The organism is Brevibacillus sp. SAFN-007a, from assembly GCF_051967035.1.
Lineage (GTDB): Bacteria > Bacillota > Bacilli > Brevibacillales > Brevibacillaceae > Brevibacillus.
Genome location: NZ_JBQCKK010000019.1, coordinates 1 through 54,117 on the forward strand (window position 1 = coordinate 1; position 54,117 = coordinate 54,117).

A 54,117-nucleotide genomic window follows, 5' to 3' on the forward strand; every position below is an offset into this window, starting at 1 on the left:
GCCAGCGTTCGTCCTGAGCCAGGATCAAACTCTCCAATAAAGTTTGTTGCTGGTTCAAGCTGGCAAATCATGTAAAAATGATAGACTCATCAACGCTTTCGCTGTTCAGTTTTCAAGGAGCAAGTGCTTGTTGCTGTCCACCGAGCATTCATCGTTTTTCGTGATGGTGTCTCAAGGACAAGAACTAATCTATCATGTCATGCATAGGAGAGTCAATAGGTTTTTTGAAAAAGATTTCAGGTGAAATGCTCTTCCCCCAGTTTTCTGCGTCTCACGTACTTGGAAAGCTCATTCGGAGAGGCTATTCTGGCATACATACGGAACATAATGGAGTAGCGTTCCTCCATAGCGCGCTTCACCAAATAATCGATTCGTTTATCGCTAAAGTCGAGCAGCATTTCTTCGAGCTCCCGTTTCAACAAGTATTCTAGTTCTTGCACTTCTTTGGCATTAAACAAAAACCCTAACAACGATATCGCCTCCGCCTTACGAGTCTCACCTCTATCCTTTCCATCACCATTGAACCCTATTCAGCAGAAAAGCCCCCCAACAGGAGGGCTTCCATTTATTGTAAACTCCAAATTATTTCAGCAAATTCACTTGCTGCATTTGTTCCCCTACTACTGCTTTGAGAATGAGGGGGGTAATCGTACTCTCTACGATCGCTGCAATCAGAAGGAGACCGATAACGGTCAGCACAGCAGCTGGAAATTGCCTGAGGGTACCCTGCCAGTCATTTTTTACGCGCTCCAGATTGTGTGGCACAAACAGCAGCCCGACAGATCGAAGGCTAAGCAGCCCAAGGCGTATGCCGATACCCGCAGCAAACAGGACAGCTGGCAATTCAAAAATCCCATGCGGCAAAATTCCTGCGCTGAAAATCAGCCACGGACTAATCCCGCTTGCACCGTATGTCGACATGATGAACCCGAGCAACACCCCATTCGTCAGCATGCCAATTATGGGAAAAAACGCAAAGAACAGCCCGAGAGCCATCATCATCAAAGAGCTGAGCACATTGTTGGAAAAAATCATCCAAAATGTAGCAAACACCCCTCCCCCGCTCTCTTTGATCCGCTCCACAATTTCTTTCACCTGCCCCATCAAGCTCTGCGCCATGGATTCCACGCCGGGTACCTGCAAATAGCCAAGGAGACCGCCTCCGAAAAAAAGGAGACAAGCTGTCAAAAAAAATCGTTTGTTATCCAACCATAGACGTTGCAGTCTTCTGTTCATGAGCCACGCTCCTTTACTGCCTCTTCCTTTCACTATATGCATTGTAGCTCAACAATAGCCAATAGGCCAAAGAATATCCTTGTCTTCCCTGCATAAACTGTTATCGGACAAAGGAGGTGCCTATCCATGAAATTCATGTATGTCGTGAGTGCCAACCGCTTGAAGCAAATCCTCATTATCGCAGTAGCTATTCTGCTAACGGCCGGTATTGGCTATGCGGAACGCGATACGATCTCGGCTTTTTCCAGCAGCGGCAGCAAGCAGGGTCCCCAGGCCATTTACAAGGTAGACACCAAGGAGAAAAAAATCGCTCTCACCTTTGACATCAGCTGGGGAGAAACCCGCGCACTCCCTATCCTCGATGTTTTGAAAGAAAAAAATGTGAGCAAAGCAACCTTCTTCCTGTCCGCTCCCTGGAGCCAGCGACATCCGGAAATTGTAAAAAGGATCAAGGAGACTGGACTGGAAATCGGGTCGCATGGCCATAAGCATGACAATTACAGCAAGTACACAGATGAAGAAATTCGCAGTCAGATCGCAAAAGCAGATACGATCCTGACAGAGATGACTGGAAAAAAACCGAACCTGATTCGCATGCCAAACGGCGATTTTGACAAGCGCGTGCTGGAAATCGCCAATCGCATGGGCTATACGGTCATCCAGTGGGACACAGACTCCAGAGACTGGATCGAGCCGAAAAAAGATGTCATTGTCAAAAATGTCCTGTCCAAAGCCCATCCCGGCGACATCATCCTGATGCATGCAAGTGATTCCGCCAAGGAGACGCACCTTGCCCTTCCCGTCATTATCGATCAGCTGCGCAAGCAAGGATACGAATTTGTCACTGTATCCGAGCTGATCGCCGGCACCAGTATCCAGAGCAAAGAAGTCCATTAAACACAAAGAAGAACGCACACAAAAAAGCTGACCCGACAAAGGTCAGCTTTCTCTTTTTACCAGGCGATGCAAATGCATCACTTGCCACACGTTGCAAAACAGTAAGGGAACGAGCATGGACAAGGTCGCATGCACGTTGTCTTCCTTCAGGGCGGGAATCCATTCCACTGCCGTTACCACAAACATGAAAAACATCGTAGGAACCCACGCCGTCTTGTTCGTCAGCTTAACTTTTCCGTAAGCGGTAACCAAAGCGACAATCAATAGCAAAACCGGTTCGATAAAGTATGGCCCGATTCCTTTTCCTTCGCCAAGCGACGTGTAGCGGAGGTAAATCATATCGAAAAACACAAACAGGATGAAAAAAACCTGAATGCTCTTCCACAGGGAAGGGGTCCTGAAAATCGTTTTGGCAAAGTAATGAATCGTCATATACGCAAAAAAACCCATCTGGGCCACAATGCTAATGGTCATCCCATACAAAAGATACATCAGCGTGCCGACAAAAAAGTTGCCCGCGCTGCCTTCCAAGAGCTTATCCAAATCAAAAATAAAGGCGACCAGGACGCCTCCCAGTCCACCCAAGAGCAACGTGGTGACAAAGAGCCAGCCATACTTTCGCAAACTCACCAAACATTCCCTCCATTCCACATCGAATATGATTGTACCAATGGATACAAGAAAATACTAGCGTAAGAACAAAACAAAATGCGCACGTTACTGTTAGGCAGAGAAAAAAAGGAGGTGTCCATCCCATGAGAAGAAAGGCATTGTCTTTTTGGCTCTCCGCAATTGTCTGTCTGGTACTATCCAGTTGCTCAGGCGGCGGGCAAGCGCAAGGTTCGTCTCAGCCTGATTATAAAAGCGTCAAAGACATGGTGCTGGACATATTGCAGACTGACGAAGCGAAGCAATCGGTTGGCAAGATGATGAAGGACGAGAAGTTCAAGCAAAACCTGATGATTGACGAGTCCACTGTTCGCACCACATTGATACAAAGCATGACGAATCCGAACAGCCCCCACATCAAAGAGGCCTTCAAAGACCCGAAATTCGCCAGCACATTGGCCAAGTCGATGAAGGACGAACAAAAAACGCTGATGAAGGATTTGATGAAAGACCCCGAGTACCAAAAACAGCTCATCAGCGTAATGAAGGACCCCGAGTTTGAAAAAAATCTCATGGATTTGATGAAAAGCGCCGCTTACCGTCAGCAAACCATGCAGATCATGAAGGAATCCTTGCAAAGCCCTTTGTTCCAAGCAGAGCTGATGCAAATCATGACCAAGGTCTCGGAAGACCTGACAAAGCCAAAAGAACTGAAGCCAAAGAAAAAAGGCAAAGGCGGCAGCGGGGAGAGCGGAGACTCCAGCGGCGATTCCTCTTCCTAAGAAAAAAAGGTGAGCTCTCATTCAGAGCCCACCTTTTTGGTATCTGCCTACTTCCGGTCACATTTTTCGATAATGCGAAGCGCCATGTCCCGATACAGCTGGCCGATGGCAGAGCTTTCCCGATAAACGGAAGGAGAATAGTCCGGCTCAGATGGATGGTTGTCAGGCTGTCCCAATGGAATTTGTCCCAACAGCTCGGTCGCCAGCGTCTCTGCCAGCTTCCCTCCGCCTCCGCGGCCGAAAACGTACTCTTTGGAGCCGTCCTTTGCTTCGTACCAGGCCATGTTTTCCACGACACCGAGAATCTCGTGTCCCGTCCGTTTGGCCATCGCCCCTGCGCGTGCCGCTACAAAAGCTGCGGTAGGATGGGGCGTCGTCACGACAATCTCCCGGCTTTGGGGAATCATCGTATGCACGTCCAGTGCCATGTCTCCCGTTCCTGGGGGCAAGTCGAGCAGCATATAGTCCAGCTCTTCTCCCCAATGCACTTCCGTAAAGAAATTGCGAAGCATTTTCCCGAGCATCGGACCGCGCCAAATAATCGGCGAATTGTCCTCGACGAAGAAGCCCATGGACATGACCTTCACCTTTTGCTTTTCTACAGGGAGAATCGTTTCGCCAATCACGGTAGGACGCTGATCGATGTTCATCATGTCCGGCACGCTGAAGCCGTAGATGTCGGCGTCGATAATTCCCACCTTTTTCCCCAGTCTGGCCAGAGCGACGGCCAGATTGACGGTGACGGTCGACTTGCCTACGCCGCCTTTCCCCGACGTAATGGCAATAAACGTCGTGTTCGAATCCTTGGCCAAAATCGGATTGAGCAAAGGAGCTTGTCCCGGCGTCATGTTGTGCGTTTGTCCGCCCTGGGTCTTGCGGAGCTGAGCGCTGAGAGCCGCTCGCTCCTCATCTGTCATCGAGCCGAACTGCACCCGCACTTCCTCCGCTCCAAGCGCTTTGACAGCCCCTATGACGTCGTCTTCGATCTTGGCCTTGAGCGGACAGCCTGAGATCGTCAGAACGACTGTCAGGCTTACTGTAGCGCCCTCCACACGGATATCCCGGATCATGTTTAACTCGACCAGGCTGCGGTTGATTTCAGGGTCCTTTACATCGCGCAGCGCTTCCAGAATGTGTTCTCTGGTCAACATGGTTGTTCACCTCATCTATATCGTCTTGGCAATCATTTCTCCATACGGTTCTATCACAAGATGGTTTGCGCGTTCATTATAGCATATTCGGACGGGCGGGACACAGCCACCGCCCGCTCAAGGTGTAATCGGCGCCTTTTCTCCGGAATACTGCCGCAAAATCCCTTGGTAGATGGCATTGGCCATCGCTTTTTGGTACTCCGGACTTTGCAGCCGCTTCGCTTCCTCCGTGTTGCTGACAAATCCGACCTCGACCAAGACAGCCGGGCAGTTTACCTCGCGAATCAAAAACACGTTGTTGGTCTTGCTCGGCACCCGATCAGTATTGCCCAGCACCCGTTTGATCTCATCCTGGATCAGGTAGGATACTTCCGCGCTTTTTTTAAACGCAGGCGAGTAAAACGTTTGCGCTCCCGACCATTTGGGAGACGGTATGGAATTGACGTGAATGCTGACCAAAAAATCGGGAGAGCTGTCGTTCACCAGCTTCACCCGGTTGCGAATGTCTTCTGCCTTTCTTCTCTTGGCCAGATCAGCCTCCGGCGAAGCCAAATCCTTGTCTTCCTCTCGCGTCATGATGACAAACGCGCCTGACTGCTGGAGGAAATCGCGCAAATACATGCTGATGGCCAACGTCACCTCTTTTTCCACCACATCGCCCGAACCGGATATCGCGCCACCGTCTTTGCCCCCGTGTCCCGGATCGATGGCAATGACGGTTCCTGTCAGCGGCAGCGACCATGTCGTCCACGACGAGCGATCCGGTGATTCGTAGGTGAACAACACCACCAGTAAAGCGAAAGCCAGTATCCAGCCTACCCCTTTTCGTGTCACGGCGTATCGTCCCCTTTGTCCCATTCTCGTTCCATCATATGGACAAACAGGGACGAATATTCCACAGATAAGCCGGATCGGCTCGGAACTGCTACGTGCAGCGGTCCGTGCTTTTTGCAGCGTTATTTCTACTAGCGCAAAAAGGCCCCCGAACCGTAAAGTTCGAGAGCCTTGGCAAACGTACATATTAGCGTTTGGAGAATTGAGGCGCGCGACGAGCTGCTTTCAAGCCGTATTTTTTACGTTCTTTCATGCGAGGGTCGCGAGTCAGGAAGCCAGCGCGTTTCAGAGCGCCGCGCAGTTCTGGGTCTGCTTTCAGCAGAGCGCGAGCCACGCCGTGACGGATTGCACCAGCTTGACCGGTTGTTCCGCCGCCGTTTACGTTAACCAGCACATCGTAACGACCGAGAGTTTCAGTCAGAACGAGTGGTTGTTTTACGATCAATTTCAGTGTTTCCAAACCAAAGTAAGTATCCATATCACGTTTGTTGATTACAATGCGACCTTCACCTGGAACCAGGCGAACACGTGCTACGGAGTGCTTACGACGACCTGTACCGTAGTATTGTACTTGTGCCACGTATATTTCCTCCCTTTACCTTAACCGCGAATTTGCCAAACTTCTGGTTTTTGTGCTGCATGAGGATGCTCAGCGCCAGCGTATACTTTCAGCTTCGTGAACATTTGACGTCCCAAGCTGTTTTTCGGCAGCATGCCTTTTACAGCCAGTTCGAACATACGAGCTGGTTTCTTGTTCAGCATGTCGCCAGCTGTAGTCTTTTTCAGACCGCCTGGATACAGGGAGTGAGTGTAATAGATTTTGTCTTGCAGCTTGTTACCAGACAGTTTCACTTTATCAGCATTGATGACGATTACGAAATCGCCGGTATCAACGTGTGGGGTGAATTCAGGTTTCAGTTTGCCGCGCAGGATAGAAGCTACTTCGCTTGCCAGACGACCCAGCGTTTGGCCTTCTGCGTCAACGATGTACCATTTGCGCTCAACTTCGAGCGGTTTCGCCATATATGTGGTACGCATTTTTGTCCCTCCTAAATATCTTGCCATAACATGTCCATCTACTTATAACCAAAAAAGCAGAAACTTGCAATGGAAGATCATTGCTCGTAACGGGTGAGCAACTCTTCCAGGTGTTCCATATTTACGATCTTGTCTTTCAATCCCGGGGCTAGAGTGGGGCTAGGCGGGGTTAAAATACCAAGGAATATCGTACTACATTGCCGTCTCGTAGTCAAGTGTCTCCACTGGGTCTAATCATTGGAAATCCAGCTGCTAATAGACGACTTCCCACATCGTCAAACCTTTGGCTGGCGCTGTCTTCCCTGCCATCTCCCGATCTCGTGCCGCAAGGATCTGTTTCAGCTCATCGGGATGACGTTTGCCTTGCCCGACCTCTACCAAGGTACCTACGATAATGCGCACCATGTTGTACAAAAAGCCGTTGCCCCGGCACGTTACCCATACTTCACCGCCGGAGCGCTCCACAGTCAGGCTGTACAGCGTTCGCACCTTGTCCTCGACAAATGTTTTCGCTGAGCAAAAGGACGTAAAATCGTGCTCTCCGACCAAATGTCGGGCCGCCTGCTGCATCGCCTCCACGTCCAGCGGAAAGCGGATGTGGTCGGCATAGCGATGGCGAAATACATCTGCGACAGGATTGTTGTCGATGCAATAGCGATACTCCTTCACCTTCACGTCAAACCGGGCGTGAAAGGACTCTGACACCTCTTCTACGGATCGGATCACGATCGAATCGGGCAACTGATTATTCAGCACAAACCGCCATTTGTCCAGAGGAATATGGCTGTTGGTATCAAAATGAATCACCTGTCCGCGCGCGTGCACGCCGGCATCGGTACGACCCGAACCATGGATTTGGATTTCCTCTCCCGTGATTCGCTTCAAAGCGGCTTCGATCTCCCCCTGCACCGTTACCTGGTCGGGCTGAACCTGAAAACCGCTAAAGTCTGTTCCGTCGTATCCCAAAACACAGCGCAACCGTTTCATGTGCGCCACCATCCAATCATCATCGCCAGCAAAATCCCGGCACCGGCCATGCCGACATCCCGCCAGGTAAACGCCAGCTTGTGCAGTCTGGTTCGCCCGACTCCACCGCGATACCCGCGCGCTTCCATCGCTAAGGCAAGATCCTCTGCCCGGCGAAACGCACTGACGAACAGCGGGATGGCAATCGGAATCAGGCTCTGCGCTCGCTTCACGAGACTTCCGCTCGTAAAATTGGCTCCTCTGGCCGTCTGCGCCTTGATAATTTTATCCGTCTCTTCCATCAGGGTCGGAATGAAACGGATCGCAATCGACATCATCAGGGCAATATCGTGCACGGGAACACCGAACCGGGCAAATGGCCCAAGCAGACGCTCCAGTCCTTCCGTCAAATCGATCGGCGAAGTCGTCAGCGTCAGCAAGGAGCTAATCACCACCAGCAGTCCCAAGCGCAAGGAAATGAAAATCGCTTGCTGCACGCCGCGTTCCTCGACGGTAAACCAGCCCCATTGGAAGTACACCGCGCCGCCTTTCGTCAGAAAGATATGGAGCACGATGGTAAAGACGATCAAAATCCAGACCGGCTTCAAGCTTTTCAGGAGATAGCCAAGCGACAGCCTGGAGAGCAGCCCGGCATACAAGGTAAAGCCGACCAACACGCCATACGTAAGCGCATTGTTGGCCAGAAAGACGAGCGTGGCAAAAAGAATGATAAAGAGCAGTTTGCTTCGCGGATCGGCGCGATGTAAAAAGGAATGCCCAGGTACGTATTGACCAATGGCAATATTTTGCAGCATGCCTAGCCCCCCTTCGGTACGGACAGTCGTTCCAGCAGATGGGCAATCAACTCTTCCTCCCGATAAACGGAGTTCGGCAGACTGTCTTTGTCCGGCAGCAACTGATTCAGCCGCGACACAAAGGCGACTGTCTCCGGCACATCCAAAGCGAGCTCGCGGAGGCGCTCTGCCTGCATGAAGACTTCATCCGGCCTGCCCTGCAAGGCTACGGTGCCCTGGGCCAGCACCAGCAAGTAGTCTGCGTACCGCGCGGCTTCCTCCATGCTGTGAGTGACCAGCAGCGTCGTCAGCTTTTGCTCCTGATGAATGCGGTAGATCGCTTCCAGAATCGCCTGACGCCCCATCGGGTCCAGTCCTGCCGTCGGCTCGTCCAATACAAGCACTTTGGGCTGCATGGCCAGGACTCCCGCCAGTGCGACACGGCGCATTTGCCCGCCACTCAGGTGAAAAGGCGAACGATCCTTGATTGTTTCGTAATCCAGTCCTACAATTTCAAGCGCTTCTCTCACGCGGGCTTCTACCATCGCTTCCGGCAAGTCAAAGTTGGAAGGTCCGAAGGCCACATCCTTTGCTACCGTTTCCTCAAACAGTTGATGCTCCGGATATTGGAAAACAAGTCCGATATTCCGTCTTTGCGCGTGAGGCAACCGCTGCTTCGAGGTGATAACCGTGTCTCCCAAGGTAATGGTTCCCGCACTCGGCAAAAGCAAGCCGTTCAAATGCTGAATCAGCGTAGACTTGCCAGACCCTGTCTGTCCGATAATCCCGACAAACGAACCGGATGGAATCGTAAACGAAATATCGTGCAAGGCTACGCGTTCAAACGGTGTTCCTTGTGCGTAGATATGGCTTACCTGGTCAAAAGTAATCTGCATACGTGCTCCACCAGCTCCTCTTGGTGCAGTACAAACGGTAGATCAATCCCTTTGGAAGCCAACATGTGTCGGAGGCGGACAGCAAAGGGAACGTCCAATCCTACCCCTTTCAAACGTTCGACCTGGTTGAACACGTCACCAGGCGGCCCTTCCATCAGAACTTCCCCGGCATTCATCACAACGACCTTGTCCGAATAGACCGCTTCTTCGGGAAAATGGGTAATATTAATGATAGTAATCCCTTCGTCGCGATTCAGCCGTCTGACCAGCTGCATCACTTCCTGTCTGCCTTGGGGGTCCAGCATAGCTGTTGCCTCATCCAGAATGATGACGGATGGCCGCATCGCCATAATGCCTGCGATTGCCACGCGCTGCTTTTGTCCCCCCGACAGCCGATGCGGCTGCGCCAGCAAATACGACTCCATCCCGACCGAAGCCAATGCCTCATCAATACGCTGTCGCATCTTTTCAGGAGCGACGCCCATGTTTTCCAGCCCAAAGGCCACATCATCTTCCACCGTAGCCCCGACAATCTGATTATCAGGGTTTTGAAAGACCATGCCCACGTGGCGACGTATTTCCCAAATCATTTCCTCTCGGGACGTATCCATTCCACAGACGAAAATTTTGCCGCCCTCAGGCAGCAGCAAGGCGTTCATCAGCTTCGTCATCGTAGACTTGCCCGAACCGTTATGACCCAATACAGACACAAAGGAACCCTTTGGAATGGTCAGGTCGACGTCCTTCAAGACCGGGACACGGCTGCCGCTTTCATCGTCATAGGTATAGGATACATCTTGCAGCACCAGCAGGTTTTCTTCATTCATGAGGCATTCACAACCTCCCCAGCCTTCGCAGACTAGCAGGATTTCACCTTTCGTAGAAAGAAAAAAAGGGTTGAATCAGAGTCCAGCCTATGACCAGATCTGCCCCCACCCTTTTCACGGTCCATTACCGGTATCGAGGTTGTGTCTCGTTCCCCATGTAAAACGACCAGTTTCTATCCACGATTAAACGAATTCGATGTACGCCATCGGAGCAGCGTCGCCGCGGCGAGGGCCGGCTTTCAGGATACGTGTGTATCCACCGTTGCGCTCTTTGAAGCGAGGCGCGATTTCATCGAACAGTTTTTGTACAGCATCGCGACCTTCTGCATTCGCAACTTCTTTGCGAACGAAAGCAGCCACTTGACGACGAGCATGCAGATCGCCGCGTTTCGCGAGCGTTACCATTTTCTCAGCGATTGGGCGCAGTTCTTTCGCCTTCATCTCTGTAGTTTCGATACGCTCGTTGATGATCAGGTCAGTTACCAAGTCGCGGAACAACGCTTTACGAGCTGCACTACGACGACCCAATTTACGGTATGCCATGTCTTTACCTCCCTTTTCAAACTGGCCCCACTACGTAGAACCCTCTACTACAGTCGGCAGCCAGATCTGTACTCTCCCCTCAAGGGGACAGACGCGAGAGAACGAAAGTCTGCTGTCTGGATTCGCCACTCTAGTCGTCGCTACGCAGGGACAGGCCCAGTTCAGCCAGCTTTTCCTGCACTTCTTCCAGAGATTTGCGACCCAGGTTGCGGACTTTCATCATGTCCTCTTCGGTCTTCTGCGTCAGCTCCTGCACGGTATTGATACCGGCACGCTTCAGGCAGTTGTAGGAACGAACAGAAAGATCCAGCTCTTCGATAGTCATCTCCAACACTTTTTCTTTCTTGTCTTCCTCTTTTTCTACCATGATCTCGGCATCTTTCGCCTCATCGGTCAGACCGACAAACAGGTTCAAGTGCTCCGTCATGATTTTTGCGCCGAGACTTACGGCTTCTTCCGGACTGATGCTGCCGTTTGTCCAAACCTCAAGCGTCAACTTGTCATAGTTGGTCATTTGCCCTACGCGGGTATTTTCCACTTGATAGTTAACGCGCTTGATCGGCGTATAGATCGAATCAATCGGAATCACGCCAATAGGCAGATCCTCAGACTTGTTTCCATCTGATTGAACATAACCACGACCACGTCCAGCTGTCATGCGGATATGCAGACGACCGCCATTGGCCAACGTTGCAATATGAAGATCAGGGTTTAAGACCTCCACATCACTGTCAGCACGGATATCCCCCGCTTTGACAACGCCTTCGCCTTCTGCATCGATCTCGATTACTTTTTCTTCATCGGAATGGATCTTCAGCGCCAAGCCTTTGATGTTCAGGATGATCTCGGTTACATCTTCAACGACGCCTTCTACGGTAGAGAACTCGTGAAGAACCCCGTCAATTTGAACAGTACGGACTGCCGCGCCTGGCAAGGACGAAAGAAGAATCCGTCTCAGCGAGTTGCCAAGAGTAGTTCCGTATCCGCGCTCCAGAGGTTCTACAACAAATTTCCCATACGAGTTGTCGTCGCTAACTTCCACAACCTCGATTTTTGGTTTTTCTATTTCTATCATTAAACAAACCCTCCTTCAAAACGTCGAAATCCTTGGGTGGGCCGCATACGTGCCCACTCAGGAATTTCCCCGGCGGTTTACCGTTTGCGTGCATGACAAGCTATAAATCAGAATTTACCATTCTAGTATGGACATGTTCTGAACAATATAAACCGTTACACGCGGCGACGTTTTGGTGGACGGCAACCGTTGTGCGGAATTGGCGTCACGTCTTTAATCATGTTCACTTCAAGACCAGCAGCTTGCAGGGAACGGATCGCTGCTTCACGACCAGCACCTGGGCCTTTTACCGATACTTCAAGGGAACGCATGCCATGTTCCATAGCAACACGTGCAGCCGCTTCAGCAGCCATTTGCGCAGCAAACGGAGTGCTTTTACGGGAGCCTTTGAAGCCGAGGGAACCAGCGCTGGACCAAGAGATCGCGTTACCGTGTGGATCTGTAATGGTTACGATCGTGTTGTTGAAAGTGGAGCGAATGTGCGCTACGCCGACTTCAACATTCTTGCGATCACGACGACGGGTACGAGTTGCTGTAGCCTGTTTTCTTTTCGCCATGTCAGATTACCCTCCTTTACTTCTTCTTGTTAGCTACTGTACGACGTGGGCCTTTACGTGTACGAGCATTTGTTTTTGTACGTTGACCGCGAACTGGCAGTCCACGACGGTGACGGATTCCACGGAAGCATCCGATTTCCATCAGACGCTTGATGTTCAAGGAAATCTCACGACGGAGATCGCCTTCCACCTTCACGTTCTTGTCGATGTACTCACGCAGTTTGCTAACTTCCTCTTCTGTCAGATCGCGAACACGAGTGTTCACATCTACGCCAGTAGCGGCCAGAATTTTTTGAGACGTGGGGCGGCCAATACCAAAAATGTAGGTAAGAGCAACTTCAACGCGTTTTTCGCGCGGCAAGTCTACGCCTGCAATACGTGCCATGTGTCAAAAGCACCTCCTTGTTTACCCTTGTTTTTGCTTATGCTTAGGATTTTCACAAATAACCATTACGTTACCTTTACGACGGATAACCTTGCATTTCTCGCAGATCGGTTTAACCGAAGGTCTCACTTTCATGGTTCTTGCCTCCCTTTTCTAGGGGTTTTGCTTGCTATTTATAGCGGTACGTAATACGTCCGCGAGTCAAGTCGTACGGCGACAGTTCAACAGTTACTTTATCCCCCGGCAGGATGCGGATAAAGTGCATGCGGATTTTTCCAGAGACGTGAGCAAGGACTTTGTGTCCATTCTCCAATTCTACTCGAAACATAGCGTTCGGCAAAGGCTCAATTACTGTGCCTTCTACCTCAATGACATCATCTTTTGCCATGGTAAACTCTCCTTTCTTCTGCTCTTCAGTCGGACCATGAGTTTTGCGAAATGATCACACAACGAACTTATCGTCGACACGTTGGACGACAATCCCGAATCACTCGGAACTCTCCCTTTACGTTCGTGTAAAAATCTCATAGCCATCTTCCGTAATCGCGATGGTGTGTTCAAAATGAGCACATGTTTTCCGATCCAATGTTACTACCGTCCAATTGTCCTCCAATGTGCGGACATAACGTTCGCCGGCATTCACCATTGGCTCAATTGCCAACACCATGCCTGGTTTCAACCGTGGACCCCGATCAGGAGGGCCGTAGTTAGGAACCTGCGGATCTTCGTGCAAGTTTTGCCCAATCCCATGCCCCACATACTCGCGGACGAGTGTGAAGCCGGCAGCTTCTGCGTGAACCTGAATGGCGTGAGAGATATCGGACAATCGTCCACCAGGGACAGCCTTTTCAATCCCTTTAAACAACGATTCTTCCGTTACCCGCAACAGCTTTTCGTTTTCCGCTGAAATTTTGCCGACCGGATACGTCCAAGCGGAGTCTCCATGGTACCCCTGAAACTGGGCACCGATGTCGATACTGATGATGTCTCCTTCTTGCAACACCCGTTTCCCTGGGATCCCGTGTACGAGTTCTTCATTGACTGAAGCACAGATACTACCTGGAAAGCCACCGTAGCCTTTAAATGATGGAACTGCTCCCATGCTGCGAATAAATGTCTCGGCAATTTCGTCTAGCTGCTTTGTCGTGACACCAGGCTTGATCGCCTTGGCCAGCTCTTGATGGGTGAGTGCGACGATTCGACCAGCTTCGCGCATAACCTCAAGTTCTGCTTTCGACTTCAGGATAATCATTCGGCAATTACCCTCTTAGCAATGACTTAATTTCCGCAAACACTACCTGGATATCTTGTTCCCCATTGATATCTCGCAGGAGTTCCTGTGCGGAGTAGTAGTCGATGAGCGGCTGAGTCTGGGCGATATTGACATCAAGACGCTGTGTGACCACTTCGATCTTGTCGTCATCACGCTGATACAGCTTGCCGCCATCCTTGTCACACACGCCAGCCTCTTTTGGAGGATTGAACATCGTGTGATAGCTAGCTCCACATACAGGGCAGATCCAGCGACCGGTCAGACGTTCAATCAATTGCTCGCGACGAACGTTGATGTTAATCACATGATCAATTTCGCGTCCCAGCTCTTTGAGGGTAGCTGTCAACGCTTCTGCCTGCGGAACCGTGCGCGGAAAACCATCCAGCAGGAATCCCTTTGCGCAGTCGTCCATCGAGAGGCGCTCCCGCACAATTCCGATGACTACTTCATCGGGAACAAGCAAACCTTTATCCATAAAGGATTTGGCTTGCAGTCCGAGCGGCGTTTCATTTTTCACCGCAGCTCGGAACATGTCGCCAGTCGAAATGTGCGGGATGTCAAACTCTTTTACGATACGTTCTGCCTGTGTTCCTTTACCGGCACCAGGCAGCCCCATCAGAATTATATTCACGTCCATTCCCTCCGTCCCATCACGAAAAGCTACAGAGGCTTTTCTGAAACATCTAAGTCATTACTTGATAAACCCTTGGTAATGGCGTTTGATCATCTGGCTTTCGATCTGCTTCATGGTGTCGAGGGCTACCCCGATCACAATCAAGAGCGAAGTGCCGCCGATGTAAATCTGCTGCGGCAGGTTAGCCAGCTTACTGAAGAAGAATGGCAAGATAGCAATTGCCATCAAGAACAATGCGCCAGCCAATGTTAGACGGTTTAGTGTACGAGTAATGTATACCTCAGTGTTTTTGCCGGGTCGGATACCAGGAATGTAACCGCCATTTTTTCTCATGTTTTCTGCCATTTGCACAGGGTTGATCTGAACAAATGTGTAGAAATAGGTGAAACCGAGAATCAGAATAGCGTACAGCGTCATTCCCAACGGTTCATTGACTTGGAAGTTGCGATAGATCCAGTTGGCGAACCCGGTTCCGGATGCATCCACCCAAAACTGCGCGATTGTCGACGGGAACATGACCAGCGAGACGGCAAAGATGACAGGAATTACGCCGGCAGAGTTGATTTTCAGCGGAATGTGCGTGGATTGACCACCGTACATTTTGCGTCCAACCACTCGCTTCGCGTATTGCACTGGAATCTTGCGGATCCCTTGCTGCATGAAGATAACCCCGACGATAATGGCGAGGATCACCAGCAGAATGATCACAACTTTGACGATGCTGAAGAATACGTTTTGAGAAGGATCAGCAAACTGCGTACTGTAGATTGTCATAATCCCGTTTGGAATGTTAGCGACAATCCCGGCAACGATCAGGATCGAAATCCCGTTCCCGATTCCTTTCTCCGTAATCTGTTCCCCCATCCACATCATGAATGCGGTCCCAGCCGTCAGTGTCAACGCAATGAGTGCATAGCTGCCAATAGACGTGTCCTTGAGCAAGCCAGGCGCCATATTATTAAAGCCGATTGTCATCCCTACAGACTGAATCAACCCGAGGATGATTGTCGCATAGCGGGTTACGGTAGCAATCTTGCGACGGCCAACTTCCCCTTCGCGTGCCCATTGCGTCAGCTTAGGCACTACATCCATCGACATCAGCTGCATGATAATCGATGCCGTAATATATGGCATGATACCCATGGCAAAAATCGAGAAGTTTTGCAGTGCTCCACCAGAGAAGGTGTTCAACAAGCCCAACAAGTGGTTTGTGTTCTGCTGAAACAGCTCGACGTTTACGTTGGGAACCGGTACAAAGCTACCGATCCGGAAGACGACCAACATCATGAGAGTAAACAGGACCTTCCGACGTAAGTCGCCAATCTTAAAAATGTTAGTTAAGGACGCTAACATTAGATCACCTCGGTTGTTCCACCGACTTGAGCGATCTTCTCAGCAGCAGCTCCGGAGAACTTGTGAGCTTTTACAGTCAGCTTCACAGTCAGTTCGCCGTTAGCAAGAACCTTAACACCGTCGCGCAGCGCGCTGATCACACCAGTTTCTTTCAACAGCTCAGGCGTTACGACAGTACCCTCTTCAAAACGGTTCAGCGCATCCAGGCTAACAATCGCAAATTCCTTGCGGCTGATGTTAGTGAAACCGCGCTTAGGCAGACGGCGGTACAATGGGTTTTGACCACCCTCGAAACCAAGGCGAACTCCGCCGCCGGAACGAGCGTTTTGACCTTTGTGACCTTTACCAGCAGTTTTGCCAGTACCGCTACCGATACCGCGACCGATGCGCTTACGAGTGTGACGGGAACCTTCAGCAGGCTTCAGTTCATGCAATTTCATACGTTGCACCTCCTAACTAATTGAGATGTAGGGTTATGCTTCTACTTCTTTCACTTCAACCAAGTGCTTCACTTTGAAAATCATTCCACGAATGGCAGGGTTGTCTTCCTTCACGACAGTGGAATTGATTTTGCGAAGACCCAGAGCTTTTACAGTACCTTGTTGGTCGGCCGTACGACCGATCAGACTACGTTTGAGGGTGATTTGCAGCTTTGCCATGTTCATTCCCTCCTTATTAACCCAACAACTCGTCAACAGTCTTACCGCGCAATTTCGCGACTTCTTCCGCTGTTTTCAGACGGCCGAGGCCTTCCAGCGTAGCGTTGACCATGTTGATAGGATTGTTGGAACCAAGAGATTTGCTCAAGATATCGCCTACACCAGCCAGTTCGAGTACGGCACGAACAGGTCCACCAGCGATCACTCCTGTACCAGGGGCAGCAGGCTTGATGAGAACTTTACCGGCACCGAATTGGCACATTACTTCGTGTGGAATGGTTGTTCCTCTCATCGGTACACGGATCAATTTTTTCTTAGCATCGTCAATCGCTTTGCGAATGGCGTCAGGAACTTCTTGAGCTTTACCCATACCAGCACCAACGTGGCCGTTACGGTCTCCCACAACAACCAGGGCGCTGAAGCTCATGCGACGTCCACCTTTAACCGTTTTAGCTACGCGGTTAACAGCGACTACTTTTTCTTCGAGCTCTAATTTGCTAGGGTCGATACGCATTCCTTACCCTCCTTGTTGTTAGAATTGCAGACCAGCTTCGCGAGCTGCTTCTGCCAGTGCTTTAATACGTCCATGATAGATGTAACCACCGCGGTCAAAGATCACTTCTGTCGTACCTTTCTCTTGTGCACGCTTAGCGATCAATGTACCAACAGCTGCAGCAGCTTCCACGTTAGCGCCGTTTTTCAGCCCCAGCTCTTTATCGAGAGAAGATGCAGATGCCAGTGTTACGCCAGATGCATCGTCAATCAGTTGAGCGTAGATGTGCTTGGAAGAACGGAACACGTTCAGGCGCGGACGAATCGCAGAACCAATCACGCGTTTGCGGATGCGCAGATGACGTTTTTTCCGAGCTTTGTTTTTATCAGCTTTCGTAAACATTAAGCGGCCTCCTTTCTCATGAAGCTAGAAGCTTATTTACCTTTTTTACCTTCTTTACGACGAACCACTTCGTCGCTGTACTTGATCCCTTTGCCTTTGTATGGCTCAGGCTTGCGCAGCGAACGAATCTCAGCAGCAACTTGACCTACGCGCTCTTTGTTGATGCCTTTTACCACCAGAGTGGTTTGGTTTGGTACATCGATTTCGATACCCGCTTCTGGAGTAACTTCCACTGGGTGGGAGAAACCAAGAGAAAGAGTAACGCCGTTCCCGCTTTTCGCAGCACGGTAACCTACACCGACGAGCTCCAAAGTGCGAGTGAAGCCTTCGGATACGCCTTTTACCATGTTGGCAACCAGCGCACGAGTTGTACCGTGCAGGGAGCGGTGAAGTTTGTTGTCGCTTGGACGCTCTACAACAACTTCGTTTTCAGAAATCACGATTTTCATATCTGGATGGAAGTTACGAACGAGTTGACCCTTAGGGCCCTTTACCGTCAGCTCAGTTCCGTTCAGAGTGAGGGTAACGCCTGCAGGTACCACGATCGGTTTTCTACCGACACGAGACATGTGGTGCACCTCCTGTGCTTTTTACAATCTGTGAATTACCAAACGTATGCAAGAACTTCTCCGCCAACATGCGCCTGACGAGCTTGCTTGTCAGTCATAACACCGTTGGATGTGGAGATGATCGCGCAACCGAGGCCACCCAATACCTTAGGTACTTCGTTGTTTTTCGCATACACACGAAGTCCTGGTTTGGAGATACGCTTCAGACCTGTGATAACGCGCTCGTTGTTCGCACCGTATTTCAGGAATACGCGGATGATTCCTTGTTTGTTGTCCTCAACAAACTCAGCATCACGGATGAAGCCTTCTTCTTTCAGAATGCGCGCGATTTCCTTCTTGATGGTGGACGCTGGGATCTCCACTTTCTCGTGGCGAACCATGTTAGCGTTACGAATACGTGTCAACATATCTGCGATTGGATCAGTCATAACCATGAGAGAAAACCTCCTTCCCGTTTCAAATTACCAGCTTGCTTTTTTCACGCCTGGAATTTGACCTTTATAAGCAAGTTCACGGAAGCAAATACGGCAGAGTTTAAATTTGCGCAATACGGAGTGCGGGCGTCCGCAACGCTCGCAACGAGTGTATGCGCGCACGGCAAACTTCGGCTGCCGCTGTTGCTTGATGATCATAGATTTCTTTGCCACATTCTTCCCTCCTTACGAGTGGGTTTATTTACGGAATGGCATACCCATTTGAGTCAGCAGCTCACGAGCTTCCTCATCCGTTTTCGCAGTAGTCACGATTACGATGTCCATACCGCGAACCTTGTCAATTTTATCGTACTCGATCTCAGGGAAGATCAGCTGTTCCTTCAGACCAAGTGTGTAGTTACCGCGACCGTCAAATGCCTTGGAAGAAACTCCACGGAAGTCACGAACACGCGGAAGGGATACATTCATCAATTTGTCGAGGAAGTGGTACATACGCTCGCCGCGCAGGGTAACCTTTGCACCGATCGGCATACCTTCACGCAGTTTGAAACCCGCGATGGATTTCTTCGCGCGAGTTACTACAGGCTTTTGACCAGCGATGATTTGCAGGTCTTCAACCGCAGCATCCAAGGCTTTCGCGTTGCCTACCGCTTCGCCAACACCCATGTTGATGATGACCTTTTCCACCTTCGGCACTTGCATGATGGAAGTGTAGTTGAACTTGCTCATCAGGCCAGGCACGATTTCTTTTGTATACTTTTCTTTCAATCTTGTTGCCATCTAGGATATCCTCCTTTCCAACCTGACTACTTGTCGATTACTTCGCCAGACTTTTTCGCGTACCGAACTTTCTTGCCGTTCTCCAATACTTTGTAACCGATGCGAGTAGCTTTTCCGGACTTCGGATCGATCAAAGATACGTTGGAAACGTGAATCGCTGCTTCTTGAGTCACAATGCCACCTTGCGGGTTAGCCTGGGACGGACGGCTGTGTTTTTTCACGAGGTTGATTCCTTCAACCAGTACGCGTTCTTTCTTCGGATAAGCAGCGAGAACGCGACCTTTTTTGCCTTTATCTTTGCCCGCAATTACGATAACAGTGTCGCCTTTTTTAACGTGCATCGCCTGGTGCACCTCCTATCGAACAAACTGCCTGAGTTTTTCCGTTCAATTAGATAACCTCTGGAGCCAGAGAGATGATCTTCATGAAATCTTTGTCGCGGAGCTCACGAGCTACTGGTCCAAAGATACGAGTACCACGTGGGGACTTATCTTCTTTGATGACTACCGCTGCATTTTCATCAAAACGGATGTAAGAACCATCTTGACGACGAACGCCGCTTACAGAACGAACTACAACTGCTTTCACTACTTGACCTTTCTTGACAACGCCGCCGGGTGTAGCGGATTTTACGGAGCATACGATAACATCACCGATGTTCGCCGTTTTGCGACCGGAACCACCCAGAACCTTGATGCACATGAGTTCCTTTGCACCGGAGTTGTCAGCAACAGCCAATCTCGTCTGAGTTTGGATCATTTACTGTTCCTCCTTTCGGAATTGATATCCGAAAATCTGACTTATACGATTACTGCCTCTTCGACGATACGTACCAAACGGAAACGTTTATCTTTGGACAAAGGACGAGTTTCCATCACTTCTACGATGTCGCCCACTTTTGCCGTATTGTTCTCGTCGTGAGCCTTGAACTTTTTGGAGTATTTCACGCGTTTGCCGTACAATGGGTGTGTCTTGTACGTTTCAACAAGCACAACGATGGTTTTATCCATTTTGTCGGAAACAACGCGACCTACAACGGATCGACGCATATTGCGTTCTGCGGTCATCGTTCAAACCTCCTTCCTTTAATTAGCCGATTCCCAATTCTCTCTGGCGCAGGATGGTTTTCGCACGAGCAATATCCTTACGCACTTGTTTGATGCGAGATGTGGTTTCGAGTTGACCCGTAGCCAACTGGAAACGAAGGTTGAACAACTCTTCTTGCAAAGAAGCGACGTTTTGTTCGATCTCGGCAGTGGTCAAATTACGGAACTCATTAGCCTTCATGTGCGTCACCACCCACTTCTTCACGCTTCACGAATTTGCACTTGATAGGCAGCTTGTGCATAGCAAGGCGCATAGCTTCGCGAGCGACTTCTTCAGGTACGCCAGCAAGTTCGAACATGATCTTGCCTGGCTTCACTACCGCTACCCATTTCTCAGGAGAACCTTTACCGGAACCCATCCGTACTTCGAGCGGTTTTTGTGTAATTGGCTTGTCAGGGAAGATTTTAATCCACACTTTACCGCCACGCTTGATGTAACGAGTCATCGCGATACGAGCAGCCTCGATCTGACGGTTAGTTACCCAAGATGGCTCCAATGCTTGCAATCCGTATTCACCGAACGCAACAGTAGTACCGCCTTTTGCGTTACCAGCCATTTTCCCGCGGTGTTGTTTACGGTGTTTCACGCGTTTTGGCGTCAACATGATTACTTGCCTCCTTCCTCAGTAGCGACGTTCTTTCTCGCTGGAAGGACTTCTCCACGGTAAATCCACACTTTTACGCCGATGCGACCATAAGTGGTATGAGCTTCAGCAGTACCGTAGTCGATGTCGGCACGCAGAGTGTGAAGCGGAACAGTACCTTCGCTGTAACCTTCAGAACGTGCGATATCCGCGCCGCCAAGACGACCGCTTACCAAGGTTTTGATACCTTTCGCACCTGCACGCAGCGTACGAGTGATCGCTTGCTTTTGCGCACGACGGAAAGAAATGCGGTTTTCCAATTGACGAGCGATGTTTTCCGCTACCAGCGTAGCATCCAGATCCGGACGTTTTACTTCGTTGATATTGATATGAACGCGTTTGCCTGTCAGATCAGTCAAAGATTTGCGCAGAACTTCCACCTCTGCTCCACCTTTACCAATTACCATACCAGGCTTAGCGGTGTGAATCGTTACGTTCACGCGATTAGCTGCGCGCTCGATTTCGATAGTGGATACAGCAGCATCTTTCAGACGCCCTTTTACAAACTTGCGGATTTTCAAGTCTTCGTGCAACAGAGTTGCGAAGTCCTTGTCAGCGTACCATTTGGACTCCCAGTCACGAATGACACCGATCCGAAGACCTACCGGGCTTACCTTTTGACCCACACGTAATCCCTCCTTATTTCTCGTTTAGTACCACTGTGATGTGGCTTGTGCGTTTATGGATGCGGCTTGCGCGACCCATAGCGCGCGGACGGAAACGCTTCAACGTAGGACCTTGGTCTACGAAGATTTTGCTAACTACCAGGCTGTTAGGATCCATTTCGTAGTTGTGCTCAGCGTTTGCAATAGCCGACTTCAGGAGTTTTTCAACAACTGGAGAAGCTGCTTTTGGCGTGTGCTTCAGGATCGCCAATGCTTCACCTACTTGCTTGCCTCGAATCAAGTCAACCACGAGGCGGACTTTACGAGACGCAATGCGAATATTGCGAGCAACTGCTCTTGCTTCCATCTTTGTACCTCCTCTCTGTCAAGAGAAAATTAGCGCTTCTTGGATTTCTTGTCGTTGTCGACGTGACCCTTGAAGGTACGAGTTGGTGCGAACTCACCCAATTTGTGACCAACCATGTCTTCTGTTACGTATACTGGCACATGTTTGCGACCATCGTATACGGCAAACGTGTGTCCTACGAACTCAGGGAAGATGGTGGAACGACGAGACCAGGTTTTGATCACGCGTTTCTCGTTCTTTTCATTTTGCTCGTCAACTTTTTTCATCAAGTGGTCATCCACGAAAGGACCCTTTTTTAAGCTACGTCCCATTAGTGAACCTCCCTTCGCCAAAGGCGTTCGGTTATTGTATCAGCCTACCTTACTTCTTACGGCGGCGGATGATGTATTGGTCGGACTTGTTCTTCTTCTTGCGAGTCTTGAGACCCAAGGTTGGTTTACCCCAAGGAGTAACAGGTGCTTTGCGACCGATTGGAGCGCGACCTTCACCACCACCGTGTGGGTGATCGTTCGGGTTCATTACGCTACCGCGAACAGTTGGACGGATACCCAACCAGCGGGAACGACCTGCTTTACCGATATTCACCAGTTCGTGATCGAGGTTACCAACTTGACCGATGGTAGCGCGGCATACGTTGTGGATGCGGCGAGTTTCACCGGAAGACAGGCGCACGATTACGAAATCGCCATCGCGACCCAGCAGTTGAGCGGAAGCACCAGCTGCACGAACCAGTTGGCCGCCTTTACCAGGTTTCAGCTCGATGTTGTGGATGGTAGTACCTACCGGAATTTTTTCCAGTGGCAGCGCATTACCGATTTTGATGTCTGCATCTGCTCCGGAAATGATCTCGTCTCCTACTTTCAGGTTGTGAGGAGCGAGGATGTAGCGTTTTTCACCGTCAACATAGTTGATCAGTGCGATGTTAGCGGAACGGTTTGGATCGTACTCGATAGTAGCTACGCGACCTACGATGCCATCTTTGTTGCGCTTGAAGTCGATAATACGGTATTTACGTTTATGACCGCCACCTTGATGACGTACGGTAATTCTACCTTGGTTGTTGCGACCAGCTTTTTTGCTAAGAGGCGCCAGCAAGGATTTTTCGGGAGTCGACGTAGTGATCTCCTCGAAAGTAGAAACCGTCATTTGGCGACGACCAGGAGAAGTCGGTTTAAACTTTTTGATACCCATGTGAATACCCTCCTTTTCGGTAGTCGTCGAGGTTATACGCCCTCGTAGAAGGCCAATTCTTTGCTGTCATCCGTCAGCTTCACGATTGCTTTCTTCCACTCGGATGTGTAACCGGAGTATTTTCCGTAGCGCTTTGGTTTGGCAGGGACACGGATCGTGTTAACTGCTTCTACTTTCACGCCGAACACTTTTTCAACAGCTTGCTTGATTTCGGTTTTGTTGGCTTTGATTGGTACTTCGAACACGTACTTCTTCTCAGCCATCATATCAGTGGTGCGCTCGGTAATGACAGGGCGCTTTAGGATGTCGTGAAGGCTCTTCATTATGCGAGCACCTCCTCTACTTTCGCAACCGCGTCTTTCGTCACGATTACTTTGTCATGCGCTACCAGATCCAGAACGTTAATGCCTGCAGCATCGACGAATTTGGCACCTGGGATGTTACGGGAAGAGAGAGCTACGTTTTGATCGAACTCGGAAGTTACGATCAGAACTTTGCGATCTACTTTCAGGTTGTTCAAAACAGCGGTCATTTCCTTGGTTTTAGGAGCTGCAAAGTTCAGTGCATCCAGGACCAGGAGTTCGTTGTTTTGTACTTTTGCGGACAGGGCGGATTTCAGAGCCAGACGGCGAACTTTACGGTTCAGTTTGTAACCGTATTTGCGCGGAGTTGGACCGAATACAACACCGCCACCTTTCCATTGCGGAGCGCGAATGGAACCTTGGCGTGCGCGACCTGTACCTTTTTGACGCCATGGCTTGCGGCCACCACCGCGTACCTCAGAACGGTTCTTTACATCGTGTGTACCTTGACGTTGGGATGCTTGTTGCATCACGATCGCATCGTACAGAACAGCGTTGTTAGGCTCAATCCCGAATACGCTATCTGCCAATTCGATTTCGCCAACTTGAGAACCAGCTTGGTTATAAAGAGCTACTTTCGGCATGTCAGTTCCTCCTTTCCCTAGTGTTTCTTGACTGCCGTCGATACCAGTACGCAGCTGTTTTTCGGACCAGGCACGGAGCCTTTCACGAGAATCAGGTTGCGAGCAGTATCTACTTTAACAATTTCCAGGTTTTGAATGGTAACGTTGTCGCCACCCATTTGTCCTGGCAGGGTTTGACCTTTGAAAACGCGGTTTGGAGCAATAGCACCCAGGGAACCAGGGCCGCGATGGTAACGCGAACCGTGAGCCATAGGGCCGCGAGATTGATTGTGACGTTTGATCGCACCTTGGAAACCTTTACCCTTGGTTACGCCAGAGACGTCAACGAATTCTCCCTCGGCAAAAATGTCTACTTTCAACTCTTGACCAACCTCGTAATCAGCGAGGTTTACACCGCGAATTTCGCGAATGAAGCGCTTAGGAGCAGTGTTAGCTTTTGCTGCATGTCCTTTTTCCGGCTTGTTAGCGCGCTGTTCCTTTTTGTCTTCGAAGCCGATTTGGATCGCTTCGTAGCCATCGTTCTCCACGTCTTTCTTTTGAAGAACCACGTTAGAACCTGCTTCGATAACCGTTACAGCAATCGCTGTTCCGTTTGGACCAAAAACTTGGGTCATGCCCAGTTTTTTCCCTAAGATTCCTTTGGTCATTTGTGCCACCTCCTGTATTTATTTCAGCAAAACATGTTTATGTTGTATCAAGTCCCCATCGATGCGCAGGGGTGCCATTTTAAGGGTTTGTTGCTTGGTATAACACGCTTATCAAGACAACGTCTGCGCGTGTATCGTTTTTTTGGGACCTTACAGTTTGATCTCGATATCTACGCCAGATGGCAGATCCAGACGCATCAAAGCATCTACTGTTTGTGGTGTAGGATTCAAGATGTCGATCAAGCGCTTGTGAGTACGCATCTCGAATTGCTCGCGAGAGTCTTTGTACTTGTGCACCGCACGCAGGATCGTATAAACTGCTTTCTCGGTAGGAAGCGGAATTGGACCGGATACGTTTGCTCCGGAACGCTTCGCTGTGTCCACGATTTTTTCTGCGGATTGATCGAGGATTTTGTGATCATACGCCTTCAAACGAATACGAATCTTTTGCTTTGCCATTTTAGTCCCTCCTTTTTCGCCCATTTATGAAACAGACATTTCTCCGTGGAAATATCCTGCACCCCGGTCATGGCAAAGGGGCCGGGTGTGTCAGCAACCTCCCACATCATCGCAAGTCCATGACCAACATTCAATATTGTACTAAAAATATATAGGCGACGCAAGTTATTTCTTGGTCTCCCGCACATTTTTTGTACATGTAAGCCCAGGAAAGACTCACTTTGTCCATATTACTGATTTCCCAACAGAAAGGCAAGCGGGATTCCCTGCCAACTTCCTCCCGTCCGATTTACCGCCCGTACTATATGCTCTATATTATAGAAGAAAGAAGACGGTATACTTATGAATGAGCTGTCTAAGCAAAGGAGGCTGTCTCTATGTCTGAAGCCATTTCCACTCCGTACGAAGCGATTGGCGGAGCAGATACGTTGGCTCGACTGGTTGATGCGTTTTACGATCTGGTTGCTCAGCACCCTGATCTTGCTCCCCTGTTTCCCGAAGACTTCACGGAAGTAAAGGAACGCCAGTATCAGTTTCTCACCCAATTTCTCGGCGGCCCCCCTCTCTATTCAGAGCGGCATGGGCATCCGATGCTGCGTGCACGCCATATGCGTTTTCCCATCGGCCCCGTTCAAGCAGAGGCCTGGCTGGCTTGTATGAAAAGCGCCATGGACAAAACCGGGCTGGAAGGCGAGCTTCGGGAACAAATTTTTGAGCGGCTGCGTTTGACGGCCTATCATATGGTCAACAAGTGGGAGCACACAGAAAAAGCGTAGGAGATCCTACGCTTTTGTCGTCAGCTCCGGCGCTGCTGGGGATGCCCCTGCCGCCGGCTTTCCCACATTCCGCGAGCCAAGGTACACTCCACTTGCAATCATAAAAAGGGCGAGCACGTGCACAAGCTTCAACTGCTCTCCGAGAAACAGGGCCGCAAACAACAAGCTTGCCATGGGCATTCCGTTCAAAAAGACAGCCGTTCGGCTCGCTCCCAGTTGCCGGATGCCGTAGTTCCAGCCCATCGAGCCAAGCGCCGTAGAAAGGGCGCCGGAGACGAAGATCACCAGCCACTGGAACGGCGATACCTCCAAGGAAAAATAGTAGGATGCCGGCTGCTGGACAAACGCTGCCGCCCACAAAAAGACAATCCCGAACATTTGCGACAAGGCCGTAATCAGCAGCACAGGCACCCTGCGGACAACCAGCTTGCGAATCAACAAGCCTCCTGTCACGTACATCAGCATGGAAAAAAACATGATGGCGTCACCCCAGCCGTTCACATGAAGACCGCCATGCTGGGAGATGACCACAATCAGCACTCCCGCAAATCCGATGCCAATGCCAAGCCCTTTTTGCCACGACATCCCTTCGCCGAGCAATAGCATGGCCAGGAGCGCTGTCGCCAAAGGATTCAATCCCAGGATCAGCGAAGCGTTGCCTGCCGTCGTCGTCTGGACACCCGCCGCCAAGGTGATCTGGTGCAGAGCAATCGAGCTGGCACCGACACCGGCAATCAACAGCCAATCGCCTTTTTTCAAACGCAGATTCGCTCTGTATGAAAAAAGAATAGGTGCCAGGCAAACTCCCGCTACTGTCATTCGAATCGCAGCAACATAGAGGGGCGGAAAGGTAGCGAGGTATTTCACCATCACCACGTTCAAGCCCCAAAGTGTGACAACGCCGATCAGCATGAAAAACAGCAGCTTTTCTTTATTTTTCATTGCTTCATCCCCCATCCACTGATCGTATTGTAGCACACTGCCCGCTGTCGGCTTATTGAATCATTTTGATGGAAACCATGCAGAAAATTGATGAGACGATACAGCAAAAAACCCGACAACAAAAGTTGTCGGGTTTTGTACGTATCGAAAAATCTTACGCGTCGATGGAAGCTACAACGCCAGCGCCTACTGTACGGCCACCTTCGCGGATCGCGAAGCGAGTACCTTGTTCCATCGCTACTGGAGCGATCAGTTCAACGGTGAACTCAGTGTTGTCGCCAGGCATAACCATTTCAACGCCTTCTGGCAGTTGGATGATACCTGTTACGTCAGTAGTACGGAAGTAGAATTGTGGACGGTAGTTAGCAAAGAATGGAGTGTGACGTCCGCCCTCTTCTTTGGACAGAACGTAAACTTCCGCTTTGAACTTGGTGTAAGGCTTAACGGAACCTGGTTTCGCCAAGCATTGTCCACGCTCGATGTCTTTACGCTCAACACCGCGCAGCAGGGCACCGATGTTGTCACCAGCTTGAGCTTGATCCAGCAGTTTGCGGAACATCTCAACACCAGTTACAGTTGTGGAGCGAGTTTCTTCAGCCAGACCAACGATTTCTACTTGGTCACCTACTTTAACGATACCGCGCTCAACACGGCCAGTAGCAACTGTACCGCGACCAGTGATTGTGAATACGTCCTCAACTGGCATCAGGAAAGGCTTGTCAGTTGCGCGCTCAGGAGTTGGGATGTAGTTGTCAACAGCATCCATCAGTTCCACGATTTTTTGAGCCCATTCGCCAGTTGGGTTGTCGAGAGCTTCTTTAGCGGAACCTTTGATTACTGGGATATCGTCACCTGGGAACTCGTATTGGGAGAGCAGGTCACGGATTTCCATTTCAACCAGTTCGAGCAACTCTTCATCGTCTACCATGTCGCATTTGTTCATGAATACTACGATGTAAGGTACGCCTACTTGGCGGGACAGCAGGATGTGTTCGCGAGTTTGTGGCATTGGGCCGTCAGCTGCGGATACAACCAGGATCGCGCCGTCCATTTGTGCAGCACCAGTAATCATGTTTTTCACGTAGTCAGCGTGACCAGGGCAGTCAACGTGAGCATAGTGACGGTTTTCAGTTTCGTACTCAACGTGAGCGGTGTTGATGGTGATACCGCGCTCTTTTTCTTCTGGAGCAGCATCGATGCTGTCATAAGCCATCGCTTTTGCTTTACCTTGTTGCGCCAATACAGTAGTGATGGCAGCAGTCAGGGTAGTTTTACCGTGGTCAACGTGACCGATAGTACCAATGTTAACGTGTGGTTTCGTACGCTCAAATTTTTCTTTTGCCATGAGAGCTAAAGCCTCCTTAAATGTTAAGGGTTTTATAGGTGAGAAAGGTTTACCCTATCAAGGGCTGTACCTTACATATTGTAAACCTTTCCTGATTCAAGATAAAGCGGAACCAAAAATTATTCGCCTTTGGATTTCTTGATGATCTCTTCAGCGATGAATTTAGGTACCTCTTCGTAGTGGTCGATGACCATGGAGTAAACGCCACGACCTTGAGTACGGGAACGGAGAACTGTGGAGTAACCGAACATCTCGGACAGCGGTACCATCGCACGGATTACTTGTGCATTCGCACGAGCTTCCATACCTTCGATACGACCACGGCGGGAGTTCAGGTCGCCCATTACGTCGCCCATGTACTCTTCTGGAATAGTCACTTCTACTTTCATGATTGGCTCAAGCAATACAGCGCCGCATTTTTTCGCAGCTTCTTTCAGAGCGAGAGAACCTGCTACTTTAAATGCCATCTCGGAGGAGTCGACATCATGGTAGCTACCGTCTACGATAGTAGCTTTGATGTCAACCAGCGGGAAGCCGGCGAGAACACCGTTTTTCATCGCTTCTTCGATACCTGCTTGTACAGCAGGGATGTATTCGCGCGGTACCACACCACCGACGATTTTGTTCTCGAATTGGAAGCCTTGCCCTGGTTCGAGCGGTTCGAACTCCACCCAAACGTGACCGTATTGACCACGACCACCGGACTGACGAACGAATTTACCTTCCACCTTCGCAGCTTTGCGGAATGTTTCACGATAAGCTACTTGCGGAGCACCTACGTTCGACTCGACTTTAAATTCGCGTTTCAGACGGTCAACGATAATCTCCAGGTGAAGCTCACCCATACCGGAAATGATCGTTTGACCAGTCTCTTCGTCTGTGCGGGTTTTGAACGTTGGATCCTCTTCAGCCAGCTTGGACAGGCCGATACCCATCTTGTCTTGGTCTGCTTTGGATTTTGGTTCAATCGCAACAGAGATAACTGGCTCTGGGAATTCCATAGACTCGAGGATGACAGGAGCCTTTTCATCACACAGAGTATCGCCAGTTGTTGTATCTTTCAAACCTACCGCGGCAGCAATGTCACCGGAGTAAACCGTTTGAATCTCTTCGCGGTGGTTTGCGTGCATTTGCAGGATACGACCTACGCGTTCACGTTTTCCTTTTGTGGAGTTCAGCACGTAAGAACCGGAGTTCAGTACGCCGGAGTAAACGCGGAAGAAGGTCAGACGGCCTACGTACGGGTCAGTCATGATCTTGAAGGCAAGAGCAGAGAACGGACCGTTGTCGTCTGCAGGACGCTCCACTTCTTCTTCCGTACCAGGCAAAGTACCTTTGATTGCCGGAATGTCTACTGGAGACGGCAGATAACGAACAACGTTATCCAGCATAGGCTGAACACCTTTGTTGCGGTAGGAAGATCCGCACATAACAGGAGTCAGTTTGCACTCGATGGTACCTTTGCGCAGAGCCGCACGAATTTCGTCGTTGGTCAGCTCTTCGCCTTCCAGGTACTTCATCATCAGCTCTTCGTCTTGTTCCGCAGCCGCTTCAACCAGTGCCAGACGCAGCTCATCGCACTTGTCTTTCAGCTCAGCCGGAATATCAGTAGAATCGGAAGTTTTGCCCAAGTCATCGGTGTAGATGATTGCCTTCATTTCGATCAGGTCAACCATACCAACGAATTGGTCTTCTGCTCCGATTGGATATTGAACCGCTACTGGATTTGCACCCAGACGTGTTCTGATTTGCTCCAAGCACATATCGAAGTTAGCGCCCAGAATATCCATTTTGTTGATGTAGCACATACGCGGTACGCCGTAGCGGTCAGCCTGGCGCCATACAGTTTCGGTTTGCGGCTCAACGCCACCTTTTGCGTCAAAAACGGTAACAGCACCGTCAAGAACGCGCAGGGAGCGCTCAACTTCTACAGTGAAGTCTACGTGGCCTGGCGTGTCGATAATGTTGATACGATGGCCATTCCATTGAGCGGTAGTAGCAGCCGAAGTGATGGTGATACCGCGCTCTTGCTCTTGTTCCATCCAGTCCATGGTTGCTGCACCTTCGTGCACCTCACCAATCTTGTGAACGCGACCGGTGTAGAACAGAATACGCTCAGTCGTTGTCGTCTTACCAGCATCGATGTGAGCCATGATACCGATATTACGCGTATTCGGCAAAGAGAACTCGCGAGCCATTCAGGTATGCTCCTTCCATACTCGAGTTTTTGAATAAACGGGTATCCAAAACGGACACCCGATTCAATTTCCTACCAGCGATAGTGAGCAAACGCTTTGTTCGCTTCAGCCATCTTGTGCGTGTCTTCACGCTTTTTAACTGCTGCACCGGTGTTGTTAGCAGCGTCCATGATCTCGTTAGCCAGGCGTTGTTCCATGGTTTTCTCTCCACGGCTGCGGGAGTAGTTAACCAGCCAACGCAAACCAAGAGTAGTACGGCGCTCCGGTTTTACTTCGATTGGTACTTGGTAGTTGGCACCACCTACACGGCGAGCTTTTACTTCCAGTACAGGCATTACGTTTTTCAGTGCTTCTTCAAACACTTCCATCGGGTTGCGACCAGTGCGCTCCTGAATGATGGCAAATGCGTTGTAGAGAATATTTTGCGCTACACCGCGTTTTCCATCCAACATCAGGCGGTTAATCAAACGAGTAACCAGCTTGCTGTTGTAAATCGGATCAGGCAACACGTCACGACGGGTTACAGGACCTTTACGAGGCATCGTATTCCCTCCTTCTTTTCGATATAAATTCACGCCACTTCACAGGCGCTGTTCTTATTTCTTTTTCGCTGCTGCAGCTGCTTGACCTGGTTTTGGACGTTTTGTACCGTATTTGGAACGACCTTGTTTACGGTTGTTTACGCCTGCAGTGTCAAGCGCACCACGAACGATATGGTAGCGTACCCCTGGCAAGTCTTTTACACGACCGCCGCGCACCAGCACGACGCTGTGCTCTTGCAGGTTGTGGCCAATACCACCGATGTAAGCTGTTACCTCGATTCCGTTAGTCAAACGCACACGAGCGTATTTACGCAACGCGGAGTTCGGTTTTTTCGGAGTCATGGTACCTACACGCGTGCAAACACCACGTTTTTGAGGAGAGCTTTGGTTGGTTTGGCTTTTCTTGAAGCTGTTGTACCCTTTTTGCAGAGCTGGGGACTTCGACTTCACAACCTTGTCCTCGCGACCTTTACGCACCAATTGGTTAATTGTAGGCATGATGTTACCTCCCTTCTTAATACCCAATCTTCAAGACCACAGATCCAGGTGAGTCATTTTTAGGCCAAATAGAAAGTTCTTGTCCACCTTTTGCGCATCGCGCAACAGACAAAAACATCGTTACCCACTTTTCTTAATCGCAGCGGTAGCCGCTCCCACTTCAATTCCGCACGCTTTGCCTAGTCGGCGCATGGAATCTACATGAATGACTGGAACACCCTTCTCTTTGCAAAGGAGCTCGACTTTTTGGGTCAAACGTCTGTCAGCATCATCAGCAATGTACACCGCTTCAACCTGAAGGTTTGCCACAGCTTTCATCGTCTGCTTGATACCGATCGTCAACTCCTTGGCCCGCTCTACTTTTTCATAAGACATGATTCTCATATCCTCCAAAGTACAGATGTCAGGCACACTTGAATATAATAGCAGGTGGGTCAGTTGTTGTCAACGCCCAGCCTCTATTTTTTATTCAGGAAGGCGCCCGCCAATTTTTGACGGGCACCGCTCCTGTTAGGACTCGACAGAAACTGCTTCTTGCTCAGCTTTCTGTGCTTCCAATTCCGCTTCGTAATCAACCCGACTTGCTACTTTTACATTGCGATAACGAGACATACCGGTACCTGCCGGAACGAGCTTCCCGATAATCACGTTTTCTTTCAAACCGAGCAGGCGGTCCACTTTTCCTTTGATCGCTGCATCGGTAAGAACACGAGTCGTCTCCTGGAACGAAGCAGCCGACAGGAAGGAGTCGGTTTCCAGGGATGCTTTGGTAATCCCCAGAAGAACCGGACGACCCACTGCTGGGTTTTTGCCTTCGAGGAGAACTTTTGCGTTCGCTTGCTCAAACTCCGGAACTTCCACATAGGAGCCTGGCAGGAGGTCTGTATCTCCGCTGTCGATGACGCGCAGCTTGCGGAGCATCTGACGGATCATAACCTCGACGTGCTTGTCGTTAATTTCTACACCCTGCATGCGGTACACTTTTTGTACCTCTTGCAAAATGTAGTTGGAAACGCCGCGCATGCCGCGAACTTTGAGCATTTCTTTCGGGTCGACGGAACCTTCCGTGAGCTCGTCACCGGCACTCAGCTTGGTACCCACGGATACTTTGATCCGCGCACCGTACGGAGCCGAGTACACTTTGCTTTCCGCTTCGCCGCGGACTTCGATCTCACGACGGTCCTTGCCTTCACGAATATCGACAACTTCCCCGTCGATTTCGGAAATCACAGCCTGACCTTTTGGATTGCGCGCTTCAAACAACTCTTGAATACGCGGCAAACCTTGGGTAATGTCGTCTCCCGCAACCCCACCGGTATGGAAGGTACGCATGGTCAGCTGGGTACCCGGCTCACCAATGGACTGAGCGGCGATAATTCCAACCGCTTCTCCCACTTCCACCTCGGCTCCTGTTGCCAGGTTGCGTCCGTAGCACAGCTTGCAGACACCGTGGCTGGTGCGGCAAGCGAGTACGTTGCGGATGTAGACGCTTGTGATGCCCACTTTTTCGATATACTCGGCGACCTCTTCGGTAATTTCCTCGTTGCGGCCGACGATGATTTCATTTGTTTCCGGATGGCGCAATGTCTCGAAGCATGTGCGGCCAACCAGACGGTCAGACAGCTTCTCGATCTCTTCCCGGCCATCCTTGATCGCGGTCACGCGGATACCTTTATCGGTTCCGCAATCTTTTTCGCGGACGATCACGTCTTGGGCCACGTCTACAAGACGACGGGTCAAGTAACCCGAGTCCGCTGTACGCAGCGCCGTATCGGCGAGACCTTTCCGCGCACCGTGCGTGGAGATAAAGTACTCCAATACGGTCAGACCTTCACGGAAGTTGGATTTGATCGGCAACTCGATGATTCGGCCGGACGGGTTCGCCATCAGACCGCGCATACCAGCGAGCTGCGTGATCTGGGACACGTTACCGCGGGCACCGGAGTTCGCCATCATGAAGATCGCATTGAATTTATCCATGGACTTCATGAGAACATCGGTTACCTCATCCTTGGCTTTGGACCAGATGGAGATCACGCGGTCATAGCGCTCGTCTTCGGTAATCAGACCGCGACGGAACTGCGTCATGACAGTAGCGACCTTTTGATCCGCTTCTTCCAGAATGTCTTTCTTCTTGCCAGGCACGGCAATGTCCGCCACCGCGATGGTAATCCCCGCTTTTGTGGAGTACGTGAAGCCCAGCTCCTTGATCTTGTCGAGGATCATGGACGTTTTCATCGTGCCGAAGCGACGGAAGCATTCGGAAATGATCGTTCCCAAGAAGCCTTTTTTCACCGCACCCGGATCAGGCAGCTTCTTGATGAACTCAGGGATGTTGACGCCCTTCTCAAAAATAAAGTATTCGTCCGGAACCATGTTTTGCAGGTTCGCTTTGGTTGGGACGTTGATATACGGCAATTCTGGCGGGAAGATCTCGTTGAAAATGACTTTCCCGACAGTCGTCACGATGAGCGCGTTCTGCTGGCGCTCGGTAAAGCTGGTTTTGTTCAGGCTTTTCGCTGGCAGAGCGATGCGCGTATGCAGGCTGATATAGCCTTGCTGGTAAGCGGCAATCGCATCGTGAGGATCGCGATAGACCGTACCCTCGCCTTTGTCGCCCTCGCGTTCCAGCGTCAGGTAGTAGGAACCAAGCACCATGTCCTGGGATGGCGTTACTACCGGTTTTCCGTCTTTCGGGTTCAGGATGTTTTGCGCTGCCAGCATGAGGATGCGGGCTTCCGCCTGCGCCTCTGCAGACAACGGAACGTGAACCGCCATCTGGTCACCGTCGAAGTCCGCGTTGTATGCGGTACAAACGAGCGGATGCAGACGGATCGCGCGGCCTTCCACCAGTACCGGTTCGAAAGCCTGGATACCCAGACGGTGCAAGGTGGGGGCACGGTTCAGAAGCACGGGATGCTCGCGAATGACGTCTTCGAGAACGTCCCAGACTTCAGGCTGAACGCGCTCTACCTTGCGCTTGGCGCTCTTGATATTGTGAGCGAGCCCTTTGGAAACGAGCTCTTTCATTACGAACGGCTTGAAGAGTTCCAGCGCCATTTCTTTTGGCAGACCGCACTGGTACATCTTCAGGTTAGGGCCGACCACGATAACGGAACGACCGGAGTAGTCCACGCGCTTACCGAGCAGGTTTTGACGGAAACGCCCTTGTTTCCCTTTCAGCATATGGCTGAGAGATTTCAGCGGACGGTTACCTGGTCCAGTCACCGGACGACCGCGGCGGCCGTTGTCGATGAGCGCGTCTACCGCTTCTTGCAGCATCCGTTTTTCGTTTTGGACGATAATGTCAGGAGCACCCAGCTCAAGCAGGCGCTTCAGACGGTTGTTCCGGTTGATTACGCGACGATACAGATCGTTCAGGTCGGAAGTGGCAAAACGTCCGCCATCCAGCTGAACCATCGGACGAAGCTCTGGCGGGATAACCGGCAAAACATCCAGAACCATCCACTCTGGGCGGTTACCGGAGTTGCGGAATGCCTCCAGCACTTCCAGGCGCTTGATCGCGCGGTTGCGACGTTGGCCTTGTGCTGTTTTCAGATCTTCCTTCAGCATTTCCACATCTTTGTCCAGGTCGATTTCCGCAAGCAGACGCTTGATTGCCTCCGCTCCCATCATCGCTTGGAAAGAGTGGCCGTATTTCTCCCGGTAGTTGCGGTACTCTTTTTCCGAGAGCAGCTGCTTTTTGTCGAGCGGAGTATCGCCTGGATCGGTTACTACATAAGAAGCGAAGTAGATGACTTCTTCCAGGGAACGCGGCGACATATCGAGCACCAAACCCATCCGGCTTGGAATCCCTTTGAAATACCAGATGTGAGAAACCGGGGCAGCCAGTTCAATATGCCCCATGCGTTCACGCCGTACTTTGGCGCGGGTCACTTCCACGCCGCAACGATCGCACACGACACCTTTATAACGCACACGCTTGTACTTACCGCAATGGCACTCCCAGTCCTTGGTCGGTCCAAAGATGCGTTCGCAGAACAAGCCGTCTTTTTCCGGTTTCAGTGTGCGGTAGTTGATCGTCTCTGGCTTTTTCACTTCCCCGAAAGACCACGAACGGATCTTATCGGGGGAAGCCAAGCCGATCTTCATATATTCGAAGTTGTTCACGTCTATCACAGGGCGTTACCTCCCTTTGTACCGGAATCTTACTCGTCGTTCAAGCTTCCACCTTCGAGAACGAGGTTCAGTTTTTCACCGCTGCCTTCATCCTCGTCTTCCATTTCCCGCATTTCAATCTCCTGCTCGTCACCGGAGAGGATCTTCACGTCCATACCCAAGCTTTGCAGTTCCTTGATCAGAACCTTGAACGATTCAGGAACACCTGGCTCTGGCACGTTTTCACCTTTGACAATCGCTTCGTACGTCTTCACGCGACCCACGACGTCATCCGACTTGACGGTGAGAATTTCCTGCAAGGTGTAGGCTGCACCGTAAGCTTCCAATGCCCAAACTTCCATCTCCCCGAAACGCTGTCCGCCGAATTGGGCTTTACCACCCAACGGCTGCTGGGTAACGAGAGAGTATGGACCAGTAGAACGAGCGTGGATTTTGTCATCCACCAAGTGAGCCAGTTTCAGCATGTATACGCATCCGACCGTTACCCGACGATCGAACGGTTCACCTGTACGTCCATCGTACAAAATGGTTTTTCCATCGCGGTCGAGGCCAGCCTCTTCCAGCGTCTCGAATACTTCCGCCTGACGGGCACCGTCGAATACAGGTGTCGCCACGTGGATGCCGAGAAGCTTCGCCGCCATCCCCAGGTGCGTCTCCAATACCTGCCCGATGTTCATACGCGAAGGTACGCCCAGCGGGTTCAGGACGATTTCAACCGGAGAGCCGTCTGGCAGGAATGGCATATCCTCTTCTGGCATGATCCGCGCGATAACCCCTTTGTTACCATGTCGTCCGGCCATTTTGTCACCCACGGAAATTTTCCGTTTTTGGGCGATATAGACACGTACGAGCTGGTTTACCCCTGGAGGCAGCTCATCGCCGTTCTCGCGCGTAAATACTTTTACGTCTACGACAATACCGGAACCGCCGTGCGGTACACGCAGCGACGTGTCGCGCACTTCGCGAGCTTTTTCCCCGAAGATCGCGTGCAGGAGTCGTTCTTCCGCGGTCAGCTCGGTAACCCCTTTCGGCGTTACCTTCCCAACGAGGATATCTCCGTCCTGAATCTCTGCACCGACGCGGATAATACCGCGCTCATCCAGGTTTTTCAGAGCGTCTTCCCCGACGTTTGGAATATCGCGGGTGATTTCCTCAGGACCCAGCTTGGTGTCGCGGGCTTCGGACTCGTATTCTTCGATATGGATCGACGTATAAACGTCATCCTTCACAAGCTTCTCACTCAGGAGAATCGCATCCTCGTAGTTGTAACCTTCCCACGTCATGAACGCGACGATTACGTTACGACCCAGTGCCAATTCACCTTTTTCAGTGGAAGGACCGTCTCCGATGATATCGCCTTTTTCCACCCAGTCACCGCGTCTGACGATCGGACGTTGGTTGATGCAGGTACCTTGGTTGGAACGGATAAACTTGTGCAGTTTGTACTTGTCGATATCTCCGGCTACTTTCTTGCCGTCGATTTCCTGATAGCGGCGAACCCAGATTTCGCGAGCGGTTACGCGCTCCACTTGCCCCGGATGCTTCGCGACGATCGCAACCCCGGAGTCTTGTGCTGCTTTGTGCTCCATCCCTGTACCGACGAACGGTGCTTGCGGGATCAAAAGCGGAACGGCCTGCCGCTGCATGTTGGAACCCATCAGCGCGCGGTTCGCGTCATCGTTCTCCAGGAACGGAATGAGCGCCGTCGCAACGGATACAACCTGCTTAGGCGATACGTCCATGAAATCTACCTTGTCGCGCGGCACGCTCAGGATCTCGCCTTTGCGACGGCAGATAACCATGTCGTTGACAAAGCGTCCATCCTCGTCGAGCGGTTGGTTTGCCTGCGCCACGTTGTACACATCTTCTTCATCCGCCGTCAAATAGACGATGTCGTTCAGCACAAAACCTGTTTCCGGATCGACCTTGCGGCGCGGTGTTTCGATGAAGCCGTAGTCGTTGATGCGCGCAAAGGACGACAGCGAGTTAATCAAACCGATGTTCGGACCCTCCGGCGTCTCAATCGGACACATACGGCCATAGTGAGAATGGTGAACGTCGCGGACTTCGAAGCCTGCGCGCTCACGCGTCAAACCGCCCGGTCCGAGAGCGGACAGACGGCGTTTGTGCGTCAGTTCGGCCAACGGGTTCGTCTGGTCCATGAACTGGGACAGCTGCGAGCTTCCGAAGAACTCCTTCAGCGACGCGATCACTGGACGGATGTTAATCAGAGCCTGCGGCGTAATCTGGTTCTGATCCTGAATGGACATGCGCTCGCGCACCACGCGTTCCATACGGGACAAACCGATACGGAACTGGTTTTGCAAAAGCTCACCCACGGAACGCAGACGACGGTTGCCCAAGTGGTCAATATCGTCCGTGGAACCGACACCGTGCAGCAGGTTCATGAAGTAGTTGATCGCCGATACGATGTCCGCCGGCGTAATATGCTTGACAGATTTATCTACATTCCCGTTTCCAATCACCTTGATGATCTTGCCATCTTCAGTCGGAGAGAAAATATTGATGGATTGCAGACGAATCGTATCCTCTTCCAAAACGCCGCCATGCGTGCGAACGTCCAGATAGCCGACGTTGCCTTCGAGCGCTGGCAGGATGCGATCCAGTAGACGACGGTCAATCATTTGACCGGCTTCGGCCAAAATTTCACCTGTCGTGGTATCGACCAATGTCTCAGCCAGACGCTGGTTGTACAGACGGTTTTTCAGATGAAGCTTCTTGTTCATTTTGTAACGACCTACAGATGCCAGGTCATAGCGCTTTGGATCGAAGAAGCGAGAGATCAAGAGGCTCTTCGCGTTTTCGACAGTCGGCGGCTCGCCCGGACGAAGGCGCTCGTAAATTTCGATGAGCGCTTTTTCCGTAGAATCAGTGTTGTCTTTTTCCAGCGTGTTCTTGATGTACTCATCTTCACCCAGCAAGTTGAGAATCTCAATGTCGGAACCAAAGCCAAGTGCACGCAAAAGAACCGTTACCGGGATTTTTCGCGTACGGTCGATGCGGACATAAATCACGTCTTTCGCATCGGTCTCCAGCTCCAGCCACGCACCCCGGTTCGGGATTACCGTAGCTGTAAACGTCTGCTTGCCGTTTTTGTCCACTTTGGTGTTGTAATATACACTGGGGGAACGAACAAGCTGGCTGACGATTACGCGCTCAGCACCATTAATAATGAAGGTTCCCGTTTCGGTCATGAGCGGGAAATCCCCCATGAAGACTTCTTGTTCCTTCACTTCTCCCGTCTCTTTGTTCAACAAACGTACCTTCACACGCAGAGGCGCCGCATAGGTGACGTCACGTTCTTTCGACTCGTCAACATCGTACTTCGGCTCTCCCAAACTGTAGTCGATAAACTCCAGCACGAGATTGCCAGTGAAGTCCTGGATTGGCGAAATGTCTTGGAACATCTCACGGAGCCCCTCATCAAGGAACCATTGGTAGGACTTTTGCTGAATCTCGATGAGATTTGGAAGGCCCAGCACTTCGTTAATACGTGAATACGTACGACGCTGGCGGTGTCGGCCACTTTGAATCACTTTACCTGCCAACTTATTCACCCCTCAGGTTGTGTTTTCACACATAGAAACTTGGCATTCGGCAATCTTGCAATTGCGAGCGAACACCTTAAAATAAAAATGGGTTAAAGCAGCATCAACCATTTTTAACCCAGAGAAAATCTATTTTAAAAGAATTCCCATGTTTTTACACAAACATTCCTCTTTCAGGAAAAAAGTAGAAACGCTTGACAAACAGGGAATTGCTGAAAAATAGACATTTATCCCATATTGACATTTTATAATGTTACCACAATCAAATATTCACGTCAAGAAAACTTTTCTAAGGATTGTCGCTTGACTATTTGATTGCCCGGAAGATGGAGTATCCCTTTTCCCGATCCACTTCTATCACTTCGCGGTAGGTCTGTTGCAGCTTTTTGAAAGCAGACGGAGCGCCTTGCTTTTTCTGAATCACTATCCACATTTCTCCGCCCTCGCCAAGCAGCTCATACCCTTCCGTAAAAATCCGGTGGACAATTTCCTTGCCCGCCCGAATCGGCGGATTGGTCAAAATGATGTCGTACTGTTCGCCTTGCACGGCACTGTACACATCACTGACCCGCACCTCCACATTTTTGATCCCGTTTCTTTCGGCATTCCGACGAGCCAGGTCAACCGCACGCTCATTCACGTCGATCATCGTCACCCGCCCCCGATCCGCAAGCAAGGCAGCCGTCAAGCCGATCGGCCCATAGCCGCAGCCCACATCCAGCACGCGGGCATGACTGTCGATCTCCATGGTCTCGATGAGCAATACACTCCCAAAGTCAATCCGGTCGCGGGAAAAAACACCTGCGTCCGTGATAAAACGCAGCTCCTTCCCGCGCAGCACAAACGAAAACTGCTGCTCGTCATGCGCCGCTCCGGGTCGATTGGTGTAATAGTGATCTGCCACGTGTGCTTCTCCCTTCCTCATCGATTGAAAACACTCGCCGTCCCCTTACAGAAAAACCCCCTGCCGCAGGCAAGGGGAATTTCTAAAGAAAGCTAACTTACTTCACTTCTACTTGTGCGCCAGCTTCTTCGAGTTTTGCTTTGAGAGATTCTGCTTCTTCTTTGGAAACGCCCTCTTTGAGTGTTTTTGGAGCGTTGTCTACCAGGTCTTTTGCTTCTTTCAGACCCAGACCAGTCAGTTCGCGAACCACTTTGATTACGTTGATTTTGGAAGCGCCGCCGCTTACCAGAGTTACAGTGAATTCAGTTTGCTCAGCAGCCGCTTCAGCAGCGCCACCAGCAACTACAGCTACAGGAGCAGCAGCAGTTACGCCGAATTCTTCTTCGATTGCTTTTACCAGGTCGTTCAGTTCGAGAACGGACATGCCTTTAATGGCTTCCAAGATTTGCTCTTTAGACATTTTGAAATCCTCCATTCATGGAATAGTATTGGTGTAAGCTTTACCCGATCAGACGATTACGCGCCTTGACCTTCTTTTTGCTCGGCCACTGCTTTGATTGCCAACGCAACGTTGCGCATTGGAGCTTGCAGGACGGAGAGAAGCATGGACAAGAGACCTTCGCGGGAAGGAAGAGTTGCCAGTGCTTTGATTTGCTCTGCACCAACTACTTTGCCTTCGATCACGCCACCCTTGATTTCCAGCTTTTCGTTTTTCTTCGCGAATTCCGCGATGATTTTTGCTGGAGCGACAACATCGTCTTTGGAGAACGCCAGAGCGTTCGGGCCAGTCAGATATTGATCCAGTTCAGTCAGGTTTTCCTTCGCTGTAGCCAGACGAGTCAGGGAGTTTTTCAACACCTGGAACTCAACACCAGCTTCGCGCAGTTGTTTGCGGAGCTCGGTAACTTGGGCTACAGTCAGACCGCGGTAGTCAGCCACCACTGTGGTTTGGCTCTCGCGGAGCTTGGTTGCGATTTCGTTGATCGCTTGTACCTTTTCTTCACGAATAACGGTTGGACGAATTTCTGCCATTGTTTACACCTCCCGTGCTCTAATCCTGGAAAAAGAAGAATGCCCTCGCAGACATCACGAGGGCATAATGCTCTATCGTCAAAGGAAATCCACATTTCCTTATTCGTACATTACACGCCTCGGAGGGATATTAAGCGTTACTCTTGCAAGTACCGCACCTTCTGTCTACGGCATATTCTTTTCGTCAACAGGAACTATCTTAACAACTCCCCAAAAGGAAGTCAAGCGTCATTATTTTACAGCTACGCGTACACCAGGACCCATTGTAGAGCTCAGGGTTACATTTTTCATGTAAACACCTTTTGCTGCAGCCGGTTTCGCACGGTTCAGCGCTTCTGTCAGAGCAGCCAGGTTTTCAGCCAGCTTGTCAGCGTCGAAGGACACTTTTCCGATCGGAGCGTGGATGTTACCAGCCTTGTCTACGCGGTACTCGATTTTACCGGCTTTGATTTCGTTAACCGCTTTGGTTACATCGAAAGTAACTGTACCGGTTTTAGGGTTTGGCATCAGGCCTTTTGGACCGAGTACACGACCCAATTTCCCTACTTCACCCATCATGTCAGGAGTAGCTACTACGACGTCAAAGTCGAACCAGCCACCTTGGATTTTCGCGATCATGTCTGCATCGCCTACGAAGTCAGCGCCAGCAGCTTCCGCTTCTTTTGCTTTTTCGCCTTTTGCAAATACAAGAACGCGTTGTACTTTACCAGTACCGTGTGGCAATACTACAGCGCCACGGATTTGTTGGTCAGCACGTTTCGGGTCTACACCCAAACGGAACGCCGCTTCAACGGTTTCGTCGAATTTGGCAGTAGCTGCTTTTTTCACCAGCTCAATACCTTCCACGACTTCGTATACTTTGTTTTTATCAACGAGCTTTACAGCCTCTTGATACTTTTTGCCTTTTTTAGCCATGATAAAAATCTCCCTTCAATGTGGTCGTAGCGGTTAATCCTCCCACAGACAGGGGGGCACAACGTCTGTGCCCCCTTGCACTCAAGACAATTAGTCTTCGATTACGATACCCATGGAACGAGCAGTACCTTCCACCATGCGCATAGCCGCTTCTACGGATGCAGCATTCAGGTCAGGACGCTTCAGTTCAGCGATTTCGCGAACCTTATCACGTTTCAGCGTAGCAACCTTTGTTTTGTTTGGTACGCCAGAACCGGACTCGATACCAGCAGCTTTCTTCAACAGAACAGCAGCTGGAGGAGTTTTGGTGATAAAGGTGAAAGAGCGGTCTTCAAACACGGTGATTTCCACCGGGATAATCATACCAGCTTCGCTCTCTGTACGAGCATTGAATTCTTTACAGAACCCCATGATGTTTACACCAGCTTGACCGAGAGCCGGACCTACTGGAGGTGCAGGATTCGCTTTACCTGCTGGGATTTGTAATTTAATTACGCGGATAACCTTCTTAGCCACGTAAGACACCTCCTTACTTCACATGTGGTTATTGCGGGGGAATGCCCCCTCCCACCGTTTTATGAAAGTCTCGCAAAAGACTTTCGATCTATAGTGAGAGTGCAAGAAACCCCAAATATGGTTGTGGGATTGTTAAAACAAAATGAAATGTACCACATAGCGCGATACTTTTCAAGTTGAATCCTAATCCAATTTTTGAACTTGTGTAAAGTCTAGCTCTACCGGTGTTTCGCGACCGAAGATGTCCACCAATACGCGAACCTTCTGTCTGTCGGGGTGAATCTCGATAATCTCCCCGGTGCGATTAGAAAACGGACCATCTGTGACGCGCACCATATCACGGAGAGCAAAATCGACTCTGATCTTGGGAATTTCGATCCCCATTTGCTTGAGAATCGTATCGGCCTCTTCAGGACGCAGCGCTGTCGGCTTGGAGCCAGCGCCCGTGGATCCGACAAAGCCGGTAACCCCAGGAGTGTTGCGCACGACATACCAAGAGTCGTCCGTCATCACCATTTCAACAAGGACGTATCCAGGAAACACTTTTTTCGTGACGGTGCGCTTTTTGCCATCCTTGGTCTCCACCTCTTCTTCAGTGGGAACGAGAACGCGAAAGATCTTGTCTTCCATGCCCATCGACTCGACGCGCTTCTCTAGGTTCGTCTTGACCTTGTTTTCGTAACCTGAGTACGTATGAACGACATACCATGCTTTTTCCATATCCACCAGGACGTTACCCGTCCGTCCCTCCTAAGACTTGCAAAATTACGTTCCTAGAATCAAATCGATCAAGCGCGAGATTCCCAAATCAACGACGAAGAAGAATATTGCCAGAAGCACAACCGTAACGAGAACAACGATTGTATATGTCGTCAACTCCTTACGATTCGGCCAACGGACTTTCTTTAGTTCGGACATGACGTCGCCGAAGAAATCACCGGTACGGCGAAAACTGGCTCCGATTCGTGCTAAAAAACCCACTTTGCCACCCCCTGACTTCGTCGCATCAACCATTACTTCGTCTCGCGATGAAGGGTTTGCTTCTTGTCACGGGAGCAATACTTTTTCAGCTCAACACGTTCAGTAGTGGTGCGCTTGTTTTTTGTGGAGATATAGTTACGCTCGCCACACTCGGTGCACGCCAACGTGATGTTTACTCGCATTTATTGCCACCTCCATCTCATTTCAAACCTGCTATTCGCTAAAAGTACCAAATGATAAATAGTACGGGAAAACCGCTACTTTTTCCTGACCATTTCATTTATCCACGTAACCATAGAAAAGAGAGATAAGAGTCTATGGCTACCTAAATAAATTTATCATACCGAAAAACCCATGTCAACAAAGCTGCTTGACAACAGGAAAACATTTTGTTCCAGAGGTCCGCCAGCATTTTGCTGAAAAAGGCTTGGCTTGTAAAATAAAAAAGAGATTCTCTGATCTACAGATGAATCTCCCTGCCTTCCAAATATCGCTCCAGTTTACGTTTGACGCGTTGCAGAGCGTTGTCGATCGATTTCACATGCCGCTTCAGCTCGACGGCAATCTGCTGATACGATCTCCCATCCAGGTAGAGCATCAGGACCTGCCGCTCCAAATCGCTCAAGATTTCGCTCATCTTGCCTTCGATATCATCGAACTCTTCGCGATTGATAAACAATTCCTCCGGGTCCGTAACCTTGGTGCCCGAAATCACATCCAGCAGAGTCCGGTCAGAATCCTCGTCATAGATCGGCTTGTCCAGCGAAACGTACGAGTTGAGCGGAATGTGCTTCTGTCTGGTCGCCGTCTTGATCGCCGTGATGATTTGGCGAGTAATGCAAAGCTCGGCAAACGCCTTGAACGACGTGAGCTTGTCCCCTCGGAAGTCGCGAATGGACTTGTACAGACCGATCATGCCTTCCTGTACGATATCTTCGCGGTCAGCCCCAATAAGAAAATAGGATCTTGCTTTGGCACGCACAAAGTTCTTGTACTTGTTAATCAAGTATTCCAGAGCTTCGGCATCATTATCGCGAACCAGGTCGACCACTTCTTCGTCGGTCATTAGTTCATATTGGGCATGTTTTAACTCCTTGAGGTCAACACTCACAAATGATCCCTCCGCCAACCGGTTTCTCCAAGCTAGCGCTATTATACATGATGCCGTAAAATAGCGTCAACCGAATCCAATTTATTCTCTTCTCCACTTTTCGAATATTTTCGCTATTTCGTCATCGAGCGCAATCCGTTTGGAGAACCGTTCTTCCCGTGTTTTTTCGACCTGTTGCTTGATTTCTTTGTCGGCATTTTCCATATCCAACAATAGCTCCCGCGCGGATTTGCGCAAGGCTCCCTGCCCGAAAATAACCCGCTGGGACGTATAATCCGAGGTCGCTACATAAATTTGTCGATTTTTTTGGTGAAACGTGGAGACAAGCTGCTCGATTTTTTCGTCAGCCGTCTCCTTTTTCTTCGTAAAGTAGATTTCCACCAGGTAATCTTCCATTTGCCGACCGATGCCAGGCACGTTATACGCGTCAAACACGATGATGACTTTTGTCCCGGTATAGCTTTGGTATTCCGCCATTTTGGAGATCAACTGATCGCGCGCCTCGTCCATCCGCTCCTGCTCCTTCAGAAGGCGCAGCTCAGGCCAGGCACCGATGATATTGTAGCCGTCCACAATCAACAGCGGCTTGGCTTTTCGTTTTGCCATCTCACTTCACCCGCATCGGAAGAGGACTCCTGGAGCGATATACTTCATACATCAGCAAAGCGGCAGCCACCGACGCATTCAAGGAGGTGACGTGGCCAACCATGGGGAGGCTGTAGAGAAAATCACAGTTTTCCCGCACGAGACGACTCATCCCTTTTCCTTCGCTGCCGATGACAACGGCGAGCGGCATGGTGTAATCGCCCTGCCGGAAGTCCTGCTTGGCGCTGGCGTCCGTTCCCGCAATCCAGACTCCACGCTCCTTCAGCTCCTCCATCGTGCGCACCAGATTGGTGACGCGCGCTACAGGCACATAGTTGATCGCTCCCGCTGACGCTTTTGCCACGGTCGCTGTCAGGCTGACGGAGCGACGCTTGGGAATGACGATGCCATGCGCTCCCACCGCATCAGCGGTACGCATGATCGACCCCAGATTGTGCGGGTCCTCCAGCTCGTCCAGCAACAAAAGAAACGGCTGCTCGCCCTTTTCCTCGGCCCGTTTCAAAATGTCGTCCACTTCCACGTAATCGTAAGCTGCGACAGAGGCCACGACTCCCTGGTGGTTGTCCGTCGACACAAGCTGGTCCAGCTTTTTGCGGTTGGCTGTCGTCACAATGACCCCCTGCTCCTTGGCCAACGCAAAAACAGGTGCCATCAAGCTTTTGTTGGTCCCTTCCGCAATCCAGATCTTATTGATCGTGCGCCCGGAACGCAACGCCTCAATCACGGGGTTTTTCCCCAAAATCCACTCTTCACTCATGCTTACTCTCCTTCCACAATCGCAAACGCCTGTTGCACAATTTCTGCGATCCGCTCTTCTTTTCCACACAAATACAGGTACCCAATCAACGCTTCAAAAGCCGTGGCATGCCGGTAGTCGATAATATCGGCATTTTTGGCGGTGGAGCCTGACTTGGCATTCCGCCCCCGCTTGACCACATTCAGCTCTTCCTCCGGCAAAGTCGGCATCAACGCCAGCAGTACGTTGGCCTGGGCTTTGGCGGAAACGTAACGATTGGCCGCCTTGTGGAGCTGGTTCGGTTTAACCAGCCCCTTGGCGATCAAATGGTACCGCACGCAATGCGCGTAGGTCGCATCGCCCAGAAAGGCGAGCACGAGCGGATTGGTCAGGTTCGGATCTCGGGTCAGTTCTTCTTTTTGCATCTAGCTTCTTCGGCCCCTTATTTTCGACGCCAGCGAACGCCTTGTGGCGTGTCCTCCAGCACGATTCCTTTTGCCGCGAGCAGGTCGCGGATTTCGTCAGAACGGGCAAAGTTTCTCGCTTTGCGCGCCTCTGTGCGCTCTGCGATCAGCGCTTCGATCTCGCTGTCCACCAATTCCTGCTCCGCCGCAATCTCAAGCCCGAGAACGTCTGTCAATTCCACGAGCAGCTCCATGTAGGCGCGCACTTCTTTGGCTCCTACATGTTGGTGGCGCACGTACAGGTTCGCTTCCTTCACCACGTCAAAAATCACCGTGATCGCGTTGGCTGTATTCAAATCGTCATCCATTTCGGTGACGAACCTTTTTCGCAGTTCTGCAAGGATGCGCGCTTGTTCCCCAGCCTGACCGTTCGGCTCTTCGTCCCTTGCCGTTTCCAGGCGATGGGAGAGGTTCGTATACGCCGTTTTGATGCGCTCCAGGCCGTTTGCTGCTTGCTCCAGCAGCTCTTCACTGAAGTTGATCGGGTTGCGGTAGTGGCCTTGCAGCATGAAGAAACGAATCAGCTGGCCGCCAAATTTTTCGACGAGATCACGAGTGAGCAAAAAGTTTCCGAGGGATTTCGACATTTTCTCGTTGTCGATGGTAAGCATGCCGTTGTGCAGCCAGTAGCGGGCAAACACCTTTCCGGTAAAGCACTCGGACTGGGCGATTTCATTTTCGTGGTGCGGGAACACCAGATCAGATCCGCCTGCGTGAATGTCGATCTGCTCGCCCAAAAACTTCAGGGCCATGGCCGAACATTCGATGTGCCAGCCTGGTCGACCCTCGCCCCACGGGCTGTTCCAGCTGACTTCGCCCTCCTTCGCCGACTTCCAGAGCGCGAAGTCGAGCGGATGCTCTTTTTTCTCGTTAATTTCTACGCGCGCGCCTGCTTGCAAGTCGTCCAGCGGCTGGTGCGAAAGCTTGCCGTATTCCTGAAAACGTCCCGTGCGGAAATAGACGTCGCCTTCGCTCTCATAGGCGTAGCCCTTTTCGATCAGCCCTTCTACGAACGAAATGATCTCCGGAATCGTCTGCATGACGCGCGGTTGAATGTCAGGCGGCAGCACGTTCAACGCACGCAGGTCCTCATTGTACGCATCGGTGTAGCGGTCGGCCACTTCCTTGACTGTCGTTCCTTCCTGATTCGCCACCCGAATCAGCTTGTCGTCCACATCCGTGATGTTTTGCACAAACGTCACTTCATAGCCGCGGTATTTCAGATAACGGCGAAGCGTGTCGAACACAATGGCCGGACGGGCGTTTCCGATGTGAATATAGTTGTATACGGTCGGACCGCATACGTACATCTTCACCTTGCCCGGCTCCAATGTGACGAACGGTTCCTTTCGTCTTGTCATCGTATTAGTCAGTTGAATGCCCATGATTTTTTTTATCCTCCCTCAGAAGCTCCAATTCTTTGCGCAATTGATCGATTTCCTTTTGCATCAGACGAATCGTGTCTGCAACCGGGTCAGGCATGTTGACGTGATCCAGATCGTGTTTGACGCGTTTGCCATCCTGAATGACGATGCGCGCTTTAATCCCTACTACGGTCGAGTTGGGCGGCACTTCCTGCAAGACGACGGCGCCAGCCCCTATCTTTGAATTATCGCCAATTTTGAAAGAACCCAACACTTTTGCCCCGGTCGCGATAATGACATCGTTGCCGATTGTCGGATGGCGCTTGCCTTTTTCCTTGCCGGTTCCCCCAAGCGTGACACCCTGATAGATGGTGACATTGTCGCCGATTTCGCATGTCTCCCCGATGACCACTCCCATGCCGTGATCGATAAACAACCCTCTGCCGATCCGCGCTCCGGGATGAATTTCGATCCCCGTGAAAAAGCGGGTAATCTGCGAGACAACCCGTGCCAGTGTACACCAGTTGGCCTTCCAGAGCTTGTGGGCAATCCGGTGCCCCCATATGGCGTGCAAGCCTGAATAGGTCATGACAACTTCCAATGTACTGCGTGCTGCCGGGTCTCTTTCAAATACAGCCCGAATGTCATCTTTCATCTGTGCGAACATAGTTGGGTGGCACCTCCTGCCTGGATTTTTTGCTGGATTGGTTTTTCGCTGAAAAAGAAAAACGCCTCCACCCCTTCCATCAAGAAGGGGCAGAGACGGGGTTTACCGCGGTTCCACTCTGCTTAGATCGTTTTCATCCGGCCAAAAGCCAGTCGCACGACCTCGCTCTACATCCCGATAACGGCGGGAACCGATGGCACCTACTGATGTCGTCCAAACAGTCAGACACGTTCAGCTCACTGCTCACAGGCGCATTTCCGGACAGGGCACGCTGGATGGCTCTCACCTTTCCATCCTCTCTGTAAACGTGTATCCTGCCGTACTTCTCCTGATCGTCGCATTCACATTTATATCGCTGGCCCTTTTTACAGGCTATTTTCCATTGGCAATCACACGCTGGGCACGCGCCAATACTTTTTCGCGTCCGAGCAAATACAACGTCTCCGCCAAGTCGCGACCGTGCGCTTGGCCCGTTGTGCCGACACGGATGGGCATGAACAGCGCCTTCCCTTTTTGGCCCGTTTCCTTTTGCACGTCCTTCAGCACCGCTTTGATGACATCCACATTATATGCATCCTGGGCCGACAGGTGTTTCACAAAAGAAGCGAGGACTTCCGGAAGCTGCGGTTCTTTCAGCACCATGGTCGCTTCTTCATCGTACACCACTTCGTCCAGGAAGAAAAGAGCGGCCAGGGGAACGATTTGGGCACAGTAGGACATTTGCTCCTGATACAGCGCGACAATGCTGCGCACCCACTCCCGTCTCTCATCAGACAGCGTTTCTTCGATGAAGCCCGCCTTTTGCAGATGCGGGATGCACATATCTGTAATCAGATCAAGCGGCTGGCGTTTCAGGTAGTAGTTGTTCATCCAGTTCATTTTGGTCGCGTCGAATACGGCTGGCGATTTGCTCACCCGCTCCATGGAGAACAGCTTGACCAAATCGTTCATGAGGAAAATCTCCTCTTCGCCGCCTGGGGACCATCCTAACAGAACGAGGAAGTTCACGATCGCCTCTGGCAGGAAGCCCAGATCGCGGTATTGCTCGATGAATTGCAAAATGCTTTCATCGCGCTTGGACATTTTTTTGCCATCCTGGTTGAGGATGAGCGCCAAGTGGGCAAATTCCGGTGGTTCCCAGCCGAAAGCTTCGTAGATCATCAATTGGCGGGGCGTGTTGGACAGATGCTCCTCACCGCGAATGACGTGGCTGATTTTCATCAGGTAGTCGTCGATCACGACAGCGAAGTTGTAGGTAGGGATACCGTCCGGACGGCAAATGACGAAGTCGCCCATTTCGCTGGAGTTGAATGTCACCTGGCCGCGGATCAGATCGTTGACTACGTATTCGCGGTTATCCGGCACAAGGAAATGAATGGATGGCACGCGGCCTTCCGCCTCGTATTGCGCGCGCTGCTCTTCTGTCACATGGCGATGCTTCTCCAGAATACGCGGAGTTTCTCCACGCGCCAACTGTTCTTCGCGCTCGGCATCCAGCTCTTCCTTGGTCGCGTAACAGTAGTACGCCTTGCCTTCCGCAAGCAGTTGATCGATATATTTACGGTAAATGTCCAATCTCTCGGTTTGACGATACGGGCCGTAGGGGCCGCCCACATCGGTGCCTTCTTCCCATTCAATTCCGAGCCATTTCAAGTTCTTCATTTGCTCTTCATCGGCATTTTCCTTATTGCGCGTTTGGTCCGTATCCTCGATCCGAACGATAAACGAACCGCCGTGATGTTTGGCAAACAGATAGTTAAAAAGCGCTGTTCGCGCACCGCCGATGTGCAAATGCCCCGTAGGACTCGGCGCATAACGCGTGCGGATTTCTTTCGCCATTTTTAGCACCATCCTTGTGAATGTAAAAGGCTATGATCCTTCATGAATACGTTTCTAAGGCTTTATGTTACACCTTAGTCCCTTTACTTGACAAGCAAGCAGACAGCCTGGGCCGCGATTCCTTCTCCTCTTCCCGTAAAACCGAGCTTTTCCGAAGTCGTCGCCTTCACGTTTACCTGAGAGGCGTCCTCTGCCTCCAGTACGCGGGCAATCACTTCGCGCATTTGCGGTATGTACGGAGCCATTTTCGGCGCTTGCGCGATAATCGTCGCATCTACATTGCCCAGGCGATAGCCGCGTTCTTTGGCCAGCTTCCACACATGCTCCAGCAAAACGACGCTGTCAGCCCCCTTGAAGGCCGGGTCCGTATCCGGGAAGTGACGACCGATGTCGCCTTCGCCAATCGCTCCGAGAATTGCGTCGCTGATGGCGTGCAGCAGCACGTCGGCGTCGGAATGGCCCAGCAAGCCTTTTTCATACGGAATGGTGACGCCGCCGATGATGCACGGACGGCCTTCCACCAGTTGATGCACATCAAATCCTTGACCAATACGCATGAATTACTCTCCCCTTCGCTTACGCATAATCGCTTCGCCGAGCCACAGGTCATCCGGCGTCGTAATCTTAATATTCTCATAGCTTCCCTGCATGACGGACACAGGATGCCCCAGCCATTCGACCAGCATCGCGTCATCCGTACCGAGCTTGCCCGCTTTTTGTGCCGCCTCATGCGCTTCTCGCAGCAAAGACATACGAAAAGCTTGTGGGGTCTGAACCGCCCACAAGCTTTCCCGTGCCGGGGTAGCCTCCACAAGTCCTGTAGCCCCCACCACTTTTATCGTATCCTTGACAGGAACGGCCATGATCGTAGCCTGATCGCGCCGCACCTGCCGGAGCATGTCGCTGATTTGCTGCTGTGTGACAAAAGGCCGCGCAGCATCGTGAACGAGCACGTAGGTACAGGATGAATCCAGCGATGCCAGGCCGTTTCGGACGCTGTCCTGCCGCTCGGCGCCGCCCAGGGTGACGGTTACTTGCAGCTGTTCCGCATCAATCAGGGCCAGCACATCGGCGTAATCCGCTTCATTCACGACCAGGACGATCTGGTCGATCTCCTGATGGGAAGCGAACAGGCGAACGGTGTGAGCCAAGATCGGCTCTCCTGCCAGCGGCAACCACAATTTGTTTCGTTGACCGCCCATTCTTTTGCCGGAACCGGCAGCAACGATCACGACCCCCGTACTCACGTTTTCCTTCCTCTCCCGTCTTGCGCTTCTCGTCTTACAGCGCTCTTTCCAACAGCTTCGGCTTGGCGAAAATCATCCGTCCTGCCGAAGTTTGCAGCACGCTGGTAACCAATACGTCCACGTCGTTGCCGATGTATTCGCGTCCGCCTTCCACGACGATCATCGTGCCGTCGTCGAGGTAAGCCACGCCCTGACCGTGCTCTTTGCCGTCCTTGATGACCTGCACGTTCATTTCTTCCCCCGGCAACACGACCGGCTTCACGGCGTTGGCCAAATCGTTGATGTTCAATACCGCCACGCCTTGCAGCTCGCATACCTTGTTCAGATTGAAGTCGTTGGTGACAACTTTTCCGTTCATGACCTTCGCCAGCTTAATCAGCTTGCTGTCCACTTCGGATACTTCTTCAAAGTCGCCTTCCCAAATCTGCACCTTGACTTTCATTTCCTTCTGAATCTTGTTGAGGATGTCCAGACCACGGCGGCCGCGGTTGCGCTTCAATACATCCGAGGAATCCGCGATGTGCTGAAGCTCCTCCAGGACAAAGCCCGGTATGACCAGCACGCCCTCCAAAAAGCCCGTGCGGCAAATATCGGCAATGCGTCCGTCAATAATGACGCTCGTATCCAAAATCTTGTACTCGACATTCGTCGTCGCAGTAGCCTGTTCCTTTTTCTTATCCTTGCGTCCAATCGAGAAAACCGACATAATCTCGTCCCGCTTGCGAAAACCTACCTGGAAGCCCAGGTAGCCGAGCAACCCGGAAACAACCAGTGGCAACAGATCACCTATTAGCGGAATCGGAATTTTACTGATGGGCAGGAATAATAAAAAGGCAACAATAAGACCACTAATCAACCCCATCGCTCCGAACATCACGTCAACAATCGGCATTTTGACGAGCGTCTCTTCTCCCCAGCGAACCACTCTCAAAATGTAGTCCAAAAGCCGATTAGCCAAAAAGAAGAACAGAATGGCACCCAGTACCGCCCCCATATATTGCGCTCCAGCAACTACTCCAAAGTTCAACAGCGGGTTGAGCAGCGAAAACAGCTCGGTACCGTATTGATACCCCAAGCCACCGCCAACCAAGACAAAAAAGATTTTTCCTATGCGGCGTACCATGCCTTCACCTCCTTTTATTAATATAGACAGAAGCCTATGAGTAAAACCCTGTTTCTTTCCAAATCGCGAAATTGCTTCATTATCGCTTTCCCTCACTATAGCAAAAATGATTTTACGCTGTCAAATAGCCAAAGATTTTAACATAGTTGTCATTTTCCCGTCAACATCAAACACCCGTTTCCTTCCCGGGCAAATTGACAGCGGCCTGGCTCCCTTCTTATAATGGCAGTAACACAATGGGCGAAAATTGTGACGATAAAAACAGCTTAAAGCAGAGGTGAATCGATATGGACAAACGAACTGTAGACGACTTTCAAACGCAAGTATCCGAGCTTTTGATCCGACATCGAAGCGTACTGGATGTCATGTCCAAAGTTCAGGAAACGGCATCTCGCATCAACCGCTCCCTGACGAAAGCCATCACCGAATGCGGCTGTGTTGAAGTGGTAGCCAAAAAGCAAACCTACGACGCAAGCAAAAACCTGGAGGAGAACAAGTCCCACCTGGACACTCACTTTAACGGCCCGCTATGCGAGCATTGTCGCGACGTAGTTACAGCAGAGCTTGGCAAAAACCTGTTTTACCTGACCGCCTTGTGCAACATTACGGACATCAAGCTGGAGGACGTTTTGCAAAAAGAGTCCAACCGGCTGAATACGCTGGGCGTGTTCAACCTTTCTTAACTCTCCACTCGTAATACGAATGAACGTCAAAAAAAGTTGCATACAGAAGCGAAAAACCCGCACACGAAGCGCGGGTTTTTTTCTTGCAGCTTTATTCAAATGGCACCGATTCTTCTTCCTTGTTTTTGCGCTTGCGTAATTTTTTGACGAGAAAGTCAACGTTTTTTTTTATTCCGTACAGCGCATAGACGGCAAGCGGCAGGAAGACGATTTTAGGAAACTGCTGCGGATACTTGATCGCAACCACTACGACAATGGCGATAATGATCGGCGTAATCCAGTAGGCCGATTTGGGAATCCCGACCTTCTTGAAGTTCGGGTACTTGACCTTCGATACCATGAGGAAAGCCAGAAGCAACATGCTCACCGCAAGCAGTACCGGATGGAAAATCTGATGATACAGCGCCAGCGTCGCCAAGACACCGCCGGCAGCCGTGATCGGCAGCCCGATGAAATACCCCGGAACTCCGGCCGTAACATTGAACCGGGCCAGACGGAGCGCGCCACAGATCGGGAAGATGGCGGTAACGAAAATTCCCAGTAAATCGAAGTGTTGCAGAACAACAACATACATGATGAAAGCCGGAGCTATCCCAAACGTAATGACGTCAGAAAGCGAATCGAGTTCTTTTCCAAATTCACTTTGCGCATTCAGCATACGAGCGACGCGTCCATCCAGCCCGTCTGCCAGCATGCCGATAATCACGGTAATCGCCGCGTAATCGACGTATTGATCGCCTCGAAACGCAAGTATGATTGCCAAGACT

Annotated in this window: 72 protein-coding genes and 2 other annotated features (1 of these 74 only partly in view); of the genes, 4 read left to right on the forward strand and 68 right to left on the reverse strand. The window is 50.9% G+C overall.

Features of this window, described 5'->3' with window-relative positions; translation table 11 throughout:
• Positions 1 to 236 precede the first annotated feature (236 nt).
• Positions 237 to 470, reverse strand: a complete 234-nt coding sequence (locus ACTHO6_RS17260) for a hypothetical protein (RefSeq protein ID WP_007787097.1) — start codon at positions 468 to 470, stop codon at positions 237 to 239.
• Between the two features lie 112 nt (positions 471 to 582).
• Positions 583 to 1,236 carry a stage II sporulation protein M gene (locus ACTHO6_RS17265; RefSeq protein WP_440242997.1) on the reverse strand — a complete coding sequence of 218 codons (654 nt, stop codon included), beginning with the start codon at positions 1,234 to 1,236 and terminating at the stop codon, positions 583 to 585.
• A gap of 126 nt (positions 1,237 to 1,362) precedes the next feature.
• On the opposite strand from ACTHO6_RS17265, the gene pdaB reads away from it, so the two are divergent.
• On the forward strand, positions 1,363 to 2,133 hold the full coding sequence (gene pdaB / locus ACTHO6_RS17270; RefSeq protein ID WP_440242998.1) for a polysaccharide deacetylase family sporulation protein PdaB: 771 nt from the start codon (positions 1,363 to 1,365) through the stop codon (positions 2,131 to 2,133).
• Positions 2,134 to 2,175: 42 nt separating this feature from the next.
• On the opposite strand, the gene ACTHO6_RS17275 is transcribed toward pdaB, so the two are convergent.
• The gene (locus ACTHO6_RS17275) at positions 2,176 to 2,763 is read right to left on the reverse strand and encodes a KinB-signaling pathway activation protein (protein ID WP_440242999.1); all 588 of its coding nucleotides are present in this window, start codon (positions 2,761 to 2,763) and stop codon (positions 2,176 to 2,178) included.
• A 125-nt stretch (positions 2,764 to 2,888) separates the two neighbouring features.
• On the opposite strand from ACTHO6_RS17275, the gene gerD reads away from it, so the two are divergent.
• Entirely contained in the window at positions 2,889 to 3,524 is a 636-nt protein-coding gene (gerD, locus tag ACTHO6_RS17280) for a spore germination lipoprotein GerD (protein WP_440243000.1), read from the forward strand.
• 47 nt (positions 3,525 to 3,571) lie between these two features.
• Here the strand turns inward: gerD and ACTHO6_RS17285 are convergent, their stop codons facing one another.
• The 38 genes from ACTHO6_RS17285 to rpsJ all read right to left on the reverse strand — a co-directional run bounded on the left by ACTHO6_RS17285 (position 3,572) and on the right by rpsJ (position 25,152).
• A complete protein-coding gene (locus ACTHO6_RS17285) occupies positions 3,572 to 4,675 on the reverse strand; it encodes a P-loop NTPase (RefSeq protein WP_440243001.1) in 1,104 nt (367 codons plus the stop codon).
• 117 nt (positions 4,676 to 4,792) lie between these two features.
• On the reverse strand, positions 4,793 to 5,509 hold the full coding sequence (gene cwlD, locus ACTHO6_RS17290) for an N-acetylmuramoyl-L-alanine amidase CwlD (protein WP_440243002.1): 717 nt from the start codon (positions 5,507 to 5,509) through the stop codon (positions 4,793 to 4,795).
• Between the two features lie 187 nt (positions 5,510 to 5,696).
• On the reverse strand, positions 5,697 to 6,089 hold the full coding sequence (gene rpsI, locus ACTHO6_RS17295; protein ID WP_376877489.1) for a 30S ribosomal protein S9: 393 nt from the start codon (positions 6,087 to 6,089) through the stop codon (positions 5,697 to 5,699).
• 20 nt (positions 6,090 to 6,109) lie between these two features.
• Positions 6,110 to 6,547 (reverse strand): 50S ribosomal protein L13, encoded by a 438-nt coding sequence (rplM, locus tag ACTHO6_RS17300; protein ID WP_440243003.1) that lies wholly within the window; start codon positions 6,545 to 6,547, stop codon positions 6,110 to 6,112.
• 252 nt (positions 6,548 to 6,799) lie between these two features.
• A complete protein-coding gene (gene truA, locus ACTHO6_RS17305; protein ID WP_440243004.1) occupies positions 6,800 to 7,534 on the reverse strand; it encodes a tRNA pseudouridine(38-40) synthase TruA in 735 nt (244 codons plus the stop codon).
• Entirely contained in the window at positions 7,531 to 8,328 is a 798-nt protein-coding gene (locus ACTHO6_RS17310; protein WP_440243005.1) for an energy-coupling factor transporter transmembrane component T family protein, read from the reverse strand. Before ACTHO6_RS17310 ends, truA begins: the two co-directional genes overlap by 4 nt.
• Before the next feature lie 2 nt (positions 8,329 to 8,330).
• Positions 8,331 to 9,203 carry an energy-coupling factor transporter ATPase gene (locus ACTHO6_RS17315; protein WP_440243006.1) on the reverse strand — a complete coding sequence of 291 codons (873 nt, stop codon included), beginning with the start codon at positions 9,201 to 9,203 and terminating at the stop codon, positions 8,331 to 8,333.
• Positions 9,179 to 10,030 carry an energy-coupling factor transporter ATPase gene (locus ACTHO6_RS17320; RefSeq protein ID WP_440243007.1) on the reverse strand — a complete coding sequence of 284 codons (852 nt, stop codon included), beginning with the start codon at positions 10,028 to 10,030 and terminating at the stop codon, positions 9,179 to 9,181. The genes ACTHO6_RS17315 and ACTHO6_RS17320 overlap by 25 nt, the downstream gene beginning before the upstream one ends.
• Before the next feature lie 183 nt (positions 10,031 to 10,213).
• Entirely contained in the window at positions 10,214 to 10,573 is a 360-nt protein-coding gene (rplQ, locus tag ACTHO6_RS17325) for a 50S ribosomal protein L17 (RefSeq protein ID WP_005828799.1), read from the reverse strand.
• 130 nt (positions 10,574 to 10,703) lie between these two features.
• Complete coding sequence (locus tag ACTHO6_RS17330) at positions 10,704 to 11,648, reverse strand: DNA-directed RNA polymerase subunit alpha (protein ID WP_005828801.1); 945 nt, start codon at positions 11,646 to 11,648, stop codon at positions 10,704 to 10,706.
• 155 nt (positions 11,649 to 11,803) lie between these two features.
• Positions 11,804 to 12,205, reverse strand: coding sequence for a 30S ribosomal protein S11 (gene rpsK / locus ACTHO6_RS17335; RefSeq protein WP_440243008.1), 402 nt, complete (start codon positions 12,203 to 12,205; stop codon positions 11,804 to 11,806).
• Between the two features lie 16 nt (positions 12,206 to 12,221).
• Positions 12,222 to 12,590, reverse strand: coding sequence for a 30S ribosomal protein S13 (rpsM, locus tag ACTHO6_RS17340; RefSeq protein ID WP_440243009.1), 369 nt, complete (start codon positions 12,588 to 12,590; stop codon positions 12,222 to 12,224).
• Positions 12,591 to 12,611: 21 nt separating this feature from the next.
• Entirely contained in the window at positions 12,612 to 12,725 is a 114-nt protein-coding gene (rpmJ, locus tag ACTHO6_RS17345; protein ID WP_003333770.1) for a 50S ribosomal protein L36, read from the reverse strand.
• Between the two features lie 34 nt (positions 12,726 to 12,759).
• On the reverse strand, positions 12,760 to 12,978 hold the full coding sequence (infA, locus tag ACTHO6_RS17350) for a translation initiation factor IF-1 (RefSeq protein ID WP_003333772.1): 219 nt from the start codon (positions 12,976 to 12,978) through the stop codon (positions 12,760 to 12,762).
• A gap of 117 nt (positions 12,979 to 13,095) precedes the next feature.
• The gene (gene map / locus ACTHO6_RS17355) at positions 13,096 to 13,842 is read right to left on the reverse strand and encodes a type I methionyl aminopeptidase (RefSeq protein ID WP_440243010.1); all 747 of its coding nucleotides are present in this window, start codon (positions 13,840 to 13,842) and stop codon (positions 13,096 to 13,098) included.
• A 7-nt stretch (positions 13,843 to 13,849) separates the two neighbouring features.
• Complete coding sequence (locus ACTHO6_RS17360) at positions 13,850 to 14,494, reverse strand: adenylate kinase (protein WP_309479292.1); 645 nt, start codon at positions 14,492 to 14,494, stop codon at positions 13,850 to 13,852.
• 60 nt (positions 14,495 to 14,554) lie between these two features.
• Positions 14,555 to 15,850: a preprotein translocase subunit SecY gene (gene secY, locus ACTHO6_RS17365; RefSeq protein ID WP_440243011.1), complete on the reverse strand. Its 1,296-nt coding sequence runs from the start codon at positions 15,848 to 15,850 to the stop codon at positions 14,555 to 14,557.
• A complete protein-coding gene (gene rplO / locus ACTHO6_RS17370; protein ID WP_440243012.1) occupies positions 15,850 to 16,290 on the reverse strand; it encodes a 50S ribosomal protein L15 in 441 nt (146 codons plus the stop codon). The genes secY and rplO overlap by 1 nt, the downstream gene beginning before the upstream one ends.
• 33 nt (positions 16,291 to 16,323) lie before the next feature.
• A complete protein-coding gene (gene rpmD / locus ACTHO6_RS17375) occupies positions 16,324 to 16,509 on the reverse strand; it encodes a 50S ribosomal protein L30 (protein ID WP_440243013.1) in 186 nt (61 codons plus the stop codon).
• 16 nt (positions 16,510 to 16,525) lie between these two features.
• Complete coding sequence (rpsE, locus tag ACTHO6_RS17380) at positions 16,526 to 17,023, reverse strand: 30S ribosomal protein S5 (RefSeq protein WP_440243014.1); 498 nt, start codon at positions 17,021 to 17,023, stop codon at positions 16,526 to 16,528.
• 18 nt (positions 17,024 to 17,041) lie between these two features.
• Complete coding sequence (gene rplR, locus ACTHO6_RS17385) at positions 17,042 to 17,404, reverse strand: 50S ribosomal protein L18 (protein WP_440243015.1); 363 nt, start codon at positions 17,402 to 17,404, stop codon at positions 17,042 to 17,044.
• A gap of 32 nt (positions 17,405 to 17,436) precedes the next feature.
• Entirely contained in the window at positions 17,437 to 17,973 is a 537-nt protein-coding gene (gene rplF, locus ACTHO6_RS17390) for a 50S ribosomal protein L6 (RefSeq protein ID WP_440243016.1), read from the reverse strand.
• Positions 17,974 to 18,008: 35 nt separating this feature from the next.
• Positions 18,009 to 18,407, reverse strand: a complete 399-nt coding sequence (gene rpsH, locus ACTHO6_RS17395) for a 30S ribosomal protein S8 (protein WP_005828827.1) — start codon at positions 18,405 to 18,407, stop codon at positions 18,009 to 18,011.
• Positions 18,408 to 18,434: 27 nt separating this feature from the next.
• Complete coding sequence (locus tag ACTHO6_RS17400; protein ID WP_005828830.1) at positions 18,435 to 18,620, reverse strand: type Z 30S ribosomal protein S14; 186 nt, start codon at positions 18,618 to 18,620, stop codon at positions 18,435 to 18,437.
• A gap of 24 nt (positions 18,621 to 18,644) precedes the next feature.
• Complete coding sequence (rplE, locus tag ACTHO6_RS17405; RefSeq protein WP_440243017.1) at positions 18,645 to 19,187, reverse strand: 50S ribosomal protein L5; 543 nt, start codon at positions 19,185 to 19,187, stop codon at positions 18,645 to 18,647.
• 26 nt (positions 19,188 to 19,213) lie between these two features.
• On the reverse strand, positions 19,214 to 19,528 hold the full coding sequence (gene rplX / locus ACTHO6_RS17410) for a 50S ribosomal protein L24 (protein WP_440243018.1): 315 nt from the start codon (positions 19,526 to 19,528) through the stop codon (positions 19,214 to 19,216).
• Between the two features lie 49 nt (positions 19,529 to 19,577).
• Entirely contained in the window at positions 19,578 to 19,946 is a 369-nt protein-coding gene (gene rplN, locus ACTHO6_RS17415) for a 50S ribosomal protein L14 (RefSeq protein ID WP_122906767.1), read from the reverse strand.
• A gap of 41 nt (positions 19,947 to 19,987) precedes the next feature.
• Positions 19,988 to 20,254 (reverse strand): 30S ribosomal protein S17, encoded by a 267-nt coding sequence (gene rpsQ, locus ACTHO6_RS17420; protein WP_440243019.1) that lies wholly within the window; start codon positions 20,252 to 20,254, stop codon positions 19,988 to 19,990.
• 22 nt (positions 20,255 to 20,276) lie between these two features.
• Complete coding sequence (gene rpmC, locus ACTHO6_RS17425; RefSeq protein WP_440243020.1) at positions 20,277 to 20,474, reverse strand: 50S ribosomal protein L29; 198 nt, start codon at positions 20,472 to 20,474, stop codon at positions 20,277 to 20,279.
• Positions 20,464 to 20,898, reverse strand: coding sequence for a 50S ribosomal protein L16 (gene rplP, locus ACTHO6_RS17430; RefSeq protein ID WP_007787078.1), 435 nt, complete (start codon positions 20,896 to 20,898; stop codon positions 20,464 to 20,466). The genes rpmC and rplP overlap by 11 nt, the downstream gene beginning before the upstream one ends.
• A gap of 2 nt (positions 20,899 to 20,900) precedes the next feature.
• Complete coding sequence (rpsC, locus tag ACTHO6_RS17435) at positions 20,901 to 21,563, reverse strand: 30S ribosomal protein S3 (protein ID WP_440243021.1); 663 nt, start codon at positions 21,561 to 21,563, stop codon at positions 20,901 to 20,903.
• A gap of 13 nt (positions 21,564 to 21,576) precedes the next feature.
• Positions 21,577 to 21,909 (reverse strand): 50S ribosomal protein L22, encoded by a 333-nt coding sequence (gene rplV, locus ACTHO6_RS17440; RefSeq protein ID WP_005828844.1) that lies wholly within the window; start codon positions 21,907 to 21,909, stop codon positions 21,577 to 21,579.
• A gap of 29 nt (positions 21,910 to 21,938) precedes the next feature.
• Positions 21,939 to 22,220 carry a 30S ribosomal protein S19 gene (gene rpsS / locus ACTHO6_RS17445; RefSeq protein WP_440243022.1) on the reverse strand — a complete coding sequence of 94 codons (282 nt, stop codon included), beginning with the start codon at positions 22,218 to 22,220 and terminating at the stop codon, positions 21,939 to 21,941.
• A gap of 49 nt (positions 22,221 to 22,269) precedes the next feature.
• The gene (gene rplB, locus ACTHO6_RS17450; RefSeq protein WP_440243023.1) at positions 22,270 to 23,100 is read right to left on the reverse strand and encodes a 50S ribosomal protein L2; all 831 of its coding nucleotides are present in this window, start codon (positions 23,098 to 23,100) and stop codon (positions 22,270 to 22,272) included.
• A gap of 32 nt (positions 23,101 to 23,132) precedes the next feature.
• Positions 23,133 to 23,423: a 50S ribosomal protein L23 gene (rplW, locus tag ACTHO6_RS17455; protein WP_440243024.1), complete on the reverse strand. Its 291-nt coding sequence runs from the start codon at positions 23,421 to 23,423 to the stop codon at positions 23,133 to 23,135.
• A complete protein-coding gene (rplD, locus tag ACTHO6_RS17460) occupies positions 23,423 to 24,046 on the reverse strand; it encodes a 50S ribosomal protein L4 (protein WP_440243025.1) in 624 nt (207 codons plus the stop codon). Before rplD ends, rplW begins: the two co-directional genes overlap by 1 nt.
• A 17-nt stretch (positions 24,047 to 24,063) precedes the next feature.
• Positions 24,064 to 24,693, reverse strand: a complete 630-nt coding sequence (rplC, locus tag ACTHO6_RS17465; protein ID WP_440243026.1) for a 50S ribosomal protein L3 — start codon at positions 24,691 to 24,693, stop codon at positions 24,064 to 24,066.
• Positions 24,694 to 24,843: 150 nt separating this feature from the next.
• Positions 24,844 to 25,152 (reverse strand): 30S ribosomal protein S10, encoded by a 309-nt coding sequence (rpsJ, locus tag ACTHO6_RS17470; protein ID WP_005828858.1) that lies wholly within the window; start codon positions 25,150 to 25,152, stop codon positions 24,844 to 24,846.
• Positions 25,153 to 25,529: 377 nt separating this feature from the next.
• On the opposite strand from rpsJ, the gene ACTHO6_RS17475 reads away from it, so the two are divergent.
• Positions 25,530 to 25,928 (forward strand): globin domain-containing protein, encoded by a 399-nt coding sequence (locus tag ACTHO6_RS17475; RefSeq protein WP_440243027.1) that lies wholly within the window; start codon positions 25,530 to 25,532, stop codon positions 25,926 to 25,928.
• Between the two features lie 6 nt (positions 25,929 to 25,934).
• Here the strand turns inward: ACTHO6_RS17475 and ACTHO6_RS17480 are convergent, their stop codons facing one another.
• The 26 genes from ACTHO6_RS17480 to ACTHO6_RS17605 form a co-directional block, all read right to left on the reverse strand.
• Positions 25,935 to 26,870, reverse strand: coding sequence for a DMT family transporter (locus ACTHO6_RS17480; RefSeq protein WP_440243028.1), 936 nt, complete (start codon positions 26,868 to 26,870; stop codon positions 25,935 to 25,937).
• Between the two features lie 154 nt (positions 26,871 to 27,024).
• On the reverse strand, positions 27,025 to 28,215 hold the full coding sequence (tuf, locus tag ACTHO6_RS17485) for an elongation factor Tu (protein ID WP_440243029.1): 1,191 nt from the start codon (positions 28,213 to 28,215) through the stop codon (positions 27,025 to 27,027).
• A 119-nt stretch (positions 28,216 to 28,334) separates the two neighbouring features.
• On the reverse strand, positions 28,335 to 30,413 hold the full coding sequence (gene fusA, locus ACTHO6_RS17490) for an elongation factor G (protein ID WP_440243030.1): 2,079 nt from the start codon (positions 30,411 to 30,413) through the stop codon (positions 28,335 to 28,337).
• A gap of 71 nt (positions 30,414 to 30,484) precedes the next feature.
• Positions 30,485 to 30,955, reverse strand: coding sequence for a 30S ribosomal protein S7 (gene rpsG, locus ACTHO6_RS17495; RefSeq protein WP_440243031.1), 471 nt, complete (start codon positions 30,953 to 30,955; stop codon positions 30,485 to 30,487).
• A 54-nt stretch (positions 30,956 to 31,009) separates the two neighbouring features.
• Positions 31,010 to 31,453 (reverse strand): 30S ribosomal protein S12, encoded by a 444-nt coding sequence (gene rpsL / locus ACTHO6_RS17500; protein ID WP_005828873.1) that lies wholly within the window; start codon positions 31,451 to 31,453, stop codon positions 31,010 to 31,012.
• A 120-nt stretch (positions 31,454 to 31,573) separates the two neighbouring features.
• Positions 31,574 to 31,828 (reverse strand): 50S ribosomal protein L7ae-like protein, encoded by a 255-nt coding sequence (locus tag ACTHO6_RS17505; RefSeq protein WP_440243032.1) that lies wholly within the window; start codon positions 31,826 to 31,828, stop codon positions 31,574 to 31,576.
• 135 nt (positions 31,829 to 31,963) lie between these two features.
• Positions 31,964 to 35,593 (reverse strand): DNA-directed RNA polymerase subunit beta', encoded by a 3,630-nt coding sequence (gene rpoC / locus ACTHO6_RS17510; RefSeq protein WP_440243033.1) that lies wholly within the window; start codon positions 35,591 to 35,593, stop codon positions 31,964 to 31,966.
• Between the two features lie 29 nt (positions 35,594 to 35,622).
• Positions 35,623 to 39,162: a DNA-directed RNA polymerase subunit beta gene (gene rpoB, locus ACTHO6_RS17515; protein WP_440243034.1), complete on the reverse strand. Its 3,540-nt coding sequence runs from the start codon at positions 39,160 to 39,162 to the stop codon at positions 35,623 to 35,625.
• A 307-nt stretch (positions 39,163 to 39,469) separates the two neighbouring features.
• The gene (locus ACTHO6_RS17520; protein WP_440243035.1) at positions 39,470 to 40,066 is read right to left on the reverse strand and encodes a class I SAM-dependent methyltransferase; all 597 of its coding nucleotides are present in this window, start codon (positions 40,064 to 40,066) and stop codon (positions 39,470 to 39,472) included.
• 97 nt (positions 40,067 to 40,163) lie between these two features.
• Complete coding sequence (gene rplL / locus ACTHO6_RS17525; protein ID WP_005828881.1) at positions 40,164 to 40,526, reverse strand: 50S ribosomal protein L7/L12; 363 nt, start codon at positions 40,524 to 40,526, stop codon at positions 40,164 to 40,166.
• Positions 40,527 to 40,582: 56 nt separating this feature from the next.
• The gene (gene rplJ, locus ACTHO6_RS17530) at positions 40,583 to 41,098 is read right to left on the reverse strand and encodes a 50S ribosomal protein L10 (protein WP_440243036.1); all 516 of its coding nucleotides are present in this window, start codon (positions 41,096 to 41,098) and stop codon (positions 40,583 to 40,585) included.
• Between the two features lie 24 nt (positions 41,099 to 41,122).
• Positions 41,123 to 41,287: a sequence feature (ribosomal protein L10 leader region), on the reverse strand.
• A gap of 42 nt (positions 41,288 to 41,329) precedes the next feature.
• Positions 41,330 to 42,013: a 50S ribosomal protein L1 gene (gene rplA / locus ACTHO6_RS17535; RefSeq protein ID WP_005828884.1), complete on the reverse strand. Its 684-nt coding sequence runs from the start codon at positions 42,011 to 42,013 to the stop codon at positions 41,330 to 41,332.
• Between the two features lie 90 nt (positions 42,014 to 42,103).
• The gene (rplK, locus tag ACTHO6_RS17540; RefSeq protein ID WP_023558754.1) at positions 42,104 to 42,529 is read right to left on the reverse strand and encodes a 50S ribosomal protein L11; all 426 of its coding nucleotides are present in this window, start codon (positions 42,527 to 42,529) and stop codon (positions 42,104 to 42,106) included.
• 183 nt (positions 42,530 to 42,712) lie between these two features.
• The gene (nusG, locus tag ACTHO6_RS17545; RefSeq protein WP_005828888.1) at positions 42,713 to 43,249 is read right to left on the reverse strand and encodes a transcription termination/antitermination protein NusG; all 537 of its coding nucleotides are present in this window, start codon (positions 43,247 to 43,249) and stop codon (positions 42,713 to 42,715) included.
• A 45-nt stretch (positions 43,250 to 43,294) separates the two neighbouring features.
• Positions 43,295 to 43,543 (reverse strand): preprotein translocase subunit SecE, encoded by a 249-nt coding sequence (gene secE, locus ACTHO6_RS17550; RefSeq protein WP_005828890.1) that lies wholly within the window; start codon positions 43,541 to 43,543, stop codon positions 43,295 to 43,297.
• Complete coding sequence (gene rpmG / locus ACTHO6_RS17555) at positions 43,543 to 43,692, reverse strand: 50S ribosomal protein L33 (protein ID WP_003392018.1); 150 nt, start codon at positions 43,690 to 43,692, stop codon at positions 43,543 to 43,545. The genes secE and rpmG overlap by 1 nt, the downstream gene beginning before the upstream one ends.
• A gap of 278 nt (positions 43,693 to 43,970) precedes the next feature.
• Positions 43,971 to 44,621, reverse strand: a complete 651-nt coding sequence (sigH, locus tag ACTHO6_RS17560; RefSeq protein WP_005828894.1) for an RNA polymerase sporulation sigma factor SigH — start codon at positions 44,619 to 44,621, stop codon at positions 43,971 to 43,973.
• An 81-nt stretch (positions 44,622 to 44,702) separates the two neighbouring features.
• Positions 44,703 to 45,227, reverse strand: coding sequence for an NYN domain-containing protein (locus tag ACTHO6_RS17565; RefSeq protein ID WP_440243037.1), 525 nt, complete (start codon positions 45,225 to 45,227; stop codon positions 44,703 to 44,705).
• 1 nt (position 45,228) lies between these two features.
• On the reverse strand, positions 45,229 to 45,984 hold the full coding sequence (rlmB, locus tag ACTHO6_RS17570) for a 23S rRNA (guanosine(2251)-2'-O)-methyltransferase RlmB (RefSeq protein ID WP_440243038.1): 756 nt from the start codon (positions 45,982 to 45,984) through the stop codon (positions 45,229 to 45,231).
• Positions 45,985 to 45,986: 2 nt separating this feature from the next.
• A complete protein-coding gene (locus ACTHO6_RS17575; RefSeq protein ID WP_005828899.1) occupies positions 45,987 to 46,388 on the reverse strand; it encodes a Mini-ribonuclease 3 in 402 nt (133 codons plus the stop codon).
• 17 nt (positions 46,389 to 46,405) lie between these two features.
• Positions 46,406 to 47,812 carry a cysteine--tRNA ligase gene (cysS, locus tag ACTHO6_RS17580; protein ID WP_440243039.1) on the reverse strand — a complete coding sequence of 469 codons (1,407 nt, stop codon included), beginning with the start codon at positions 47,810 to 47,812 and terminating at the stop codon, positions 46,406 to 46,408.
• The gene (cysE, locus tag ACTHO6_RS17585) at positions 47,793 to 48,458 is read right to left on the reverse strand and encodes a serine O-acetyltransferase (RefSeq protein WP_440243040.1); all 666 of its coding nucleotides are present in this window, start codon (positions 48,456 to 48,458) and stop codon (positions 47,793 to 47,795) included. Before cysE ends, cysS begins: the two co-directional genes overlap by 20 nt.
• 88 nt (positions 48,459 to 48,546) lie before the next feature.
• Positions 48,547 to 48,803, reverse strand: a binding site (T-box leader).
• A gap of 27 nt (positions 48,804 to 48,830) precedes the next feature.
• Complete coding sequence (gene gltX, locus ACTHO6_RS17590; RefSeq protein ID WP_440243041.1) at positions 48,831 to 50,297, reverse strand: glutamate--tRNA ligase; 1,467 nt, start codon at positions 50,295 to 50,297, stop codon at positions 48,831 to 48,833.
• Positions 50,298 to 50,380: 83 nt separating this feature from the next.
• A complete protein-coding gene (gene ispF, locus ACTHO6_RS17595) occupies positions 50,381 to 50,854 on the reverse strand; it encodes a 2-C-methyl-D-erythritol 2,4-cyclodiphosphate synthase (protein ID WP_440243042.1) in 474 nt (157 codons plus the stop codon).
• 3 nt (positions 50,855 to 50,857) lie between these two features.
• Positions 50,858 to 51,544, reverse strand: a complete 687-nt coding sequence (ispD, locus tag ACTHO6_RS17600) for a 2-C-methyl-D-erythritol 4-phosphate cytidylyltransferase (RefSeq protein WP_440243043.1) — start codon at positions 51,542 to 51,544, stop codon at positions 50,858 to 50,860.
• Between the two features lie 34 nt (positions 51,545 to 51,578).
• Positions 51,579 to 52,667, reverse strand: coding sequence for a PIN/TRAM domain-containing protein (locus tag ACTHO6_RS17605; protein WP_440243044.1), 1,089 nt, complete (start codon positions 52,665 to 52,667; stop codon positions 51,579 to 51,581).
• Positions 52,668 to 52,954: 287 nt separating this feature from the next.
• Between ACTHO6_RS17605 and ACTHO6_RS17610 the strand changes: the two genes are divergently transcribed.
• Positions 52,955 to 53,350 (forward strand): DUF1573 domain-containing protein, encoded by a 396-nt coding sequence (locus tag ACTHO6_RS17610; RefSeq protein WP_440243045.1) that lies wholly within the window; start codon positions 52,955 to 52,957, stop codon positions 53,348 to 53,350.
• A 91-nt stretch (positions 53,351 to 53,441) separates the two neighbouring features.
• Here ACTHO6_RS17610 and pssA read toward each other — a convergent pair whose 3' ends face one another.
• Positions 53,442 to 54,117, reverse strand: partial view of a CDP-diacylglycerol--serine O-phosphatidyltransferase gene (gene pssA / locus ACTHO6_RS17615; RefSeq protein ID WP_440243046.1) — the 3' portion only. Its footprint extends 53 nt past the window's final position; only the last 676 of its 729 coding nucleotides appear in the window; the start codon falls outside the window, past its right edge; its stop codon occupies positions 53,442 to 53,444.

Bases quoted from the DNA above. Each gene is read 5' to 3' on its own strand.
- ACTHO6_RS17475 (WP_440243027.1), top strand. From the start codon at position 25,530: ATGTCTGAAGCCATTTCCACTCCGTACGAAGCGATTGGCGGAGCAGAT.
- rpsQ (WP_440243019.1), bottom strand. From the start codon at position 20,254: ATGACCGCAGAACGCAATATGCGTCGATCCGTTGTAGGTCGCGTTGTT.
- ACTHO6_RS17320 (WP_440243007.1), bottom strand. From the start codon at position 10,030: ATGAATGAAGAAAACCTGCTGGTGCTGCAAGATGTATCCTATACCTAT.
- rplL (WP_005828881.1), bottom strand. From the start codon at position 40,526: ATGTCTAAAGAGCAAATCTTGGAAGCCATTAAAGGCATGTCCGTTCTC.
- rpmD (WP_440243013.1), bottom strand. From the start codon at position 16,509: ATGGCAAAGCTGCAAATCACCCTCAAACGTAGTCTGATCGGTCGTACG.
- rplW (WP_440243024.1), bottom strand. From the start codon at position 23,423: ATGAAGAGCCTTCACGACATCCTAAAGCGCCCTGTCATTACCGAGCGC.
- ACTHO6_RS17575 (WP_005828899.1), bottom strand. From the start codon at position 46,388: ATGCAAAAAGAAGAACTGACCCGAGATCCGAACCTGACCAATCCGCTC.
- rplP (WP_007787078.1), bottom strand. From the start codon at position 20,898: ATGTTGACGCCAAAACGCGTGAAACACCGTAAACAACACCGCGGGAAA.
- rpsM (WP_440243009.1), bottom strand. From the start codon at position 12,590: ATGGCACGTATTGCAGGCGTAGACTTGCCGCGCGAAAAACGCGTTGAA.
- ACTHO6_RS17505 (WP_440243032.1), bottom strand. From the start codon at position 31,828: ATGTCTTATGAAAAAGTAGAGCGGGCCAAGGAGTTGACGATCGGTATC.
- nusG (WP_005828888.1), bottom strand. From the start codon at position 43,249: ATGGAAAAAGCATGGTATGTCGTTCATACGTACTCAGGTTACGAAAAC.
- ACTHO6_RS17565 (WP_440243037.1), bottom strand. From the start codon at position 45,227: ATGGCAAAACGAAAAGCCAAGCCGCTGTTGATTGTGGACGGCTACAAT.
- rpsS (WP_440243022.1), bottom strand. From the start codon at position 22,220: ATGGGACGTAGCTTAAAAAAGGGTCCTTTCGTGGATGACCACTTGATG.
- tuf (WP_440243029.1), bottom strand. From the start codon at position 28,215: ATGGCAAAAGAAAAATTTGAGCGTACGAAACCACACGTTAACATTGGT.
- pdaB (WP_440242998.1), top strand. From the start codon at position 1,363: ATGAAATTCATGTATGTCGTGAGTGCCAACCGCTTGAAGCAAATCCTC.
- rplB (WP_440243023.1), bottom strand. From the start codon at position 23,100: ATGGGTATCAAAAAGTTTAAACCGACTTCTCCTGGTCGTCGCCAAATG.
- ispF (WP_440243042.1), bottom strand. From the start codon at position 50,854: ATGCGTATTGGTCAAGGATTTGATGTGCATCAACTGGTGGAAGGCCGT.
- rplE (WP_440243017.1), bottom strand. From the start codon at position 19,187: ATGGCAACAAGATTGAAAGAAAAGTATACAAAAGAAATCGTGCCTGGC.
- rplO (WP_440243012.1), bottom strand. From the start codon at position 16,290: ATGAAATTGCATGAACTGAAGCCTGCTGAAGGTTCCCGTCACACTCGT.
- rplX (WP_440243018.1), bottom strand. From the start codon at position 19,528: ATGCACGTTAAAAAAGGCGACACTGTTATCGTAATTGCGGGCAAAGAT.
- rplR (WP_440243015.1), bottom strand. From the start codon at position 17,404: ATGTTTACGAAAGCTGATAAAAACAAAGCTCGGAAAAAACGTCATCTG.
- rpmJ (WP_003333770.1), bottom strand. From the start codon at position 12,725: ATGAAAGTGAGACCTTCGGTTAAACCGATCTGCGAGAAATGCAAGGTT.
- rplA (WP_005828884.1), bottom strand. From the start codon at position 42,013: ATGGCTAAAAAAGGCAAAAAGTATCAAGAGGCTGTAAAGCTCGTTGAT.
- map (WP_440243010.1), bottom strand. From the start codon at position 13,842: ATGATTATCCTGAAGTCGAAAGCAGAACTTGAGGTTATGCGCGAAGCT.
- fusA (WP_440243030.1), bottom strand. From the start codon at position 30,413: ATGGCTCGCGAGTTCTCTTTGCCGAATACGCGTAATATCGGTATCATG.
- rpsE (WP_440243014.1), bottom strand. From the start codon at position 17,023: ATGCGTATCGACCCTAGCAAATTAGAGCTCGAAGAAAAAGTAGTCGCT.
- rpsG (WP_440243031.1), bottom strand. From the start codon at position 30,955: ATGCCTCGTAAAGGTCCTGTAACCCGTCGTGACGTGTTGCCTGATCCG.
- rpsH (WP_005828827.1), bottom strand. From the start codon at position 18,407: ATGGTTATGACTGATCCAATCGCAGATATGTTGACACGTATTCGTAAC.
- cysE (WP_440243040.1), bottom strand. From the start codon at position 48,458: ATGTTCGCACAGATGAAAGATGACATTCGGGCTGTATTTGAAAGAGAC.
- rlmB (WP_440243038.1), bottom strand. From the start codon at position 45,984: ATGAGTGAAGAGTGGATTTTGGGGAAAAACCCCGTGATTGAGGCGTTG.
- rpmG (WP_003392018.1), bottom strand. From the start codon at position 43,692: ATGCGAGTAAACATCACGTTGGCGTGCACCGAGTGTGGCGAGCGTAAC.
- gerD (WP_440243000.1), top strand. From the start codon at position 2,889: ATGAGAAGAAAGGCATTGTCTTTTTGGCTCTCCGCAATTGTCTGTCTG.
- ACTHO6_RS17285 (WP_440243001.1), bottom strand. From the start codon at position 4,675: ATGTTGACCAGAGAACACATTCTGGAAGCGCTGCGCGATGTAAAGGAC.
- rpsK (WP_440243008.1), bottom strand. From the start codon at position 12,205: ATGGCGAAAAGAAAACAGGCTACAGCAACTCGTACCCGTCGTCGTGAT.
- rpmC (WP_440243020.1), bottom strand. From the start codon at position 20,474: ATGAAGGCTAATGAGTTCCGTAATTTGACCACTGCCGAGATCGAACAA.
- rplM (WP_440243003.1), bottom strand. From the start codon at position 6,547: ATGCGTACCACATATATGGCGAAACCGCTCGAAGTTGAGCGCAAATGG.
- ACTHO6_RS17330 (WP_005828801.1), bottom strand. From the start codon at position 11,648: ATGATAGAAATAGAAAAACCAAAAATCGAGGTTGTGGAAGTTAGCGAC.
- ACTHO6_RS17310 (WP_440243005.1), bottom strand. From the start codon at position 8,328: ATGCTGCAAAATATTGCCATTGGTCAATACGTACCTGGGCATTCCTTT.
- ACTHO6_RS17480 (WP_440243028.1), bottom strand. From the start codon at position 26,870: ATGAAAAATAAAGAAAAGCTGCTGTTTTTCATGCTGATCGGCGTTGTC.
- secY (WP_440243011.1), bottom strand. From the start codon at position 15,850: ATGTTAGCGTCCTTAACTAACATTTTTAAGATTGGCGACTTACGTCGG.
- ACTHO6_RS17605 (WP_440243044.1), bottom strand. From the start codon at position 52,667: ATGGTACGCCGCATAGGAAAAATCTTTTTTGTCTTGGTTGGCGGTGGC.
- infA (WP_003333772.1), bottom strand. From the start codon at position 12,978: ATGGCAAAAGATGATGTCATTGAGGTAGAAGGCACAGTAATTGAGCCT.
- ACTHO6_RS17265 (WP_440242997.1), bottom strand. From the start codon at position 1,236: ATGAACAGAAGACTGCAACGTCTATGGTTGGATAACAAACGATTTTTT.
- rplQ (WP_005828799.1), bottom strand. From the start codon at position 10,573: ATGGCATACCGTAAATTGGGTCGTCGTAGTGCAGCTCGTAAAGCGTTG.
- secE (WP_005828890.1), bottom strand. From the start codon at position 43,543: ATGGTTGATGCGACGAAGTCAGGGGGTGGCAAAGTGGGTTTTTTAGCA.
- rplC (WP_440243026.1), bottom strand. From the start codon at position 24,693: ATGACCAAAGGAATCTTAGGGAAAAAACTGGGCATGACCCAAGTTTTT.
- gltX (WP_440243041.1), bottom strand. From the start codon at position 50,297: ATGGCGAAAGAAATCCGCACGCGTTATGCGCCGAGTCCTACGGGGCAT.
- rplN (WP_122906767.1), bottom strand. From the start codon at position 19,946: ATGATCCAAACTCAGACGAGATTGGCTGTTGCTGACAACTCCGGTGCA.
- rplJ (WP_440243036.1), bottom strand. From the start codon at position 41,098: ATGGCAGAAATTCGTCCAACCGTTATTCGTGAAGAAAAGGTACAAGCG.
- ACTHO6_RS17315 (WP_440243006.1), bottom strand. From the start codon at position 9,203: ATGCAGATTACTTTTGACCAGGTAAGCCATATCTACGCACAAGGAACA.
- rplV (WP_005828844.1), bottom strand. From the start codon at position 21,909: ATGGAAGCAAGAGCAGTTGCTCGCAATATTCGCATTGCGTCTCGTAAA.
- truA (WP_440243004.1), bottom strand. From the start codon at position 7,534: ATGAAACGGTTGCGCTGTGTTTTGGGATACGACGGAACAGACTTTAGC.
- rplD (WP_440243025.1), bottom strand. From the start codon at position 24,046: ATGCCGAAAGTAGCTCTTTATAACCAAGCTGGTTCTCAAGTTGGCGAA.
- rpsL (WP_005828873.1), bottom strand. From the start codon at position 31,453: ATGCCTACAATTAACCAATTGGTGCGTAAAGGTCGCGAGGACAAGGTT.
- rplF (WP_440243016.1), bottom strand. From the start codon at position 17,973: ATGTCTCGTGTCGGTAGAAAACCGATCGTGGTACCTGCAGGCGTTACC.
- cysS (WP_440243039.1), bottom strand. From the start codon at position 47,812: ATGGGCATTCAACTGACTAATACGATGACAAGACGAAAGGAACCGTTC.
- ACTHO6_RS17610 (WP_440243045.1), top strand. From the start codon at position 52,955: ATGGACAAACGAACTGTAGACGACTTTCAAACGCAAGTATCCGAGCTT.
- rpsJ (WP_005828858.1), bottom strand. From the start codon at position 25,152: ATGGCAAAGCAAAAGATTCGTATTCGTTTGAAGGCGTATGATCACAAA.